Annotated in this window: 60 protein-coding genes (2 of these 60 cut by a window edge); 30 read left to right on the plus strand and 30 right to left on the minus strand. The window is 63.4% G+C overall.

All coding sequences use genetic code 11. The features are described 5' to 3' along the window. The 3 genes in view from ACSQ3E_RS14070 to ACSQ3E_RS14080 are tightly spaced (at most 20 nt apart) and all read right to left on the minus strand, a layout consistent with a single transcriptional unit that may run on beyond the window. Positions 1-39, minus strand: the start of a protein-coding gene (locus ACSQ3E_RS14070; protein WP_436123154.1) for a vWA domain-containing protein. The gene continues 1,197 nt to the left of window position 1, outside the view; 39 of the gene's 1,236 nt are visible here — the first part of the coding sequence; it begins with the start codon at positions 37-39; the stop codon falls past the left edge of the window. 10 nt (positions 40-49) lie between these two features. Then, positions 50-976: an AAA family ATPase gene (locus ACSQ3E_RS14075; RefSeq protein WP_436123155.1), complete on the minus strand. Its 927-nt coding sequence runs from the start codon at positions 974-976 to the stop codon at positions 50-52. Positions 977-996: 20 nt separating this feature from the next. Then, a complete protein-coding gene (locus ACSQ3E_RS14080) occupies positions 997-1,491 on the minus strand; it encodes a flavin reductase family protein (RefSeq protein WP_310327030.1) in 495 nt (164 codons plus the stop codon). A gap of 153 nt (positions 1,492-1,644) precedes the next feature. Here ACSQ3E_RS14080 and ACSQ3E_RS14085 point away from each other — a divergent pair, with 153 nt between their 5' ends. The 6 genes from ACSQ3E_RS14085 (at position 1,645) to ACSQ3E_RS14110 (ending at position 7,177) form a co-directional block, all read left to right on the plus strand. After that, positions 1,645-2,718 carry a branched-chain amino acid ABC transporter substrate-binding protein gene (locus ACSQ3E_RS14085; protein ID WP_436123156.1) on the plus strand — a complete coding sequence of 358 codons (1,074 nt, stop codon included), beginning with the start codon at positions 1,645-1,647 and terminating at the stop codon, positions 2,716-2,718. Further along, positions 2,718-3,740 (plus strand): P1 family peptidase, encoded by a 1,023-nt coding sequence (locus tag ACSQ3E_RS14090; RefSeq protein ID WP_436123157.1) that lies wholly within the window; start codon positions 2,718-2,720, stop codon positions 3,738-3,740. The genes ACSQ3E_RS14085 and ACSQ3E_RS14090 overlap by 1 nt, the downstream gene beginning before the upstream one ends. A 76-nt stretch (positions 3,741-3,816) precedes the next feature. After that, complete coding sequence (locus tag ACSQ3E_RS14095) at positions 3,817-4,539, plus strand: DUF2259 domain-containing protein (protein ID WP_436123158.1); 723 nt, start codon at positions 3,817-3,819, stop codon at positions 4,537-4,539. A 47-nt stretch (positions 4,540-4,586) separates the two neighbouring features. Further along, on the plus strand, positions 4,587-5,081 hold the full coding sequence (locus ACSQ3E_RS14100) for a hypothetical protein (protein WP_436123159.1): 495 nt from the start codon (positions 4,587-4,589) through the stop codon (positions 5,079-5,081). 60 nt (positions 5,082-5,141) lie between these two features. Then, a complete protein-coding gene (purB, locus tag ACSQ3E_RS14105) occupies positions 5,142-6,443 on the plus strand; it encodes an adenylosuccinate lyase (protein ID WP_436123160.1) in 1,302 nt (433 codons plus the stop codon). 8 nt (positions 6,444-6,451) lie between these two features. Then, a complete protein-coding gene (locus tag ACSQ3E_RS14110) occupies positions 6,452-7,177 on the plus strand; it encodes a metallophosphoesterase family protein (protein WP_436123161.1) in 726 nt (241 codons plus the stop codon). Positions 7,178-7,205: 28 nt separating this feature from the next. Here ACSQ3E_RS14110 and ACSQ3E_RS14115 read toward each other — a convergent pair whose 3' ends face one another. Both ACSQ3E_RS14115 and ACSQ3E_RS14120 read right to left on the minus strand, forming a co-directional pair. Further along, positions 7,206-7,496 carry a putative quinol monooxygenase gene (locus ACSQ3E_RS14115; protein ID WP_436123162.1) on the minus strand — a complete coding sequence of 97 codons (291 nt, stop codon included), beginning with the start codon at positions 7,494-7,496 and terminating at the stop codon, positions 7,206-7,208. 97 nt (positions 7,497-7,593) lie between these two features. Beyond that, on the minus strand, positions 7,594-8,496 hold the full coding sequence (locus tag ACSQ3E_RS14120; protein WP_409014687.1) for a VOC family protein: 903 nt from the start codon (positions 8,494-8,496) through the stop codon (positions 7,594-7,596). A gap of 194 nt (positions 8,497-8,690) precedes the next feature. Here ACSQ3E_RS14120 and ACSQ3E_RS14125 point away from each other — a divergent pair, with 194 nt between their 5' ends. Beyond that, the gene (locus tag ACSQ3E_RS14125) at positions 8,691-9,245 is read left to right on the plus strand and encodes an RBBP9/YdeN family alpha/beta hydrolase (protein WP_436123163.1); all 555 of its coding nucleotides are present in this window, start codon (positions 8,691-8,693) and stop codon (positions 9,243-9,245) included. Positions 9,246-9,296: 51 nt separating this feature from the next. On the opposite strand, the gene ACSQ3E_RS14130 is transcribed toward ACSQ3E_RS14125, so the two are convergent. Next, a complete protein-coding gene (locus ACSQ3E_RS14130; RefSeq protein ID WP_436123164.1) occupies positions 9,297-10,067 on the minus strand; it encodes an HpcH/HpaI aldolase family protein in 771 nt (256 codons plus the stop codon). 134 nt (positions 10,068-10,201) lie between these two features. Next, complete coding sequence (locus ACSQ3E_RS14135; RefSeq protein WP_115732344.1) at positions 10,202-10,522, minus strand: DUF1476 domain-containing protein; 321 nt, start codon at positions 10,520-10,522, stop codon at positions 10,202-10,204. 286 nt (positions 10,523-10,808) lie between these two features. Between ACSQ3E_RS14135 and purC the strand changes: the two genes are divergently transcribed. The 4 genes from purC (at position 10,809) to ACSQ3E_RS14155 (ending at position 13,019) form a co-directional block, all read left to right on the plus strand. Beyond that, on the plus strand, positions 10,809-11,576 hold the full coding sequence (gene purC, locus ACSQ3E_RS14140; protein ID WP_115732345.1) for a phosphoribosylaminoimidazolesuccinocarboxamide synthase: 768 nt from the start codon (positions 10,809-10,811) through the stop codon (positions 11,574-11,576). Positions 11,577-11,647: 71 nt separating this feature from the next. Next, positions 11,648-11,890, plus strand: coding sequence for a phosphoribosylformylglycinamidine synthase subunit PurS (gene purS / locus ACSQ3E_RS14145; RefSeq protein ID WP_115733852.1), 243 nt, complete (start codon positions 11,648-11,650; stop codon positions 11,888-11,890). A gap of 1 nt (position 11,891) precedes the next feature. Continuing rightward, positions 11,892-12,566: a phosphoribosylformylglycinamidine synthase subunit PurQ gene (gene purQ, locus ACSQ3E_RS14150; RefSeq protein ID WP_436123165.1), complete on the plus strand. Its 675-nt coding sequence runs from the start codon at positions 11,892-11,894 to the stop codon at positions 12,564-12,566. 45 nt (positions 12,567-12,611) lie between these two features. After that, a complete protein-coding gene (locus ACSQ3E_RS14155; RefSeq protein ID WP_436123166.1) occupies positions 12,612-13,019 on the plus strand; it encodes a hypothetical protein in 408 nt (135 codons plus the stop codon). Positions 13,020-13,143: 124 nt separating this feature from the next. Here the strand turns inward: ACSQ3E_RS14155 and ACSQ3E_RS14160 are convergent, their stop codons facing one another. After that, positions 13,144-13,359 carry a DUF1127 domain-containing protein gene (locus ACSQ3E_RS14160; RefSeq protein WP_436123167.1) on the minus strand — a complete coding sequence of 72 codons (216 nt, stop codon included), beginning with the start codon at positions 13,357-13,359 and terminating at the stop codon, positions 13,144-13,146. Between the two features lie 83 nt (positions 13,360-13,442). On the opposite strand from ACSQ3E_RS14160, the gene ACSQ3E_RS14165 reads away from it, so the two are divergent. The 7 genes from ACSQ3E_RS14165 (at position 13,443) to ACSQ3E_RS14195 (ending at position 20,377) form a co-directional block, all read left to right on the plus strand. Then, the gene (locus tag ACSQ3E_RS14165) at positions 13,443-14,858 is read left to right on the plus strand and encodes a PLP-dependent aminotransferase family protein (RefSeq protein WP_436123168.1); all 1,416 of its coding nucleotides are present in this window, start codon (positions 13,443-13,445) and stop codon (positions 14,856-14,858) included. Positions 14,859-14,992: 134 nt separating this feature from the next. Beyond that, the gene (gene purL / locus ACSQ3E_RS14170; protein ID WP_436123169.1) at positions 14,993-17,218 is read left to right on the plus strand and encodes a phosphoribosylformylglycinamidine synthase subunit PurL; all 2,226 of its coding nucleotides are present in this window, start codon (positions 14,993-14,995) and stop codon (positions 17,216-17,218) included. A 14-nt stretch (positions 17,219-17,232) separates the two neighbouring features. Next, on the plus strand, positions 17,233-17,466 hold the full coding sequence (locus ACSQ3E_RS14175) for a BolA family protein (RefSeq protein ID WP_067962623.1): 234 nt from the start codon (positions 17,233-17,235) through the stop codon (positions 17,464-17,466). 13 nt (positions 17,467-17,479) lie between these two features. Further along, the gene (locus ACSQ3E_RS14180) at positions 17,480-18,217 is read left to right on the plus strand and encodes a class I SAM-dependent DNA methyltransferase (protein ID WP_436123170.1); all 738 of its coding nucleotides are present in this window, start codon (positions 17,480-17,482) and stop codon (positions 18,215-18,217) included. 78 nt (positions 18,218-18,295) lie between these two features. Next, positions 18,296-18,520, plus strand: a complete 225-nt coding sequence (locus ACSQ3E_RS14185) for a hypothetical protein (protein WP_310326983.1) — start codon at positions 18,296-18,298, stop codon at positions 18,518-18,520. Positions 18,521-18,683: 163 nt separating this feature from the next. Then, positions 18,684-19,019 (plus strand): Grx4 family monothiol glutaredoxin, encoded by a 336-nt coding sequence (gene grxD, locus ACSQ3E_RS14190; RefSeq protein WP_067962632.1) that lies wholly within the window; start codon positions 18,684-18,686, stop codon positions 19,017-19,019. Between the two features lie 92 nt (positions 19,020-19,111). Beyond that, positions 19,112-20,377 carry a multidrug effflux MFS transporter gene (locus tag ACSQ3E_RS14195; RefSeq protein ID WP_409014685.1) on the plus strand — a complete coding sequence of 422 codons (1,266 nt, stop codon included), beginning with the start codon at positions 19,112-19,114 and terminating at the stop codon, positions 20,375-20,377. Positions 20,378-20,465: 88 nt separating this feature from the next. Here the strand turns inward: ACSQ3E_RS14195 and ttcA are convergent, their stop codons facing one another. The 4 genes from ttcA to ACSQ3E_RS14215 form a co-directional block, all read right to left on the minus strand. Next, positions 20,466-21,314, minus strand: coding sequence for a tRNA 2-thiocytidine(32) synthetase TtcA (gene ttcA, locus ACSQ3E_RS14200; RefSeq protein ID WP_436123171.1), 849 nt, complete (start codon positions 21,312-21,314; stop codon positions 20,466-20,468). Between the two features lie 140 nt (positions 21,315-21,454). Further along, entirely contained in the window at positions 21,455-22,072 is a 618-nt protein-coding gene (gene rpsD / locus ACSQ3E_RS14205; protein ID WP_115732354.1) for a 30S ribosomal protein S4, read from the minus strand. Between the two features lie 222 nt (positions 22,073-22,294). After that, positions 22,295-23,002 (minus strand): 2OG-Fe(II) oxygenase, encoded by a 708-nt coding sequence (locus tag ACSQ3E_RS14210; RefSeq protein WP_436123172.1) that lies wholly within the window; start codon positions 23,000-23,002, stop codon positions 22,295-22,297. 79 nt (positions 23,003-23,081) lie between these two features. Further along, on the minus strand, positions 23,082-23,492 hold the full coding sequence (locus tag ACSQ3E_RS14215; protein ID WP_310326975.1) for a winged helix-turn-helix transcriptional regulator: 411 nt from the start codon (positions 23,490-23,492) through the stop codon (positions 23,082-23,084). 148 nt (positions 23,493-23,640) lie between these two features. Between ACSQ3E_RS14215 and ACSQ3E_RS14220 the strand changes: the two genes are divergently transcribed. Beyond that, entirely contained in the window at positions 23,641-24,276 is a 636-nt protein-coding gene (locus ACSQ3E_RS14220; RefSeq protein ID WP_436123173.1) for an NAD(P)-dependent oxidoreductase, read from the plus strand. 15 nt (positions 24,277-24,291) lie between these two features. On the opposite strand, the gene ACSQ3E_RS14225 is transcribed toward ACSQ3E_RS14220, so the two are convergent. From ACSQ3E_RS14225 to ACSQ3E_RS14235, 3 genes are all read right to left on the minus strand, one after another. Then, a complete protein-coding gene (locus ACSQ3E_RS14225; protein WP_436123174.1) occupies positions 24,292-24,480 on the minus strand; it encodes a DUF3008 family protein in 189 nt (62 codons plus the stop codon). A gap of 62 nt (positions 24,481-24,542) precedes the next feature. Beyond that, positions 24,543-25,337 (minus strand): glutamate racemase, encoded by a 795-nt coding sequence (gene murI, locus ACSQ3E_RS14230; RefSeq protein ID WP_436123175.1) that lies wholly within the window; start codon positions 25,335-25,337, stop codon positions 24,543-24,545. Continuing rightward, on the minus strand, positions 25,330-26,190 hold the full coding sequence (locus ACSQ3E_RS14235) for an RNA methyltransferase (RefSeq protein WP_436123176.1): 861 nt from the start codon (positions 26,188-26,190) through the stop codon (positions 25,330-25,332). Before ACSQ3E_RS14235 ends, murI begins: the two co-directional genes overlap by 8 nt. 336 nt (positions 26,191-26,526) lie before the next feature. On the opposite strand from ACSQ3E_RS14235, the gene ACSQ3E_RS14240 reads away from it, so the two are divergent. Further along, positions 26,527-27,738, plus strand: coding sequence for an NADP-dependent isocitrate dehydrogenase (locus ACSQ3E_RS14240; RefSeq protein WP_310326961.1), 1,212 nt, complete (start codon positions 26,527-26,529; stop codon positions 27,736-27,738). A 41-nt stretch (positions 27,739-27,779) separates the two neighbouring features. Next, positions 27,780-28,547, plus strand: coding sequence for a hypothetical protein (locus ACSQ3E_RS14245; protein WP_436123177.1), 768 nt, complete (start codon positions 27,780-27,782; stop codon positions 28,545-28,547). A gap of 30 nt (positions 28,548-28,577) precedes the next feature. Here the strand turns inward: ACSQ3E_RS14245 and ACSQ3E_RS14250 are convergent, their stop codons facing one another. Then, a complete protein-coding gene (locus ACSQ3E_RS14250) occupies positions 28,578-29,426 on the minus strand; it encodes an AraC family transcriptional regulator (protein WP_436123178.1) in 849 nt (282 codons plus the stop codon). Positions 29,427-29,601: 175 nt separating this feature from the next. On the opposite strand from ACSQ3E_RS14250, the gene ACSQ3E_RS14255 reads away from it, so the two are divergent. After that, on the plus strand, positions 29,602-30,000 hold the full coding sequence (locus tag ACSQ3E_RS14255; protein ID WP_436123179.1) for a VOC family protein: 399 nt from the start codon (positions 29,602-29,604) through the stop codon (positions 29,998-30,000). 89 nt (positions 30,001-30,089) lie between these two features. On the opposite strand, the gene alaS is transcribed toward ACSQ3E_RS14255, so the two are convergent. Both alaS and recA read right to left on the minus strand, forming a co-directional pair. Further along, the gene (gene alaS / locus ACSQ3E_RS14260) at positions 30,090-32,750 is read right to left on the minus strand and encodes an alanine--tRNA ligase (protein ID WP_436123180.1); all 2,661 of its coding nucleotides are present in this window, start codon (positions 32,748-32,750) and stop codon (positions 30,090-30,092) included. A 247-nt stretch (positions 32,751-32,997) separates the two neighbouring features. Beyond that, the gene (gene recA / locus ACSQ3E_RS14265) at positions 32,998-34,086 is read right to left on the minus strand and encodes a recombinase RecA (protein WP_115732365.1); all 1,089 of its coding nucleotides are present in this window, start codon (positions 34,084-34,086) and stop codon (positions 32,998-33,000) included. Between the two features lie 282 nt (positions 34,087-34,368). Here recA and ACSQ3E_RS14270 point away from each other — a divergent pair, with 282 nt between their 5' ends. From ACSQ3E_RS14270 to ACSQ3E_RS14280, 3 genes are all read left to right on the plus strand, one after another. After that, positions 34,369-35,307: a carbohydrate kinase family protein gene (locus ACSQ3E_RS14270; RefSeq protein ID WP_436123181.1), complete on the plus strand. Its 939-nt coding sequence runs from the start codon at positions 34,369-34,371 to the stop codon at positions 35,305-35,307. Between the two features lie 20 nt (positions 35,308-35,327). Next, a complete protein-coding gene (locus tag ACSQ3E_RS14275) occupies positions 35,328-36,254 on the plus strand; it encodes a pseudouridine-5'-phosphate glycosidase (RefSeq protein WP_436123365.1) in 927 nt (308 codons plus the stop codon). Between the two features lie 121 nt (positions 36,255-36,375). Further along, positions 36,376-36,771 (plus strand): hypothetical protein, encoded by a 396-nt coding sequence (locus tag ACSQ3E_RS14280; protein WP_436123182.1) that lies wholly within the window; start codon positions 36,376-36,378, stop codon positions 36,769-36,771. Between the two features lie 2 nt (positions 36,772-36,773). Here the strand turns inward: ACSQ3E_RS14280 and ACSQ3E_RS14285 are convergent, their stop codons facing one another. The 9 genes from ACSQ3E_RS14285 to ACSQ3E_RS14325 form a co-directional block, all read right to left on the minus strand. Further along, positions 36,774-37,088, minus strand: coding sequence for a TfoX/Sxy family protein (locus ACSQ3E_RS14285; protein WP_436123183.1), 315 nt, complete (start codon positions 37,086-37,088; stop codon positions 36,774-36,776). A 42-nt stretch (positions 37,089-37,130) separates the two neighbouring features. Next, positions 37,131-37,511 carry a Fe-S cluster assembly scaffold SufA gene (gene sufA, locus ACSQ3E_RS14290; RefSeq protein ID WP_436123184.1) on the minus strand — a complete coding sequence of 127 codons (381 nt, stop codon included), beginning with the start codon at positions 37,509-37,511 and terminating at the stop codon, positions 37,131-37,133. 101 nt (positions 37,512-37,612) lie between these two features. Further along, a complete protein-coding gene (locus ACSQ3E_RS14295; RefSeq protein WP_436123366.1) occupies positions 37,613-38,011 on the minus strand; it encodes an SUF system Fe-S cluster assembly protein in 399 nt (132 codons plus the stop codon). Positions 38,012-38,016: 5 nt separating this feature from the next. Then, positions 38,017-39,258, minus strand: coding sequence for a cysteine desulfurase (locus ACSQ3E_RS14300; RefSeq protein WP_436123185.1), 1,242 nt, complete (start codon positions 39,256-39,258; stop codon positions 38,017-38,019). A 252-nt stretch (positions 39,259-39,510) separates the two neighbouring features. Then, positions 39,511-40,776 carry a Fe-S cluster assembly protein SufD gene (gene sufD / locus ACSQ3E_RS14305; protein WP_436123186.1) on the minus strand — a complete coding sequence of 422 codons (1,266 nt, stop codon included), beginning with the start codon at positions 40,774-40,776 and terminating at the stop codon, positions 39,511-39,513. A 10-nt stretch (positions 40,777-40,786) separates the two neighbouring features. Beyond that, complete coding sequence (gene sufC / locus ACSQ3E_RS14310; RefSeq protein WP_436123187.1) at positions 40,787-41,542, minus strand: Fe-S cluster assembly ATPase SufC; 756 nt, start codon at positions 41,540-41,542, stop codon at positions 40,787-40,789. Positions 41,543-41,626: 84 nt separating this feature from the next. After that, the gene (locus ACSQ3E_RS14315) at positions 41,627-41,788 is read right to left on the minus strand and encodes a hypothetical protein (RefSeq protein WP_310326933.1); all 162 of its coding nucleotides are present in this window, start codon (positions 41,786-41,788) and stop codon (positions 41,627-41,629) included. Then, the gene (gene sufB / locus ACSQ3E_RS14320) at positions 41,788-43,317 is read right to left on the minus strand and encodes a Fe-S cluster assembly protein SufB (protein WP_436123188.1); all 1,530 of its coding nucleotides are present in this window, start codon (positions 43,315-43,317) and stop codon (positions 41,788-41,790) included. The genes ACSQ3E_RS14315 and sufB overlap by 1 nt, the downstream gene beginning before the upstream one ends. Before the next feature lie 170 nt (positions 43,318-43,487). Then, a complete protein-coding gene (locus tag ACSQ3E_RS14325) occupies positions 43,488-44,651 on the minus strand; it encodes a cysteine desulfurase family protein (RefSeq protein ID WP_436123189.1) in 1,164 nt (387 codons plus the stop codon). A gap of 218 nt (positions 44,652-44,869) precedes the next feature. Here ACSQ3E_RS14325 and ACSQ3E_RS14330 point away from each other — a divergent pair, with 218 nt between their 5' ends. From ACSQ3E_RS14330 to ACSQ3E_RS14345, 4 genes are read left to right on the plus strand one after another with little or no spacing between them, the layout of a single operon-like run. After that, complete coding sequence (locus ACSQ3E_RS14330) at positions 44,870-45,544, plus strand: alpha/beta hydrolase (RefSeq protein ID WP_067962698.1); 675 nt, start codon at positions 44,870-44,872, stop codon at positions 45,542-45,544. Between the two features lie 14 nt (positions 45,545-45,558). Then, positions 45,559-46,209 carry an FMN-binding negative transcriptional regulator gene (locus ACSQ3E_RS14335; RefSeq protein WP_436123190.1) on the plus strand — a complete coding sequence of 217 codons (651 nt, stop codon included), beginning with the start codon at positions 45,559-45,561 and terminating at the stop codon, positions 46,207-46,209. Between the two features lie 23 nt (positions 46,210-46,232). Next, entirely contained in the window at positions 46,233-46,670 is a 438-nt protein-coding gene (locus ACSQ3E_RS14340) for an acetyltransferase (protein WP_436123191.1), read from the plus strand. Positions 46,671-46,673: 3 nt separating this feature from the next. Then, complete coding sequence (locus ACSQ3E_RS14345) at positions 46,674-47,132, plus strand: GNAT family N-acetyltransferase (RefSeq protein ID WP_436123192.1); 459 nt, start codon at positions 46,674-46,676, stop codon at positions 47,130-47,132. A 56-nt stretch (positions 47,133-47,188) separates the two neighbouring features. Here the strand turns inward: ACSQ3E_RS14345 and ACSQ3E_RS14350 are convergent, their stop codons facing one another. Then, positions 47,189-48,547 (minus strand): esterase-like activity of phytase family protein, encoded by a 1,359-nt coding sequence (locus ACSQ3E_RS14350; protein ID WP_436123193.1) that lies wholly within the window; start codon positions 48,545-48,547, stop codon positions 47,189-47,191. Positions 48,548-48,661: 114 nt separating this feature from the next. After that, on the minus strand, positions 48,662-49,192 hold the full coding sequence (locus ACSQ3E_RS14355) for a GNAT family N-acetyltransferase (RefSeq protein ID WP_436123194.1): 531 nt from the start codon (positions 49,190-49,192) through the stop codon (positions 48,662-48,664). A 158-nt stretch (positions 49,193-49,350) separates the two neighbouring features. Between ACSQ3E_RS14355 and tyrS the strand changes: the two genes are divergently transcribed. Then, complete coding sequence (tyrS, locus tag ACSQ3E_RS14360; RefSeq protein WP_436123195.1) at positions 49,351-50,604, plus strand: tyrosine--tRNA ligase; 1,254 nt, start codon at positions 49,351-49,353, stop codon at positions 50,602-50,604. A gap of 81 nt (positions 50,605-50,685) precedes the next feature. Here the strand turns inward: tyrS and ACSQ3E_RS14365 are convergent, their stop codons facing one another. Continuing rightward, positions 50,686-54,034, minus strand: partial view of a hypothetical protein gene (locus tag ACSQ3E_RS14365; RefSeq protein ID WP_436123196.1) — the 3' portion only. Its footprint extends 56 nt past the window's final position; only the last 3,349 of its 3,405 coding nucleotides appear in the window; its start codon lies off the right edge, out of view; the stop codon is at positions 50,686-50,688.

Raw genomic sequence — 54,034 nt, forward strand, 5'->3', positions numbered from 1 at the left:
GGCGATGCGGCCGTCGGGTGTTGCGCTGCTGGGCGTCATGTCACCGCACCTACTCAGCCGCAGCCAGCTCCGCCTTCACCTCGTTGAGGATGCGGCGGCCCTCGCCTTGCTCGATGCGTGCAATGTCGTCCTGGTATTTAAGCAGAACGCCGATGGTGTCGGAGATCGTCTCGGGATCGAGCGCGATCTTGTCGAGTTCGGTCAGCGCTGACGCCCAATCGATGGTCTCGGCAACACCGGGCACCTTGAACAGCTCGATCTCGCGCAGTTTCTGGATGAAGCGGACGACCTCCGAGGATAGCCGCCTGTTGGCCTGCGGCACTTTACGGCTGACGATTTCGAGCTCGCGCTCGGCATTGGGATAGTCGACCCAGTGATAGAGGCAGCGGCGCTTCAGCGCGTCGTGGATCTCGCGGGTGCGGTTGGTGGTGATGATGACGATCGGCGGTTCTTCCGCCCTGATCGTGCCGAGTTCTGGAACGGTGACCTGATAGTCGGAGAGGATTTCGAGCAAAAAGGCCTCGAAGGCCTCGTCGGTGCGGTCGAGTTCGTCGATGAGGAAGACGGGTGCCGCGCCTGCCTTGCCGGTCAAGGCGTCCAGCACCGGACGGCGGATCAGGTATTTTTCGGAGAAGACGTTCTTTTCCATGTCGGAGCGGTCGACCTTGCCGACGGCCTCCTCCATGCGGATTTCGATCATCTGCGCCGCATAGTTCCACTCGTAGACGGCGGAGGAAACGTCGAGGCCTTCGTAGCATTGCAGCCGGATCAGGCGACGCCCGAGCGCACTGGCCAGAACCTTGGCGATCTCGGTCTTGCCGACGCCGGCCTCGCCTTCGAGGAACAACGGCCGGTTCATGCGCAGGGACAAAAACAGCACCGTTGCCAGCGCCCGGTCGGCGACGTAATCCGCGCCGGCGAGCATCTTCAGCGTCTCGTCGATGGTCTGTGGAGCTGGACGAGGCGTGTCGGTCATGGCGTTTCCGGAGAAGCGGCCTACAGCACGTGGTAGCTGCGGCCGTGATAGATCAGCGGGCGAAGGTTATCGCCGATGCGCAGGCCTGTCACCTTGCCAAACATGACACGATGGGTGGCCAGTTCCTTGGCGTCGACAAGCTCGCAGTCGAACACGGCAACGGCGCCGATGAGGGCCGGCGCACCTGATGCCAGCACCTCCCACTCGCCAAGAGCAAAGCGCTGTTCGGGCGCGAGGCCGGTGACGCCGGAGAAGGCGACGGCCAGAGGCTCGTGCCTGGCGGCGAGTGTGTTGAGGGCGAAGTTGCCGTTCTTGACGAACAGGTCGTTGTTTGGGTTCTCGCGGTTGACGCAGACAAGCACCATCGGCGGATTGTCTGAAACCGAGCAGGCGGCGATGACGGTGGCACCACGTTTTCCCGCCGGACCGTCGGTGGTCACCAGATGCACCGCGCCGGCAAAATGGCTCATCGCGTCCCGGTAGGCCTGCGGCCCGACTTCAAACTTCTTCAACACCGGATTTTCCTGCAACGAGACATACCCGCTATATATGGCCGCGTTGTCCGGGTCACAAGCTGAGATGGCACAAGCACGTTGCACTCGGCCGGGCCAGGCAGTAGGTCAGGTAAACCGCCTAAACTTGGCCGTAGAGAGGATTTTTCGGAGCGAATGCGAGCCGCAACGGCCATCACCACCCTGCTTGCCGCCTCGCTTGCGGCGCTTGCCGCCCATGCCGAACCGGTGAAGGTCGGGCTGGCAGCACCATTGTCGGGCCCGTCGGCGATCCTTGGCGAGCAAGTCAAATCAGGCGCTGAGCTCGCTGCCACGCGCAACGATGCCTCGCTGGTGGTAACCGACGACGGCTGCACGGCCGAAGGCGGCGCCAAGGCGGCAAAGGGTTTTGTCGACGCCAAGGTTGCGGTTGCCACAGGCTTTCTCTGCACCGAGGCGGCCGAGGCCGCCCTGCCCGTGCTCAAGGCCGCCGGCATCCCTGTCATCACGGTCGGCGTGCGCACCGACAGCCTGACCGAGTTGCACGACAAGACCGGCTGGCTGGTGTTTCGCCTGGGGCCGCGCGGCGACGGCGAGCGCAACGCCGCGGCAACGATCCTGACGCGGCTCTGGAACGACGAGCTGTTTGCCATCGTCGACGACGGTACGATCTATGGCCGCGAACTGGCCGAGAGTTTTCGCGCCAGCGCCGAACAGGCCGGCCTGAAGCCGGTGTTCTTCGACACCTACAGGCCGCAGCTCGACAACCAGGTCGCGCTCATCGGCCGGCTGCGCAAGGCCGGCGCCACGCATGTGTTCGTCGGCGGTGATGGCGAAGACATCGCCGTGATGGGCCGCGACGCCGCTTCGCTCGGCGTCGACATCATTTTTGCCGGCGGCGAGACGCTGCGCGTCGCCGACCGCGCGGTGCCGCCTGCCACGGGCACGCTGATGATCGCGACACCTGAATGGTCCGATGTCGCCAAGCCTGAAGTGCGCGCGGCGTTCGAAGCGGCAAAGACTTTGACCGACGGCTATACCTTGCCCGGCTACGCCGCGGTGGAGGTTGCCGGTGCTGCGGCGCGGCTTGCCGCATCGAGCGGAAAGCCTGTCGTGGACGTGCTGGCGGGCCAGGACTTCGACAGCGCCATCGGCAAAATCCGTTTCGACGCCAAAGGCGACCTCGCGGAAAGCCCGTTTCGGCTGTTTCGTTTCGACGGAACCAACTACCTGCCTGCAGAGACTCAGTAATGCCGCCAGCACCCCTAAAAGCCGGACCGCTGAACCTGATCACCGACGTCGCCGGTCTGCGCGTCGGCAACGCCGGCGATGCAAAGTTGAAATCGGGCGTGACGGTGGTGGTCTGCGACACGCCCGCCACCGCTGCATGCCAGGTGCTGGGTGGTGCGCCGGGAACGCGCGAGACCGACCTGCTCGAAGCGCACAACACCGTCGAGACGATCAATGCGGTCGCACTCGCGGGCGGCTCGGCCTTTGGCCTCGATGCCGCGTCGGGCGTCCAGGCGGCGCTACGCGAAAAGGGCGTGGGCTTCGCCATGCGCGACAAGGTCATCCCGATCGTACCGGCGGCGATCCTGTTCGACATGCTGAATGGCGGCGACAAGGACTGGGGCCGCTATCCGCCCTACCGCGAGCTCGGCTATGACGCCGTGCAGGCCGCGGCGCGCGAATTCGCGCTGGGCACGGCGGGTGCCGGCACCGGCGCGCTGACCGCCGGCCTCAAGGGCGGGCTCGGCTCGGCCTCGACTGTCTTGCCCAATGGCGTGACCGTTGGCGCGCTCGTTGCGGTCAACGCCACGGGGTCGGTGACCGTCGGCCGCTCCAGGCACTTCTGGGCAGGACCGTTCGAGCTGGACGGCGAGTTCGGCGGGCTGGGTTTCCCATCACCGCTGCCCGCCGACGCTTCGCGCGTGTTCAAGAAATACGAGGAAGACAATAGCGCGGCCGCCAACACCACCATTGCCGTCATCGCCACCGACGCGGTGCTGAGCAAGGCTGCCGCCAAGCGGCTGGCGATCTCGGCGCATGACGGTTTCACCCGCGCCATCTGGCCGGTGCACACGCCTTTCGACGGCGACCTGGTGTTCGCACTCGCCACTGGCGCAAGTGGAATCGAGATCGGGCAGGCCGAGGTCATCGACTTCTTTGCCGCTGCCGCCTCGACAATGGCACGCGCGATTGCACGGGGCGTGCATGCGGCGACAGCTACGCCCGGCGACATCATGCAGGTGTGGACGGCGCGCAAAGGCTGAGCCAAAACCCTTTGATGTCTGTATGTTAGCGCCTTCGTTTGAAAAACCGATTCAACTGCAGAGAGGGGCCACTGCCATGAAAGTGATGAAGCTTCTTTGCCTCGCAGCCATGTCGCTGTGCACCGCCGTGCAGGTGGCCCCGGCGGGCGACGCCGCCGAACTCAACGTGCTCGGCTTCAGCGCCGACGGCAAGGTGTTTGCCTTCGAGGAATACGGCATCCAGGACGGTTCGGGCTTTGCTTATGCCAACCGCTTCTACATCGACACTTCGTCGGACAAGTTCCTGCCCGGCACGCCGGTGCGCGTGCAGATGGAAGACGAGAGCGTCGGCCTCGACGCGGCGCGCGCGGAAGCGCGCAAGCGTGGCGACAAGGTCGTCAAGGAAGATGAGCTCACCGCCAATCGCGGCCGCCTTGCCGGCTTCAACGCGGTGACCGAGACAAGTGCCGATCCGTTCAGCATGACGGTCAATCCACGCCCGGTGTTCCCGCCGATCGACCCGCAGCTGGAGTTCAAGCTCGAGGAGATTTCCTTCGGCGAGATCGAGCGCTGTGCCGGCATCGGCCCGGTCAAAGGCTTCAAGCTGGTTCGCGTCGGCGAAGGCGGCAAGACCGACGTGCTGCAGGAAGACAAGGATGTGCCGCAGAGCCGCGGCTGCCCGACCGGCTACCGCATCGGCGGCGTGCAGATCTTCTTCGGCGATGGCGGAACGCCTGCCTATGCCGTGCTGGTCACCGTCATCCGCCATGGTTTCGAGGGGCCGGATCACCGCTGGATCGCCGTGACGGGGCAGATGTGAGCGATACGATCGTCGCGGGCTCGGCCCGTTCCAAGAGTAGAGAACCGATGCGCATACGCCGCAAGCTGGGCCAGGCGCTGCCGTCGCTGCGGCTTGCCATTCTTGGCGCCGCCGTATGGGGCTTTGCGATGGGCGCCAGCGCGTTCCTGACGCTCCTGCTCGATCATTGGGAAACACCAGTGCGCGTCCGCGCGGTGGTGATGCTGTTCGCGCTCGGCGGCGCTGTCGCGTTCCCCATCGGCTGGACGCTGGCACGCCTGCTGTCTTGCCACCGCGGCCGCGAGACCGCATTCGCAGCGGCGTTCATATCGCTCGGCGTGGTGACGATCGGCCTGACCGCCCTGTTCTATGCGCTGCAGTACCGGGCCTATTATGCCGAATGGCATGCCGCGCCCTTCACCATCACCTGGGCGTTCCAGTTCGTCTTCACCGGGCTCGTCGCGCTGTACCAATTCGCGGTTCTGGGCCTGCGGCTCTATTTTCCCGGCGGTTTCGTCGCCCTTTTCGCCGCAGCAGCGTGGTTTGCCAGCCGTTCGCGTTGAGCATTGCGCCTACCTCTGTTAGGGGAGCCGCAACGAAACCACAGCTGGACGAGCCCCGCCATGATCCCTCGCTACTCCCGGCCCGAGATGGTCGCCATCTGGTCTCCCGAAACCCGGTTCCGGATCTGGTTCGAGATCGAGGCCCATGCCTGTGACGCACTGGCCGAAATCGGCGTCATCCCCAAGGAAGCGGCCAAGACGATCTGGGAAAAGGGTGGTGCCGCCCAGTTCGACGTCGAGAGCATCGACGAGATCGAACGCGTCACCAAGCATGACGTGATCGCCTTCCTGACGCATCTCGCCGAGTTCGTCGGCCCGGATTCGCGCTTCATCCACCAGGGCATGACCTCGTCCGACGTGCTCGACACCTGCCTTTCGGTGCAGCTGGTGCGCGCCACCGACATCCTGCTCGCCGACATCGACGCGCTGTTGGCCGCGCTCAAGCGCCGCGCCTTCGAGCACAAGGACACCGTCACCATCGGCCGCAGCCATGGCATCCATGCCGAGCCGACGACCTTCGGCGTCAAGCTGGCGCTGGCCTTCGCCGAATTCACCCGCTGCCGCGAGCGCCTGGTGCATGCCCGCGAGGACATCGCCACCTGCGCCATCTCGGGCGCGGTCGGCACCTTCGCCAACATCGACCCGCGCGTCGAGGAGCATGTCGCAGCCAAGCTCGGCCTGAAGCCCGAGCCGGTGTCGACGCAGGTGATCCCGCGCGACCGCCACGCCATGTTCTTTGCGACGCTCGGCGTGATTGCGTCTTCGATCGAACGCGTGGCCACCGAAATCCGCCACCTCCAGCGCACCGAGGTGCTGGAAGCGGAAGAGTATTTCTCGCCGGGCCAGAAGGGCTCGTCGGCAATGCCGCACAAGCGCAACCCCGTGCTGACCGAGAACCTGACCGGCCTCGCCCGCATGGTCCGCTCCTATGCGGCGCCGGCGATGGAGAACGTGGCGCTGTGGCATGAGCGCGACATCTCCCACTCGTCGGTCGAGCGCATGATCGGTCCGGATGCCACCGTCACCCTCGACTTCGCGCTGGCACGCCTGACCAACGTCATCGACAAGCTCGTCGTCTATCCCGACAACATGCTGAAGAACATGAACAAGTTCCGCGGCCTGGTGCACTCGCAGCGCGTGCTGCTGGCCCTCACGCAGGCCGGCGTTTCCCGCGAGGACGCCTACCGTCTGGTGCAGCGCAATGCCATGAAGGTGTGGGAAGAAGGCAAGGATTTCCTAGAAGAACTTCTGGCCGACAGGGAAGTGACCGCCGCCTTGCCGGAAGCGGAAATCCGTGAAAAGTTCGATCTCGGCTATCATACCAAGCACGTCGACACGATCTTCAGCCGCGTTTTTGGATAAGGATCTGCATGCGCCTGGCTGTCGTCTCTGACATCCACGGAAACATCCGCGCGCTGGAAGCCGTCCATGCGCGTATCAAGGACAGTTCCCCCGACCTGACGGTCAATCTGGGGGACTGTCTCTCCGGCCCGCTGTGGCCCGAGGAAACCGCGCAATACCTGATTGCGGAGAACTGGCCGACGGTACGCGGCAACCACGACCGGGCGCTGACTGATACGTCGGTGCCCGATCTGGAAAAGGTCGATGGCTTCACCCACCAATGCCTGTCCACGGCGTCACTTCAGTGGGTTTCGACGCTGCCGACAACCTTGCGCCTGCCGCCCGAAATCCTGCTTTGCCATGGCAGCCCCGCGGATGACGAGGTTTTCCTGCTTGAGGAAGACGGCGGCGACCACTTCTTTCCATCCAATGAAGCACAGATTGCCCAGAAGCTGGGCAAGACCGACGCCAAGCTGATCTTGTGCGGCCATACGCACACGCCGCGTGTCGTCCTGATATCCGGCCAGACAATTCTCAACCCCGGAAGCGTTGGCGTGCAGGCGTTCCCCGGGCTGACGGTGACCGGCAGCCCGCACGCGCGCTTTGCCATCGCCACCCTGGAGAAGGGCGAGTGGACCTTTGTCCACCATGTCGTCGCCTACGACTGGAGCGAGGCGGCGCAGCGCGCCGAGGCGTCTGGCTTCGCCAGCTGGAGCCATGGCCTGCTGACCGGCTATGCGGGAAAGCGGGCCTGAGGCACGCAGGCCGAAGCACACCCTGCCCTTATGCCGCGAAGGCGTCCATCAGGATGAAGGTGGGATCCTGACGCTGGTGCTTGTTGATCAGCGGCACCAGCCGCCTGAAATGCTCGGACGCGCAGTGGATGTCGAGCGCCGCACGATCGGGCCATTGCTCGATGAAGACGAAGTGGCCGGGATCCTTCTGATCGACGAACAGATCATAGGCGATGCAGAGCGGCTCAAGCTTGGTCTTTTCGACGAGCTCGGCATAGAGCGGTCGCACGATCTCGATGAACTCAGGCTTGATGAAATCCTGAGCTACGACTTTCAGCATGTTTGTCCAGGTCCTGCATGTTCAATGGCCGAACCGCCAGCTTGGCAGGTTCGGCCATTGGGTTAGCACAGGTCTTGGCCAGATGATGTCAGGATGCTCAGCCCGGCTGGCCGGGCACCGCGCGGATGACGGTGCCCCACGGGTCTTCGTAGGTCGCAGCAGCCTTGGCTTCAGCCGAGCGCATTTCGACCCAGGCGAGACCGGTCAGCGACGCGTCGCGCTTGCCGGCACCCGGGCTCTGCCAGGAATTGGCGCCGATATGGTGGTGATAGCCGCCCGAGGACAGGAAGACAGCGCTGTTGCCATATTCGGCCACGGTGTCGAAGCCGAACTGGCTGTGCCACCACTGGGCCGCCGCAGCGGGGTCGCCGACGCGCAGGTGGACATGGCCGACGATGCTGTTTTCGGGCGCGCCCTGCCAGCCGGCGTCGCCCTCGGGCACTTCTGCAACGATCGAGCCGATGTCCAGCTGGTTGGTCGCCATGGCGACCTGCGAGCCGTTCCACTTCCAGCCGTCATGCGAGCGGTCGGAATAGATCTCGATGCCGTTGCCTTCCGGGTCGGTCAGGTAGAGCGCCTCGCTGACCAGATGGTCGGAAGCGCCGTCGACGGGGATGCGCTTGTCGATGGCGTGCTTGATCCAGCGGCCGAGATCGGCGCGGCTGGGCAGCAGGAAAGCGGTGTGGAACAGGCCGGCGCTGCGCGGATCGTCGGGCTTCGCCGCCTGGTCGGCCTCGATTTCGAGAAGAGCGCGGCTGCCCGCGCCGAGCGTGATCGTCTCGCCGTCGCGCTTGAGCTCCTGCAGGCCGACGACGTCGCGGTAGAAACCGGCCAGCGCATTCGCATCGCGGGCCTTGAGGCCGACGCGGGAAACGCTGATCGGGGTCGTCGCGGCAAAGGGAATGTTGCTCATCCTGGGCTCCGTGTGGCCGGCCCGCACTCCCGCACCCAATGCGAGGAGTGCCGCGCTGCCAACCAGTTTGCGTCGTGTCAGTTCCAAAATCCACTCTCCGGCCAACACGGCTGTTTTTCTCCAGCCATAGATCGGCCGAGCGCATCGTTCACACAAGTCAGCAAAGACCGAACACGTCGTTCAACGTTTCGATATCAATTGGAAAATCGGGCGGATCGCCGGCGATGTTCGGTTGCGCTAGCCGTCTTGCACCGGCAAGATCGGATCGCTACATCCGCGACATGAAGGTAAAAGACGCCGATATCATCATCGTGCCCGGATACACCAATTCGGGGCCCGCCCATTGGCAGAGCCGCTGGGAGGAAAAGCTGTCGACCGCGCGCCGCGTCGAGCAGGACGAGTGGTCGAAGCCGGTCCGCGAGGACTGGACGACCAAGGTTGTCAACGCGGTGAACGCGGCCGAACGCCCGGTGGTGCTGGTTGCCCACTCGCTCGGCATTCCGACCGTGATCCACGCCATTCCAAGCTTCACGAAATTCGTCGCGGGCGGCTTCTTCGTGGCGCCGCCTGACGTGTCCAACCCGGCGATCAAGCCGAAGCACCTGATGACCTTCGGCCCCTACCCGCGCGATCCGCTGCCGTTTCCGTCGGTGGTCGTCGCCAGCCGTAACGACCCCTATTGCGCACTCGACGTCGCCGAGGACATCGCGGCGGCCTGGGGCTCGCTGTTCATCGATGCCGGCGATTCAGGCCACATCAATGCCGATTCAGGCCACGGACCGTGGCCTGAGGGATCGATGGTGTTCGCGCAGTTCCTGTCACGGCTGGAAGGCTAAGAGCCTCAAGACGGCGAGCGTCGTTCGCCAACCAAGGTGACGCTCGGCGCTTTAGCCGAGCGACTTCTTGAGATCGGCAAGCAGGCTAGCAGCGCCGCTTGATATCAGCTGGTGCTCGGAGCCCGTCGCCAGCAACTGGTAGCCCATCTCGACGAAACGCCCAGCGATCCTGGGATCAGTGACGTAGATGCCGGCATGCTTGCCGGCATCACGGGTCCGCCTGCCGACATCGGCGACAGTCTCCATCATGTCCTCGAGCGTCGAGTTGATCGTGTCGCCCTTCGTCCAGGCAATGGAGAAATCGCCTGGCCCGAGGAAGATGCCGTCGATTCCAGGCGTTTCCAGGATGCCGTCGAGCACGGCAACCGCCGCATGCGTCTCGACCATGGCGAACGAGACGGTGCGCGCGTTGCTCTCCTTCAGCCACTTGACCGAATCCTTGCTGCCATGGCGCGGTGCCGCGAAGGTCGGGCCCCAGGAGCGCTCGCCGAGCGGAGGATACTTCATGGCGGCGGCGAAGCGCCTGGCATCCTCGACCGAATTGACCATCGGCGCGATGACTGCCTCGGCGCCAAAGTCGAGGGCGCGGCTCGCCATGTCGAACCTGCCGACCGGGACACGCACCAGCGAGTGCTTGCCAGCCCGCAGGACGGGGGCGATCGAGCGCAGCACGCTGTCTTCGTTGTGGCCGCCATGCTGCATGTCGAGGGTGACGGCATCAAAGCCCTGTCCGGCAAGGATTTCGACCGTCAGCGCGTCCGGCACGCCAGACCAGGCGGTGATGATGGTCTCGTTGGCGTGCAGTCTCTCGGCAAGCGACATTTTTCTCTCCCTGGGGTCGTAGCCATTTCAACCGGAAGCTGGCGTCGGCGCAAACAAAAACCGCCCGGAATGCGGGCGGTTCGTTGGTCCAGCGCAGCTGAAGCAGCTGCCCGGCATCCAGCAGCGGGGCTGGATCAGGTGTTCTTGATCTGGTCGATCGCCTGCGCCATCAGCTCGTCCATGGTGCGGCGGATCTGATGGTCGGACTGGTCGACGCCGGCGGCATCGAAATCGGCGCGGATCTTGCGGAAAACGTCATGATCGCCGGCTTCCTCGATGTCGGAAACCACGACTTCCTTGGCATAAGCATCGGCGTCGGCACCCGACTTGCCGAGCTTTTCGGCAGCCCAGAGGCCAAGCGCCTTGTTGCGCCGCGCATTTGCCTTGAAGCGCAGCTCTTCGTCGAAGACGAACTTGCGCTCAAAACCTTCTTCGCGGTCCTTCATGTTGCTCATGGCAATCCTCCAGGGAGTGGGAAATCGATTCGACTTCCGGTGCATATGATATCGACTTCCTCAAACCAAAAGCCCGCCGCCCGGTCAATATCTCTCTTTTGCACCATTTGCGTGTGCGGTGCGGCATTTCCGCAGCAAAAGGCGTTGATTGGCGGGAAATGATGATTGAGCAATTGGCCCGATTAAGATAGAGACCGGCCTTGAAACCCACAGCCGCCGCGGCTTTGCGGCGTGAGAAAGGGACCGGTAACTTGCCGTCCACCCTTCCAACCAGAGAATCATTCAAATGAAGAATCGCCGCCGCATCTACGAAGGCAAGGCCAAGATCCTTTATGAAGGCCCCGAGCCGGGCACCCTGATCCAGTTTTTCAAGGACGACGCCACCGCCTTCAACAAGAAGAAGCATGAGGTCGTCGACGGCAAGGGCGTGCTCAACAACCGCATTTCCGAGCACATCTTCAACCATCTGAACCGCATGGGCATTCCGACCCACTTCATCCGCCGGCTCAACATGCGCGAGCAGCTGATCAAGGAAGTCGAGATCATCCCGCTCGAGGTCGTGGTCCGCAACGTCGCCGCCGGCTCGCTGGCCAAGCGCCTGGGCATCGAAGAAGGCACCGTGCTGCCGCGCTCGATCATCGAATTCTACTACAAGGCTGACGCGCTCGACGACCCGATGGTCTCGGAAGAACATGTCACAGCCTTCGGCTGGGCAAGCCCGCAGGAAATCGACGACATTATGGCGCTGGCCATCCGCGTCAACGACTTCCTGTCCGGCCTGTTCATGGGCGTCGGCATCCAGCTCGTCGATTTCAAGATCGAATGCGGCCGCCTGTTCGAAGGCGATATGATGCGCATCGTGGTTGCCGACGAGATCTCGCCGGACAGCTGCCGCCTGTGGGATGTCGCCACCCAGGACAAGCTCGACAAGGACCGTTTCCGCCGCGACATGGGCGGACTTGTCGAGGCTTACCAGGAAGTGGCGCGCCGCCTCGGCATCATGAACGAGAACGAGACACCCCGTCCGACCGGACCGGTCCTCGTCAAGCACTGACAAATCCAAGCACGGGCGCGAGTAACTTCGCGCCCGACTGTTTTCCAATTCTGCTCCGGAGTGAAATGCCCGTGATCAAGGCCCGCGTCACCGTCACCCTCAAGAACGGCGTGCTCGACCCCCAAGGCAAGGCAATCGAACATGCGCTCGACGGCCTCGGCTTCGGCGGCGTCGGCTCGGTGCGCCAGGGCAAGGTCTTCGACGTCGAAATCGAAGGCGCCGACAAGGCCAAGGCGGAAGCCGACCTCAACGCCATGTGCGAGAAACTTCTGGCGAACACGGTGATTGAGAATTACGCAGTGGAGATTGCCTGACGTGAAATCAGCAGTCGTTCTCCTCCCCGGCCTGAACCGCGACCGCGACATGATCGCGGCGCTGACCAAGATTTCGGGCACCGCGCCCGTCACCGTCTGGCAGACCGACACGGAAATCCCCGATGTCGACCTGATCGCCATTCCCGGCGGCTTCTCCTTCGGTGACTACCTGCGCTGCGGCGCGATCGCTGCCCGCATGCCGGTGATGCGCGCGGTGGCCGAGAAGGCCGCCAAGGGCGTCCAGGTCGTCGGTGTCTGCAACGGCTTCCAGATCCTTGTCGAGGCGGGCCTGCTGCCCGGCGCCCTGATGCGCAACGCCTCGCTGAAGTTCGTCTGCCGCGAAGTGAAGCTCGAGATCACCAACGCCAACACCGCGTTCACCCGCAACTACGCGGCCGGCCAGATCATCCGCTGCCCGGTGGCGCATCATGACGGCAACTATTTTGCCGATCCCGAGACACTGGCGCGCGTCGAGGGCGAGGGCCAGGTTGTGGTCCGCTATGCCGAAGGCACCAACCCGAACGGCTCGATCAACGACATTGCCGGCATCATCAATGACAAGGGCAATGTGCTTGGCCTGATGCCGCATCCGGAAAACCTGATCGAGGCAGCGCATGGCGGCAATGACGGCCGCGCGCTGTTCGAGAGCGCTCTCGGGCTGCCCAAGGCAGCCTGAGCCAACCTCCTCCCATCACCATCTGAAAAAGGCGGACATCGGCGCATGAAGTCTCTGCGGATTCTGGCGGCAACGGCCGCGGTTATCGGCCTCGCCGCCTGCAATTCCGGCCCGAAGACACCGCCACCGTCGACGTCCAGCAAGAGCGCCTCGCTGCGTTCCATGGAACAGGTGGCGATCGCCGCGCACAAATGCTGGTTCGCCAGCAAGGATCCGGCCTTCAAGAAGTACCAGATGGCCAATGAGCTGAACAATTTCGGCGGCACGCCGCGGTTCCTGCTCGTTCCCGCCAAGCAGTATGGCGCGCGGCCGCTGCTGGTCGTGCAGGCTCAAGGCAATTCGAGCCAGGTCCAGGTGTTCGGCCCGCTGATGAGCGAAGCGCTCGGCGGCCGCATCTCTGCTGACATCAATCGCTGGCGCAGCGGTGACGCGTCTTGCGGCTCGGCCGCCTAAGCGTCCCAGGCTGACAACTCGCCGTTGGTCCGCCTCTTGGCAAAAGAGGTGGAGGCACCAGGGGCGCGCCTCCACCTAAACCGAACCGTCAGTGGGTCGTGACGGCTCGCGACCATGGGAGTGGTCAATCGTAGAAGGGGCGAAGCCCTTCGCGATAAGCGTCGCAGCGCGAAATTCCGATATCGGCGAGTTGGTCGTCCGTCAGCTCCAGCAGCGCCAGCCTGGTGCGCCGACGCTCCATGCAAAACGCCAGCCAGCCCACGAAGCCGCGAAGACCGCCATGCTTCCTGTGCGGAGATGCAGCCGTGGCAACTCCGCCAATTGCATCGATTGTACTCATATCAATTATCCGCATTGTGTCTATTGGTGACAATCAATGCTATGAATTGACTCACAAACGATAGCAATTTAGGAATTGTCACCATGACAATTTGGCTTCCCGACCTCTCTTCCGGCTCAGGCCCGCTCTATCTCAGGCTGGCCGAGCGCATCGAAAACGACATCGACAACGGCGTACTCGCCTCCGGCGCCAAGCTGCCGCCGCAGCGTGACCTGGCCTACGACATCGGCGTCACCATCGGCACGGTCGGCCGTGCCTACGCGCTGCTGCGCGAACGCGGACTGGTGAGTGGCGAGGTCGGTCGTGGCACCTATGTGCTGGAACGCAACGGCGTTGTGCCGTCCATCATCGAGCCAGCTCCCCTGCCCCACGAGGGATCGCGGTCGGTCGAGGCGCCTGCGGGCAAGCTGCACTTCGACAGCACGGCCGCGCCCAATGTCGGACAGAACAGCGCAATCGAGACAATCACCTCGGCGATCTGCCGCGATTATCCCGACGACGTTGCGAGTTACGCCCGGAACTTCCCCGAGCACTGGTTCAGGGCCGGCAGCGCCTGGCTGTCGCGCAATGGCTTTGCCCCCTCACCCGACACGATCGTGCCGACGCTCGGCGCACATGCGGCGATCGTCTCGATCATCGCGGCGGTAACGCAGCCGGGCGACTTCATCGTGTTCGAGCACCTGACCTATACGCAGGTGGCACGCAGCTCCGGACTGATCGGGCGGCGCATGGCGCTTGTCCGGTCGGACGCCCACGGCATCGACCCCGTCGATTTCGAAGCCGTCTGCGCACAGAAGCATCCGAAGGTCGCCTTCCTGATGCCGACCTGGCAGAACCCGACCGGCGCGACCATGCCGGCCGAGCGGCGCGCCGCAATCGCCGAAGTCGCGCGCAGGTACAATGTCCTGCTGATCGAGGACGACCTGTATGGCGCTTTGACCGACGACCGTACCCCGCTCTTGGCGGAATTCGCACCGGAGCGGGTCTTCGTGGTCGGCGGCCTGTCGAAATCAGTCGCCGCAGGCGTACGCGGCGGCTGGCTGTCATGCCCGGCGCATTTCCGGCACAGCATCCGCGTCGCCCACAAGATGGTCACCGGCGGCATGCCGTTCCTGCTGGCGGAACTGTGCGCGCAACTGGTGCTGTCGGGCGAGGCCGCGGCCATTCGCGCCCGCTCGATCGCCGAGATCAATGCGCGTCTCGACATCGTGCGCAGGACGCTCGCTGGAAGCGACTTCAACATCGCCGCCAACATCCCCTTCGTCTGGCTTGCCCTGCCGGAGCCCTGGAATTCCGGGACATTCAAGAATGCCGCTTATGGCCAAGGCGTGCTGGTCGACGACGAGGACGAGTTCAAGGCCGGGCGCTCCGACCAGGTTTTCCACCGCGTCCGGATCGGCATTTCGGCGCCGCGCTCACGCGCCGAGGTGGAAGGCGGGCTGATCAAGCTGCGCCGCCTGCTCGACGAGGGTGACGCTGGCTACGACAGCTTCGGCTGAAAGCCGGCAGATCTCAGGCAGATGGCCGTTTCCGTGCCATAAAGGGTGACTTTCTGGCCATTGGCGGTATATCCCGGCGCAATCATGCGCTATGGAGCCACCAACGCCTCCCCCAACGGATTCTGCGATCTACGATGACCATTCAGAATGACGTGAAGATCACCGGCGAACTCATCGCCGCGCACGGGCTCAAGCCGGACGAATACCAACGCATCCTCGACCTTGTCGGGCGCGAGCCGACCTTTACCGAACTCGGCATCTTCTCGGCGATGTGGAACGAGCACTGCTCCTACAAGTCGTCGAAGAAGTGGCTGCGCACGCTGCCGACCAAGGGTGACGTCGTCATCCAGGGCCCCGGCGAAAACGCCGGCGTTGTCGATATCGGCGATGGTGACTGCGTGGTCTTCAAGATGGAGAGCCACAACCACCCCTCCTATATCGAGCCCTACCAGGGTGCGGCGACCGGCGTCGGCGGCATCCTGCGCGACGTCTTCACCATGGGCGCGCGCCCGGTTGCCTCGATGAACGCGCTGCGTTTCGGTGCGCCTGACCACCCCAAGACCCGCCATCTGGTGTCGGGCGTGGTTGCGGGCGTCGGCGGCTATGGCAACGCCTTCGGCGTGCCGACCGTCGGCGGCGAAGTCAATTTCGATGCCCGCTACAACGGCAACATCCTGGTCAACGCCTTTGCCGCCGGCCTCGCCAAGACCGACGGCATCTTCCTGTCGCAGGCCAAGGGCGTCGGCCTGCCGGTCGTCTATCTCGGCGCCAAGACCGGTCGTGACGGTGTCGGCGGCGCGACCATGGCCTCGGCAGAATTCGACGACAAGATCGACGAGAAGCGCCCGACCGTGCAGGTCGGCGATCCGTTCACCGAAAAATGCCTGCTCGAAGCCTGCCTCGAGCTGATGGCCTCGGGCGCGGTCATCGCGATCCAGGACATGGGCGCCGCCGGCCTGACCTGCTCGGCTGTCGAAATGGGCGCCAAGGGCGACCTCGGCATCGAGCTCGATCTCGACAAGGTGCCGGTGCGCGAAGAGCGCATGAGCGCCTACGAGATGATGCTGTCGGAGAGCCAGGAGCGCATGCTCATGGTGCTGCGCCCCGAAAAGGAAGAAGAAGCCGAGGCGATCTTCGTCAAGTGGGGCCTCGACTTCGCCATCGTCGGCAAGACCACCGACGACCTGCGCTTCCGCGTCATCCATCAGGGTGTCGAAGTTGCCAACCTGCCGATCAAGGAACTCGGCGACGAGGCACCTGAGTACGATCGTCCGTGGGTCGAGCCGGCCAAGCGCGCGGCGCTGGCTGCAGACGACGTGCCGCAGGCCGATGTCGCCAACGCGCTGCTCAAGATGCTCGGTGGTCCAGATCTTTCGTCGCGCCGCTGGGTTTACGAACAGTACGACACGATGATCCAGGGCAACACGCTGCAGCGCCCCGGTGGCGATGCCGGCGTCGTCCGCGTCGAGGGTCACGCCACCAAGGCGCTGGCGTTTTCGTCCGACGTGACGCCGCGTTATTGCGAGGCCGACCCCTATGAGGGCGGCAAGCAGGCGGTGGCCGAATGCTGGCGCAACCTGACCGCCACCGGTGCCCTGCCCCTAGCCGCGACCGACAACCTCAACTTCGGCAACCCAGAGCGGCCCGAGATCATGGGCCAGTTCGTGCGCGCCGTGACCGGCATCGGCGATGCCTGCCGCGCGCTCGGCTTCCCGATCGTGTCGGGCAACGTCTCGCTCTACAACGAGACCAACGGACAGGGCATCCTGCCCACGCCGACGATCGGCGGCGTCGGCCTGATCGACGACTGGTCGAAGATGGCCAAGGCCTGCTTTGCCAAGGAGGGCGAAGTGATCCTGCTGGTCGGCGGCCCGGCCCAGTGGGGCAGCCACCTCGCCCAGTCGATCTACATGCGCGACGTGCATGGCCGCACCGACGGCCCGCCCCCGGCGGTCGACCTCGAGCACGAGAAGAAGGTCGGCGACTTCGTGCGCAAGCTGATCCGCAGCGGCACGGCCACCGCCGTGCACGATCTGTCGGATGGCGGTCTCGCCGTCGCTCTCGCCGAAATGGCGATGGCCTCGGGCATCGGTGCGACGGTTCCGGGCCTCAGCGGCACCAACCCGATCCCGGTGTTCTTCGGCGAGGACCAGGGTCGCTACCTGGTCACCGTCAAGCTTGACCCCAAGTCGGCTGAGATGCAGGAATTGTGGAACGAAGCCAAGGCGCTCGGCATCCACGCCCCGTGGATCGGAACGACCGGCGGCAAGGAACTGAAGCTGGGCGAGGCACGGGCCGTGGTGATCGACGAGTTGACCTCGGCTCACGAATCCTGGTTCCCTCGCTTCATGGACAACTGAGCGGGAACGACAACATGGCAATGGACGCACACGACATCGAACGGATGATCAAGGACGGCATTCCGGATGCCCGGGTGACCATCCGCGATCTCGCCGGCGATGGCGACCACTACGCCGCCGAGGTCGTCTCGGAAAGCTTCCGCGGCAAGACCCGCGTGCAGCAGCACCAGATGGTCTACGACGCGCTGAAGGGCAACATGGGCGGCGTGCTGCATGCACTCGCCCTGCAGACCAGCATTCCCGAATAAGGTCTGCACTCCCATGACGCGGCGCCCGGATGACGATCAGATAGGGCGCCGCGCCTACTCTACCTTTGCTGACCGCTATGACGCGGCGGCACCGACCAAGCCCCACAATGCGCTCTACGAACGGCCGGCTTCGCTGGCCCTGCTCGGCGACATCGCCGGGCTCGACGTGGTCGATGCCGGCTGCGGCTCGGGCATCTGTTCTGAAAAGCTGGCGCGCGGCGGCGCCCGGGTTCGCGGTTTCGACATTACCCCGGAAATGCTGGAACTGGCTCGCAAGCGCTGTGCCGGTCTCGACGTCGCCTTCCACGAAGGCGATTTGGCCAGGCCGCTGGATTGGCTTGCGACTGACAGCACCGACGCGATCCTGTGTTCGCTGGCGCTCGACTATGTCGAGGACCTCAAGCCTGTGTTCGCCGAGTTCCATCGCATCACGCGGCCGGGAGGCCGGCTGGTCTTCTCGATGGGCCACCCGATGCGTGACTGGGCCGATCCGCGCGCACGCGGCGACGCCGACTATTTCGCGACCAACCGCTGGGGCCTGCGTTGGGGCGGCTTCGGCGAGCCCAGACCATATGTCGAATCCTACCGGCGGCCACTGCAGGACACACTGAACGGGTTGAGTGATGCCGGGTGGCGCCTCGACCGTTTTGTCGAGCCGTTGCCGCTGGCCGAGATGGCGGTCGTCGATCCCGAGCATTTTGCCGAGCTCAGCCGCTCTCCAGGATTCATCTGCGTGCGGGCGATCAAGTAGGCCAGACGCCCGAAGCTCTCGACATCGATTGCCCGATCTTTTATCCGGGGTGCACCACAGAACAGGAATCTGGCGCTCATGTCATTGATCAACGACCTGGTCCAAGGCGTCGTCGACGGCGTGCTGAAGGACATTCTGAAGAAGCCGTCAAGCACCTCGAAGCGCACACGGCGGCGCAAGCGGACGACGTCGACGAGTTCGGCCACGCTGCGCCAGATCGAGAAGCTTTTGAGGCCAGCCAAGAAGCAGACCAGCCGCAAGCGCACCGTTCGCTCGCGCTCGAAGGCGCGTCGCAGCACCTGACGGACGCCGCAACGCTGCGCAACACGGCAAAAAGGTCACATTTCCGGATTTCGGGTCGACCCGACGCTTGGAATGCTCGACTGTTGCAACCACATAGTGGCAGATGCTAGCAGTCTAACGAACATTGCCGGTCCGCCGGCCAGATCTGAGGTTTAGGTGCGCCATGAGCGGAATCAACGAATACATCGATAGCGAAGTGAAGAGCCAGGATGTCGTGGTTTTCATGAAGGGCACGCCCGGCTTTCCGCAGTGCGGCTTTTCCGGCCAGGTCGTCCAAATCCTCGACTACCTCGGGGTCGACTACAAGGGCGTCAACGTCCTGACCTCGAACGAGCTTCGCCAAGGCATCAAGGATTATTCCAACTGGCCGACCATCCCCCAGCTCTACGTCAAGGGTGAGTTCGTCGGCGGTTGCGACATTATCCGCGAGATGTTCCAGGCCGGCGAATTGCAGTCGTTCCTGGAAGAGAAGGGCGTGAGCGTCAAGGGCGCCGCCTGATCTAAGAATTACCGGCTCCGGCCTGTTCCGGGGTCCTGTTTGTGGCAAATGCGCCGGCTTTCTGGCGCATTTCCGTTTGAATTGGATTCCGAATGGAACAGAAAGTCTCCCCGAGCGCCCAACAGGGCGTATTCCCGATTCCGCGTTGGGAATTCATCGCGCTGGCCGCCGCATTGATGGCCGTCAACGCGCTCGCCGTCGACATCATGCTGCCGGCACTGCAGCAGATCGGCGCTGCCCTCAATGTCGAGAGCGAGAACCACCGCCAGTATGTGATTACAGCCTATTTCGCCGGCCTCGCGCTGGCGCTGCTTGCCTATGGCCCGATCTCCGACCAGTTCGGCCGGCGCAAGCCGCTGCTGTTCGGCCTCGGCATCTATGTGCTCGCGGCCTTCGCGGCTGCATTCGCGCCAAGCTTCGAGACGCTGCTTTTGCTGCGCTTCGTCCAGGGCATCGGCGCTGCTTCGACGCGCGTGATTGCGGTGTCGGTGGTGCGCGACCGCTTCGGCGGGCGGCAGATGGCCGAGATCATGTCGTTGATCTTCATGGTGTTCATGATCGTGCCGGTTGTGGCGCCCGCCATGGGGCAGGTCGTCATGCTGTTTTCGGAATGGCACATGATCTTCATCGTCATGGCCGTGTCGGCGCTGGCGATCACGCTGTGGGCGGCAATCCGCCTGCCTGAGACGATGCATCCCGAGGACCGGCGGCCGCTGTCGGTGCTGTCGATCGCCAGGGGCTTCCGCACCGTGCTCACCACGCGCATGTCGCTGTGGTACACGCTGGCGTCGATGACGATCTTCGGCGCGCTGTTCGGCTTCATCAACTCGGCGCAGCAGGTCTATGTCGGCCTCTACGGGCTCGGTGTTTGGTTCCCGGCAGTGTTCGCGGCCATCGCCGGCATGATGTCGGTGTCGTCGTTCCTCAACTCGCGTCTCGTCGTCAAGTTCGGCATGCGCAAGCTGTCGCACGGCGCGCTGATCGGCTTCCTGCTGGTCAGCGCGATCTGGCTCGTCTGGTCGCTGACCGGTCCGGTGCCGTTTCCTGCATTCATCGTGCTGTTTGCGCTGGCGATGTTCCAGTTCGGCTGGATCGGATCGAACTTCAACTCGATCTCGATGGAGCCGCTCGGCCATATCGCCGGCACGGCATCCTCGGTGCAGGGTTTCATGCAGACCCTGGGCGGCGGCATGATCGGTGCGGCCATCGGCCAATCCTTCGACGGCACGACGGTGCCGCTGGCGATCGGCTTTTGCGGCGTCGCCTCGGTCGGCCTGGTGATGGTGCTGATTGCCGAGAAGGGCAAGCTGTTCCGCGGCCAGCATGATCCGAAGCCGGTAGCTGCCGAGGTTCATTGACAGCGTCTACGACGTACAGTCTCTGAAATAGAAACAGCCCGAAAACCTGGCGGTTTTCGGGCTGTTCGTTTTGGTGCCCCTGTCGGTCTTAGCCGGCCATCAGGCTGGTGAAATCGAACAGCTTGCGATCGAGCAGATGCGACGGACGGGTGTTGGACAGCGCCCGCAGCATGGTGTCCTTGCGGCCCGGCATGCGCTTTTCGATGTCGTCGAGCATCGCCTTCATGGCGTTGCGCTGCAGCCCTTCCTGGCTGCCGCAGAGGTCGCAGGGGATGATAGGGAACTTCATGCCCTCGGCGAACTTGGCCATGTCGGCTTCGGCACAGAAGGCCAGTGGCCTGAGCACCATGACGTCGCCCTCGTCATTGAGCAGCTTCGGCGGCATGGCGGCAAGGCGGCCACCATGGAACAGGTTCATGAAGAAGGTCTCGAGGATGTCCTCGCGATGATGGCCGAGCACGAGCGAGGAACAGCCCTCCTCGCGCGCAATGCGGTAGAGGTGCCCTCGCCTGAGCCGTGAACACAGCGAGCAATAGGTGCTGCCTTCCGGCAGCTTCTCGGTGACGACGGAATAGGTGTCGCGATATTCGATGCGATGGGTGATGCCATTGGCGTTGAGATAGTCGGGCAGCACGTTCTTGGGGAAGTTCGGCTGGCCCTGGTCGAGATTGCAGGCAAGCAGCTCGACCGGCAAAAGGCCGCGCCATTTGAGATCCATCAGGACCGCGAGCAGGCCGTAGGAGTCCTTGCCGCCCGATAGAGCGACGAGCCAGCGTTCGCCTGGCCTGGCCATGGCGTAGTCTTCGATGGCCTGGCGTGTCTGGCGCAACAGGCGCTTGCGCAACTTGTTGAACTCGACCGAGGACGGGGCGTCGCGATAGAGCGGAAATGCGCCCTCCGCAGGCTCGGCCAGCGCGTCCTGTTCGTGAATGCCCATCGCTCCGGTCCTTCAATCCGCTGCGGCAATGCCGTTGCCTGCGGTATTCAGCAATTCTGGTCGTCGTGCAAGACGTGCACCACAAACGAAAAGAGCGGCCGTTGCCGGCCGCCCTTTGAAATTCGATGCTACCCGAAGGATTAGCGCGAATAGAATTCGACGACGAGGTTCGGTTCCATCTGGACTGCGTACGGAACGTCCGACAGGCCGGGAACGCGAGCGAAGGTCGCAACCATCTTGTTGTGATCGACTTCGATGTAGTCCGGAACGTCGCGCTCGGCGAGACCAACGGCCTCAAGCACGATGACCAGCTGCTTCGACTTCTCGCGGACTTCGATCACGTCGCCAGCCTTGCAGCGGTAGGACGAGATGTTGGTGCGCTTGCCGTTGACGTTGACGTGGCCGTGGTTGACGAACTGACGGGCAGCGAAAATGGTCGGCACGAACTTGGCGCGGTAGACGACCGCATCCAGACGCGACTCGAGCAGGCCGATCAGGTTCTCGGAGGTGTCGCCCTTGCGGCGGTTTGCCTCTTCGTAGGTCTTGCGGAACTGCTTTTCCGAAACGTCACCGTAGTGACCTTTCAGCTTCTGCTTGGCGCGCAGCTGCAGACCGAAGTCCGAGAGCTTGCCCTTGCGGCGCTGGCCGTGCTGGCCGGGGCCGTATTCACGCTTGTTGACCGGGGACTTCGGGCGGCCCCAGATGTTCTCGCCAAGACGGCGATCGATTTTGTACTTAGCGGATTCGCGCTTGCTCATCGCATTTCCCTTCAAAACGTTGCACCCGGAACTTCACGTTCCAGGCGAGGAAAACGCGCCCTCCTCTGGCCCCCGTTTTCGGAGCCTGACAGGACCTTCCACGCACGCATTGCGGAAAAGGTCCACGGGACACGTCAAATGAAACACCGGGCGTTTCGGCCCGGCGTTGGCGGCTAACTAGGCGAAACCGGCTGCAATGTCAACGCTTCGCAGGCAGCCGGCTCACTTCGCATCGTGGAAGATGATGCCCATCGTGAAGCGCTCCCCGGAGCGGATGCGGCTGACGCCGTGGCGCATCTTTACCCGGTAATCGCCGCGCGAACCAGCCTTCGGCCGATCGTTGACGGCAAACAGCGCGCCGTGGCCGATGCCGAGCGGCACGACCTCGGCGCGCGACTGCATGCGCGGACGCTGCTCGGTCATGACGAATTCGCCGCCCTCGAATTCGGACTGCGGGTCGGAGAGCAGAATCACCAGCTGGACCGGAAAGAGGTGCTCGCCATAGACGTCCTGGTGCAGGCAATTGTAGTCGCCGGGGCCGTATTTCAGCAGCAGCGGCGTCGGCCTGGTCTGGCCGTCGGCGTGGCATTCGGCGAGGAAGGCGTCGAGTACTGGCAGATAACGCCTGTCGAGCCCCATGCGCTCGTTCCAACCATTGGCGAAGGGCGCAAGGCGCTCATAGAAGCCATGGCGAAGGCCCGCGATTACCTGGGGAAGCGGGTTGGCGAAGTATTTGTACTCCCCGGAGCCAAAACCGTGCCGCTGCATGACGATGCGGCTGCGGAAATGCGCGTCGCGGTCATAGAGCTCGCGCAATGCCTGGCAGGTCTTGATGTCGAGCAGGAGGCCGGTCGGTGCGACACCGAATTCATCGAGCTCACTGAGGATTCGCGGCCAGTCCAGGCTCGAAACGATGGTGTCAGCATTCATAACGGCACTCCATAACGATTGGAGGCCGAGGCTATGCCCTCAGGCCAAGCACCGCATTCCGATTCCTGCGCGGCAGCAATCAGGCGTCCAGATCGAAAGCCTCCCTCGCCTGGCGCATGCGGTCGCGATTGCTCGCAGCCCAGCTGCCGAGCGATGCGATCGGCACGGCGATCGACTGCCCGAGCTCGGTCAGCCCATACTCGACCTCCGGCGGCGTCGTCGGCCGCACCGTGCGGGTGACGAGCCCGTCACGCTCGAGCGAACGCAAGGTGACCGTCAGCATGCGCTGCGAGATGCCCTCGATCGAGCGCTTGAGCGCATTGAACCGCACCGGCTGCTCCTGGAGGTTGATGATGACGAGGATGCTCCAGGTGTCGCCGACACGGTCGAGCACCTCGCGAATGGGACATGTGCTGCGGCCATCGGTTTCGAAGCCTGGGGTGGTGTGAAGCAGCGGCACCGCGGTTGCGGGTTTTGTCGGGGCGTTCATGTGGTTCCTCTGACGTAACCTGGGCACGAAATCATGCGTTCTTTTCGTGTCCTTCGGTTCGATCTATATAGTTATCGTTGGTAACCTGATTACATATTATACCTGCTATTTGCTGAAATGGCAAAGCAGGGCGAACATGGAGAAGATCATGAAACTCGCTCTCATCGGTGCATCCGGCTTCGTCGGCAACGCCGTGCTCAAGGAAGCTGCCTCGCGCGACCACAAGGTCACGGCCATCGTGCGCAGCCCGGCGAAGGTCGCCGCTCTCGACGGCGTCACCGCTTTTCAGGCCGACGTCAACGACGTCGACGCGCTGAAGGTCGCGATCTCAGGCAGTGACGTCGTCGTCTCCGCCTTCAACGGCGGCTGGGGCGATCCGGAAATCTATGCCAAGCATCTCGCCGGCTCGAAGGCGATCGTTGCGGCCGCAAAAGCCGCCGGCAAGCGCGTCATCGTCGTCGGCGGCGCCGGCAGCCTCGAAATCGACGGCAAGCAGCTTGTCGACGGCCCGCACTTCCCCGAAGCCTACAAGGATGGCGCCCGCGCAGCGCGCGATGCACTCGCGGCTCTGCGCAGTGAAACCGGCGTCGAATGGTCGTTCCTGTCGCCGGCAATCATGATGGCGCCTGGCGAACGCACCGGGCAGTTCCGCACCGGTGGCGACCAGCCGGTGTTCGACGCCAATGGCGAAAGCCACATCTCGGTGGAAGACCTGGCCGTCGCCATCGTGAACGAGGCCGAAGCGCCCCAGCACACGGGCAAGCGCTTCACCGTCGGCTACTGACCGGCGCGCCGGGGCTCAGTGCCTTGTCTTGTGCTCCGGCAGACCCTTGTGGCTGGTCTCGGCGAACTCCTCGAGTTCCTTTTTAGTCATCGATTCGTACATTTCCTTCGATGCGCCGACGAGTTCGCTCTTCTTGATCTCGCCGCGCTTGGCGGCAAGGGCCGCTCCAGCGGCTTTCTGCTGGGCTTTGGACACGGCTGGCATGGCGTTTCTCCTTACCTCTGGGCCTTTGGACCTCTCGGCTTTGGGAAACGCCTGCCGGACTGTCATGTTCCTTCGACTGTCAGGCCAAAGCCCTGCATCAGCCGGCGCGTGGCAAAGTCAGTGCGCTTCGAGGTGAAGACGGCGATGTCGCGGCCGGCGTCGTCACGCCACTCACGCGAACCGTCGAGCAATGACAGCGCACGGCGCGCGATCGCCTCGGCGGGATCGATCCAGTCGACCGGCCAGGGTGCTGTCTTGCGCATACGGTTGACCAGGAATGGATAATGCGTGCAGGCGAGCACGACGATGTCGGTGCGGCGGCCCTCCTGCTCGATGAAACAAGGTGCGATCTCGTCCTTGACCGCCTGCTCGTCGACAAAGCCGTCGCGCATGTAGATTTCGGCCATCTGCGCCAGCCTGTCGCTGCCGACCAGCCGGACATGGCATTTCGTCGCCCACTGGGTGATCAGGTCGCGTGTGTATTGCCGCTTGACGGTACCTGGCGTCGCCAGCACCGAAACCAGGCCTGAACGGGTACGCTCCGCTGCCGGCTTGATCGCCGGCACGGTGCCGACGAAGGGGTGGCCGGGAAAGGCCTGGCGCAACGCGTCGATGACGAGCGTCGATGCCGTATTGCACGGGATGACCGAGATTTCGGGATCGAACCGCTCGAGCAGGCGGCCGAACAGATCGAGAATGCGCGCCTTCAGCGCCGGCTCTTCCCAGGCACCGTAAGGAAATGCCGCGTCGTCGGCGACATAGACAAAGCGGCGCTCAGGCATCAGCACGCGCGCCTCGCGCAGCACGGTCAACCCGCCAATGCCCGAATCGAACATCAGGATCGGGCGATCAGTCATTGTCGAGCCCCCTGCCGCCGACCGGCGGCGTGTCGTCTTCATCGCTGCCCGCGCCGCCGGAATGGGCTGCATGATCGACCTTCGCCTTGCGATCGGGGTAGCCGGCGCCACGCGGCTCCTTGGGCGAGAAATAGTCAAGCGAGGCAACGACACCGCGCAAAACCTTGAGCTCCGGCGCGAAGAAGCCTGGCCGCGTCAGCACCGAGCGCAGATTGTGGACCATCTTGGGTTTCTTGGCCGCCGGACGGAAATAACCGCGCGCGTCGAGCGCTGCTTCGAGATGATTGAGAAATCCGTGCAGCTGATCCTTGGTTGCCGGTGCCATTTCGGGGCCTGAGAAATTGGTCTTGGTCTCGTCTTCGAGGCCGGACTTCATCCACTCATAGGACATCAACAGCACCGCCTGGGCGATGTTGAGCGAGGCGAACCTGGGGTCGACCGGGAAGGTGACGATCTCGTCGGCAAGGCTCACTTCCTCGTTGTAGAGGCCGAAACGCTCGCGCCCGAACAGAATGCCGGTGCGAAGCCCTGAAGCTGCGCGGCCGCGCAGCATGCGGCCGGCCTCGACAGGTCCGCGCACTTCCTTGAAGCCGTCACGCTCGCGCGCCGTGGTGGCAAAGACGAAATTGAGGTCAGTCACGGCGGATGCGAGGTCGGGGAAGACCACCACGTCGTCGATGACGTGATCGGCATTGCTGGCGGCGGAACGCGCCTTCTCGTTCGGCCAGCCGTCGCGCGGATTGACCAGGCGCAGTTCGCCGAGGCCGAAATTGGCCATGGCGCGCGCCACCATGCCGATGTTCTCGCCGAGCTGCGGCTCGACAAGGATGATCACGGGAGCCGCAGTTTGCATGGGGTTTTCTGACATCGTTGCGATTGAACCGAAAATTGCGCCTTTTGCGCGTCCCTGACATATTCGCGCGCGAAAATGAAGTTCCGGTAAGGGCCAGCCATGGCGGACGATCTCGCCGAGCAGATCCGGGCCTTTGGCCGCGGCCAGGCAGAAGTGACCTTTGGCATCAGCGACCGCCAGTGCCGCAGCCGGGCATGTCATACAATGTCAGCAAACAGGCCGAAGGTCGCAATCGCAATCATTTGCGCCGCCCGATTCGCTTTGGTATAGGGGCCGCACTCCCAATCGTGAACCCTCCGGGACCGGCTGGTTCCAGGCAAAATGAGGCAATTTCCTATGGCGAAGATCAAGGTGGCCAAGCCCGTCGTCGAGCTCGACGGCGATGAGATGACCCGCATCATCTGGCAGTTCATCAAGGACAAGCTGATCCACCCCTATCTCGACATCGACCTCGAATATTACGACCTCGGCATCGAGCACCGCGACGCCACCAACGACCAGGTGACGATCGACGCCGCCAACGCCATCAACAAGCACGGCGTCGGCGTGAAGTGCGCCACCATCACCCCTGACGAGCAGCGCGTCGAGGAGTTCAAGCTCAAGAAGATGTGGAAGTCGCCCAACGGCACGATCCGCAACATCCTCGGCGGCACCATCTTCCGCGAGCCGATCATCATGAAGAACGTGCCGCGCCTGGTTCCGGGCTGGACCAAGCCGATCATCGTCGGCCGTCACGCCTTCGGCGACCAGTACAAGGCGACCGATTTCAAGTTCCCGGGCAAGGGCAAGCTGTCGATCAAGTTCGTGGGCGACGACGGCCAGGTGATCGAGCACGACGTGTTCGACGCGCCGGGCGCCGGCGTGGCGATGGCCATGTACAACCTCGACGAGTCGATCCGCGAATTCGCCCGCGCCTCGCTGAACTACGGCCTGCTGCGCAACTACCCGGTCTACCTGTCGACCAAGAACACCATCCTCAAGGCCTATGACGGCCGGTTCAAGGACATCTTCCAGGACGTCTACGAGAAGGAATTCGAGTCCGAGTTCAAGGCGCGCAAGCTCTGGTACGAACACCGCCTCATCGACGACATGGTGGCTTCGAGCCTGAAGTGGTCGGGCGGTTATGTCTGGGCGTGCAAGAACTATGACGGCGACGTCCAGTCCGACACCGTTGCCCAGGGCTTCGGCTCGCTCGGCCTGATGACCTCGGTGCTGATGACGCCGGATGGCAAGACGGTGGAAGCCGAAGCCGCGCACGGCACCGTCACCCGCCACTACCGCCAGCACCAGAAGGGCGAGGAAACCTCGACCAACTCGATCGCCTCGATCTTCGCCTGGACCCGTGGCCTCGCGCACCGCGCCAAGCTCGACGACAACGCCGATCTGAAGCGTTTCTCCGAGACGCTGGAACGCGTCTGCATCCAGACCGTCGAAAGCGGTTTCATGACCAAGGATCTTTCGCTGCTGATCGGCCCTGACCAGCCCTGGCTGTCGACCACCGGCTTCCTCGACAAGATCGACGAGAACCTGCAGAAGGCGATGGGCTGATCTGCAACAACACAAGGCCGAACTCAGTGCATGCCGTACATGTGACGTTTGCGACTACGAACTATTCGCAGGCCAGCAAATTGCTAACGAAAACGGCTCGCAGGTTCGGCCTTGAGACCATCGTCTATACACCGGAGCATCCGGTGCTACGTGATCTGGCGCAGCGATACCCATCCATCATGAGCGCCCGGCGCGGCGCCGGCTATTGGCTCTGGAAGCCATTCGTCATCATGGATGTCTTGAACCGGGTGCCGGATGGCACGCCGGTTCTCTACACCGACGTCGCGATGACCTTCATCGCCGACCCCGCGCCCCTCATCGCACTGACTGAAAAGCACTCTGTGAGTCTCTTCCAGATGGGTGGCGCGATGCTTCAGTCGACTTGGACCAAGCGCGACTGCTTTGTCGAATTGAACGCCGACACGGAAGAGTTCTGGTCGCTGCCGCAGCTATGGGCGGGGATGCAGCTTTACCGGGCTGGGCCGGAAGCCAAGCGATTTGTGTCGAGCCTGTCCGAAGCCATGGCAAGCGAGGCATGTCTTACTGACGCCCCGAACATACACGGACTTCCGAACCTGCCAAGTTTCGTCGACCATCGACATGACCAGTCGGTGCTGACGATCCTTGCGAAGAGACACAACGTAGCGCTTGTCCCCGATCCGTCGCAGTTTGGTCCGTGGCAGAACGAGTCTGGTGAACAGCCATTCGGCCAGACTGTCTTCGTGCATCGTCGACGGAACCAGCCGCTCCACAAGTGGGTGATCCGGCGGCTTCGCCGCCAATATACCGGTGGCCGTGAGTTCATCTGACGGCCACCGGATCTCGCTACCTCCCCAAATTCACACCAACGGCAGATGAATGTCGGTCAGGAGCTCTGATGGTGCCACGTCGCGCGGGTTGTTGAGGTACTCCTCGAACATGAGCGCATCGCGCAGCTGGCGACCCGACTTCGGCAGCCATTCGGCATAGAGCCATTTGTAGGCCTTTTGCATCTCGGCATAGGGCCCTTTGTGGCGCAGGATGGCATACTCGCCGCCCGAGACTGTACGCCGTTCGAGCGGCGCTGCGGCAGGTGCCGATGCATCGGCGCTGACGCAGGCGACAGAGCGCAGCTTGTCCTCGGCAACGAGATCGGGATCGTCGAGATAGACGCCAATCATGCGCATGTCGGGCCGCGCCTGGCCACGGGCGTAGAGCGTGCCGAACAGCTGCTCGAAAGCCTTGCCGATCTGCAGGTAGGAGCCTTGATGGGCGACACCGACGAGGCTGGTGTCGGGGATGGCGCGGATCTGAACGTCGAACATGTGGGAAGCCTTTCCTCTGTGGGTTTCGAAGAGCTTGTGGCTTCCCTCCCTCCGGTAGCGCGCCGGCGGCATGCCGTAGACGGCCTTGAAGATGCGGTTGAACGACTGGACATTGGGATAGCCAGACCGCTTCGCAATCTCGCTGACACTTAGATCCGTCCCCACGATGTCGCCGGCGGCGCGGTGCAGCCTGAGGCGCTTGACCGTGGCGGCAGCCGTTTCACCGTAAATGGCGCGGTAGACCCTGTGCCAGTGATAGCTCGACATGCAGGCGATGTCGGCCAGGCGGTCCATATCCAGCTCCTCGTCGAGGTGCGCGTGGATATGCGCCGAAACCCTTCTCAAGCGGGTTTCATAGACTGCCCATGCCGTTTCACCGTTCATGCCAAACCTCTTGCAAATCGATCGGCCGGACAGAACCATAGCCCGATTTGACAAATCCTGCTGAGTTCAAGCCGAGCTTGCCGATCAAGCAAACCTGGACGCTGCGGATGGTCGCCAGGAACTGAACAGGCTAGAAAGCTTGATACTGCGACGCGACCATTCGGGAAACAGGCCGATGCTGCATCATGTCGAAATCTATGTTTCGAACCTGGAGAGATCGCATGCCTTCTGGGCCTCTCTTCTCGCACAGATCGGCTATGAAGAAACCGGTCGCTGGAATGATGGCTTCACGCTCGCCCGTGGCAACGATGCCTATCTGACATTCGTGCAGGTGGCGGAGAAACATGCTGATCGGCACTACCACCGGTCCGGCGTTGGCCTCAACCACCTGGCATTTCGCGTGGAAGACAGGGCAACTGTCGACAGGCTCAGGCAGTTCTGCCGGGAAAATGGTGCTACCAGCCTCTATGACGAGCGCTATCCTTTCGCCAATGGCGGAACCGACTATTACGCGCTGTTCATCGAGGATCCGGACCGGATCAAAGTCGAGTTCGTCGCTGCCTTTGAAGACTGACCCGCCGGTCGCCAGCACATCCAGTCGGTCAAACGAAAAGGGCGGGAGCCGAAGCTCCCGCCCTTTCAATTCTAAGACCTGATGCTGGATCAGCCGGCCATTGCCTGGGCAACGGCCTCGACCGCCTCGTCGGCCTTGGTGGCGTCGGGGCCACCGGCCTGGGCCATGTCGGGGCGGCCGCCGCCACCCTTGCCGCCAAGGGCAGCGGATGCGACGCGCACCAGATCAACCGCGCTCAGACGGTCGACGAGGTCGGCGGTGACAGCCACGACAGCACTTGCCTTGCCATCTTCGGACACGCCGATCAGCGTCACCACGCCCGACCCCAGGCCCGCCTTGCTTTCGTCGGCGAGGCCCTTGAGGTCCTTGGGATCGACGCCTGACACAACCTTGCCGAGATACTTTACGCCGGCAATCTCGCGCACCGCATCAGCCGAGCCGCCCTGCCCGCCACCCATGGCGAGCCGCTTGCGCGCCTCGGTGAGTTCGCGTTCGAGCTTCTTGCGTTCGTCGACCAGGGCCTCGACACGCGACAGCACGTCGGCGGGCGACACTTTCAGTGCTGCTGCGACCGTCTTCAGGCGGCGGTCCTGCTCGTCGAGGTGACGGCGAGCCGCCTCGCCGGTCAGCGCCTCGATACGGCGAACGCCGGCGGCGACAGCGCTGTCCGAGACGATGCGCACAAGGCCGATATCGCCGGTGGAACGCACATGGGTGCCGCCGCAGAGCTCGACTGAATAGGGCCGATTGGCCTTGGCGCCATACAGGCCGGTGCCCATCGAGACGACACGGACCTCGTCGCCATACTTTTCGCCGAACAGCGCCATCGCGCCCTCGGCGATGGCGTCGTCGACGCTCATCAGGCGCGTGGTGACAGGGCTGTTCTGGACCACGATCTCGTTCGACATGCGCTCGACTTCTTCGAGCTCCTCGGCCGAGATCGGCTTGTTGTGCGAGATGTCGAAGCGCAGACGCTCGGGCGCGACCAGCGAGCCCTTCTGCGCGACATGGGTGCCGAGCACCTCGCGCAGCGCCTCGTGGATCAGGTGGGTTGCCGAATGGTTCGACCGCAGGCGCGTGCGCCTGTTGTGATCGACCTTCAACTCGACAGCTGCGCCGGTCTTGAGCTTGCCCTTGGTGACCTTGCCGTAGTGGACGAACAGGCCGTCGGCCTTCTTCTGGGTGTCGGTCACCTCGACGGCAAAACCTTCACCCGAGATGGTGCCGGTGTCGCCCATCTGGCCGCCCGACTCGCCATAAAACGGCGTCTGGTTGACGACGATGGCAACGGTGTCGCCTTCGTTCACGGCGTCGATCACGGCGCCGTCCTTGAGCAGCGACAGGATCACGCCTTCGGCCTGCTCGGTTTCATAGCCGAGGAACTCGGTGGCGCCAGCCTTTTCGCGGACCGCGAACCAGACGACCTCGGTCGCCGCCTCGCCGGAGCCTGCCCAGTTGGCGCGCGCCTCGGCCTTCTGCCGCTCCATCGCGTCGGTGAAGCCGGCGAGATCGACCGAAATGCTGCGCTGGCGCAAAGCGTCCTGCGTCAGGTCGAGCGGGAAGCCGTAAGTGTCGTAGAGCTTGAAGGCGGTTTCGCCATCGAGCATGTCGCCGGCGCCCAGCGTCTCGGTCGCATCGGCCAAGAGGCCGAGGCCGCGGGCGAGCGTCTTGCGGAAACGGGTTTCCTCGAGCTTGAGCGTCTCGGTGATGAGCGCCTCGCCACGTCCGAGTTCCGGATAGGCCTGGGCCATCTCGCGGACCAGTGCCGGGACCAGCTTCCACATCAGCGGTTCGCTGGCGCCCAGAAGCTGCGCGTGACGCATGGCGCGGCGCATGATGCGGCGCAGCACATAGCCACGGCCTTCGTTGGAAGGCAGCACGCCATCGGCGACGAGGAAGCACGATGAACGCAGGTGATCCGCGATCACCCGGTACGAGCCGACGTTGCTTTCATCCGGGCCACGGCCAATCGCCGAAGATGCCGCGTCGATGAGATGGCGGAACAGGTCGGTCTCGAACACCGTCTCGACGCCCTGCAGGATCGAGGCCATGCGCTCGAGGCCCATGCCGGTGTCGATGGACGGGCGCGGCAGTGAGATGCGCTCTTCCTTCGTCACCTGCTCATACTGCATGAAGACCAGGTTCCAGAACTCGAGGAAGCGATCGCCATCCTCTTCGGGACTGCCGGGAGGACCGCCCCAGATGTGTTCACCGCGGTCGATGAAGATTTCCGAGCACGGGCCGCACGGGCCGGTGTCGCCCATCGCCCAGAAATTGTCAGAGGTGGCGATACGGATGATGCGGTCGTCGGTGAAGCCGGCGATCTTCTTCCAGTGGTCGGCCGCCTCGTCGTCGGTGTGGTAGACGGTGACGAGCAGCTTGTCCTTCTTGAGCCCGTATTCCTTGGTGATCAGGTTCCAGGCGAGCTCGATCGCCTGCTCCTTGAAGTAGTCGCCAAAGGAGAAATTGCCGAGCATCTCAAAGAAGGTGAGATGGCGGGCGGTGTAGCCGACATTGTCGAGATCGTTGTGCTTGCCGCCGGCGCGCACGCTCTTCTGCGCGGTCGCGGCGCGCGAATAGGAGCGGGACTCGAGGCCGGTGAAGACGTTCTTGAACTGCACCATGCCGGCATTGGTGAACATCAAGGTCGGATCGTTGCGCGGGACGAGCGGACTGGAGGCCACGACCTCATGTCCGTTCTTCTTGAAGTAGTCGAGAAATGTCGACCGGATCTCGTTCACGCCACTCATATTGCCGCCTTTGATCGCCGCCCTGAACAGATGCACCCCGCCTGAGCAGGCGGAAATTGGAACTGGCCTTTTAGCCGCCCACCTTAACCCTGTCCAGAAACACCGGACAGGCAAAAGCGCGCAATTCCGCCGTCTCGATCATCGTAGCCGTCTTCACAAACGCAAACCGCCGGCACAATGGCCGGCGGTCGCTCAGATTGTCTGTCTTGGGTTCGGTCCAGCGCCTGCCGGCCTCCCTCCAAAGTGCCTACATCGCACTCGCTTCGTCGCCGTCATCTTCCTCGCGCGAGCCGTTCTCCAGGAACTTCTCGGCGATCAGTCCGGCATTCTGCCTGAGCAGCTGTTCGATTTCGCGCGCCGCGTCGGGATTGTTGCGCAAGAACAGCTTGGCGTTCTCACGCCCCTGCCCCAGACGCTGCGAATTGTAGGAGAACCAGGCGCCCGATTTCTCGACCACACCCGCCTTGACGCCGAGATCGACGAGCTCGCCGGTCTTGGAAACGCCTTCACCATACATGATGTCAAACTCGACCTGCTTGAAGGGCGGGGCCAGCTTGTTCTTGACCACCTTGACACGGGTCTGGTTGCCGACGACCTCGTCGCGGTCCTTGACCGAGCCGATGCGGCGGATGTCGAGGCGAACCGAAGCGTAGAACTTGAGCGCGTTGCCGCCGGTGGTGGTCTCAGGCGAGCCATACATGACGCCGATCTTCATGCGGATCTGGTTGATGAAGATGACCATGGTGTTGGAGCGCGAGATCGAAGCCGTCAGCTTGCGCAGCGCCTGGCTCATCAAGCGGGCCTGCAGGCCGGGTAGCGACTCGCCCATCTCGCCTTCGATTTCGGCGCGCGGGGTGAGTGCTGCAACCGAGTCGACGACCAGAACGTCGATGGCGCCGGAACGCACCAGCGTGTCGCAGATCTCCAGCGCCTGCTCGCCCGTGTCGGGCTGCGAGATCAGCAGGTTTTCGAGATCAACGCCGAGCTTGCGGGCATAGACCGGGTCAAGCGCGTGTTCGGCGTCGACAAAGGCGCAGATGCCGCCCTTCTTCTGGGCTTCGGCCACGGTGTGCAGGGCGAGCGTCGTCTTGCCCGAGCTTTCCGGACCGTAGATTTCGATGATGCGTCCGCGCGGCAGGCCGCCGACACCGAGCGCGATATCAAGGCCGAGCGAGCCGGTGGAGACCGTTCCGATCTCGACAACCTGCTCATTGGCACCCAGGCGCATGATCGAGCCCTTGCCGAAGGCGCGTTCGATCTGCGACAGCGCCGCGTCCAGAGCCTTGGATTTGTCCACCGAATTTTCCTCTACAAGCCGCAATGAATTCTGAGCCATGATACATCACCCCGTAGTCGTCAATGAAGGCCGGACTGTCCGATGCCGATATAAATTTGTACTGGTTTTGTTCACTTTTGGCAAGAGCAGCCAAATTATTGAAATGAAATGATATTCCTTTCCGTGTTCTTTTTTTGTTTTCAAACTGCGCATAATCGCATGCCGCATGACCCTGACAGCCCGATACCCGGCAAAACCCATCTTGGCGAATCGCGGGCGGTTGCCGCCTCCCGCGCGGAACACTAAGTTCGCCGCCTTAAACGCCCACCGGACAGCCTCAGCATGACGTCACCCAAGATCCTTGCCATCGGAGGCGCCCATGTCGACCGGCGTGGCCGCATGACAGCGCCGTTCGTCCCGGGAGCCTCCATTCCCGGCTCGATGAGCGAGGAGGTCGGCGGCGGCGCCTTCAATGCGTTGCGCGGCGCGGTCCGGCGTGGAGCGACCGGTGCCCTGATGTCGGTGCGCGGCGGCGATGCGGCAGGCGAAGCCGTGGCGTCGGAGATCGCGGCCAACGGCATCGAGGACCTATCGGCCATATTCCTCGACCGGGCGACGCCAAGCTACACCGCCCTGCTCGACCGCGACGGGGACGTTGTGGCGGCATTGGCCGACATGGGGCTCTACGAACTGGCCTTCGCCAAGCAGCTCAGGCGCGCCAAGACACGCGAGGCGGTGGCGGCAGCGGACGCCGTGCTGTGCGACGCCAACCTGCCCGAGGCGGCTCTGGCCAGGCTTGGCGAGATTTGCGACAGGCCACTGTTTGCCATCGCCATCTCGCCGGCCAAGGCGGTGCGGTTGATACCGATCCTCGGCAAACTCTCCTGCCTCTACATGAACCGGCGCGAGGCGGCCGTGCTGGCATGCATCGCTGCTGATTCCACACCAGACGCGTTCGCTTGTGGCCTGCGCGACGCAGGGCTCAAGCGCGGCGTCGTCACGGCGGGCGGCAGCTCCGTCTTTGCCTATGACGCCGCAGGCCTGATCGAGATCACGCCACCTGCCCCGCGCTGGATCGTCGACGTGACCGGTGCCGGCGATGCGCTGGCGGGTGCAACGACCGTGGCGCTGATGCGCGGCCTGCCACCGGAGCGGGCGCTGCGCGAGGGCATTGCTGCTGCCGTGCTGGCCATCGAAAGTGCCTCGGCGGTGCCCGATCTGACCCAGGCAGACTTTGACGCGGCGCTGGCTCTTGTGCCGCAAGCCCGGGAAATGGCATGACGCGGCCCAAGGAGACCAACATGACGCCAGAAACCGCCCGCCCCTTCATCGACATCCACGCGCCTGTCGCCGCAGCCCTTGCCGCCGGCAAGCCGGTTGTCGCGCTGGAAAGCACCATCATCACCCACGGCATGCCTTATCCCGACAATTCGGCGATGGCGGCCAATGTCGAAAAGATCATCTCGGACGAAGGCGCCGTGCCCGCGACGATCGCCGTCATCAATGGGCGCATCAAGATCGGCCTGTCGGACGGTGAGCGCGAATCGCTGGCCATGACCGGCGGCGCGATGAAGCTGTCGCGCGCCGACATCGCCTATGCGGTCGCCGAAGGCCGCACCGGCGGAACGACGGTGGCTGCGACGATGATCGCGGCGCATCTCGCCGGCATCAAGGTGTTCGCCACCGGCGGCATCGGCGGCGTGCACAAGGGCGCCGAGAAGAGCTTCGACATCTCGGCCGACCTCGACGAACTGGCGCGCACGCCCGTGATCGTGGTTTCGGCTGGCGCCAAGGCCATCCTCGACATCGAAAAGACGCTCGAAGTGCTGGAAACGCGCGGCGTACCGGTGGTCGCTTACGGTTCCGACATGGTGCCGGCCTTCTGGTCGCGCAAGTCGCCCTATGCGGCCCCGCTGCGCCTCGATGCGCCTGAAAAGATCGCTCGCTTGCACACAACGCGCGGCGCACTCGGCCTCGACGGCGGCCTGCTGGTCGCCAATCCCGTGCCGGAGAGCGACGAGATCCCGACTGAAAAGATGGCTGGCTACATCGAGGCAGCGCAGAAGGCGGCCGAAGCGCAGAACATCTCGGGCAAGGCTGTGACGCCGTTCCTGCTGGCGAAGATCCTGGAACTGACCAACGGCGCCAGCCTCAAGACCAACATCGCGCTGGTCGAAAACAATGCCCGGCTGGCGGCCAAGGTGGCGATCGCGCTCGCCAAGGCGTGAACGGCCGTCGCAAAACGCATCAATATTAGCGATGCATAATATGCATTCCGGACAGGCAGGCTTAAGCTGCAGCGCGGCCAGCCTGCCGTCCGGAATTGCCCGGCGGCATCATCGGAGCTGAATGATGTCCGGCGATGGCGGACGTTGCCGATACGCTGAAGTACAGCCATTCGCGCGCTGTTGTGCGGCCCTGCTCGCACTGCCGGCATTTCTCGTCACCATTTCCCCTGTGTCGGCGCATCGGACGGCCTCTGGCTGGAAATATCCGCCTGCCTGCTGCCACGGCGACATCGAACATGGCGAGTGCCAGGCCATTCCCGAAAGGGCGGTGAAGGAAAATGGCAGCGGCTGGTCGATCGTGCTGGAACCCGGCGACCATCGCAAGGTGACGCACCGCAACCGCTACTTCGTACCTTATGGTTCGGAAATCCCCTCGGGCGACGGCGACTACCGCATCTGCCTGCACCCGACCGAGGAACACGAGAACTGCTTCTTCGTGCCGCCAGGTGCGATGTAAGGTTATTTCTTGCTGCGAAGTGCCGCCTCGAAGGCCTTGCGCGCCCACACGGCCATTTCGTCCGGGTCGTCGACGGCGCTTTCGGGGATCGTCCAGTAAGGCATGTTGACCGGCCGTCCGCCGGCATCGGTCCAGCGCGTCGCACCTGCCGCCTCGAAATCAGGCGCGCTCACCGCATCGGCCTTGAGCAGGATTTCGCCGCGCACCTCGACACCGACGATCAGGCCGTCATAGTAGATGCCCTTGCCGCCGAACATCTTGCGGATAGTGACCTCGCCGAGGCCGGAGAAGGTCTCGCGGATGGCTTCGTCGCTCATTGCCGATGCCTTTTCGGGCCGATGCCTCTCGATCCCTGAGGATCAGGCCTGCGCGCGAGCCTCGGCGAGCGCCTTGAGGTCGGCGGGCTTCAGTTCGACCGACTCGCCGCAGCCACAGGCCGAGCTCTGGTTCGGATTGTTGAAGGTGAAGCCGGTGCGCAGGGTCGTCACTTCGAAGTCCATCTGCGTGCCGAACAGGAACAATGCCGCTTCCGGTGCGACATAGACATGAGCGCCGTCGAGCTCGATGTGGTCGTCCTTGGGGTTCGGCTCGGTCACCAGATCGACCGTGTATTCCATGCCAGCACAGCCGCCCTTCTTGATGCCGAGGCGGATGCCCAAGGCATTGTCGCGGGTGGCCATGATCTCGCGCACGCGATCGGCGGCCCTGTCGGTCATTGAGATGACGGCGAAGCGTCCCATTCCAGTCTCCATTCACCGCCGGGTTAAAGGCCCGGGGAATGACTCATTCCAAGCTAAGATGGTGAAGATTGCATGTCCATGCAAGCACCACCGTCGATGGCTCAATACCAACCAACCGCGACTTGCGCCTCTTCCGACATGCGGTCAGGCGTCCACGGCGGGTCGAAGGTCATGGCGACTTCGACGCCCGACACGCCTTCGACGGCGCCGACGGCGTTCTGCACCCAGCCGGGCATTTCGCCTGCCACCGGGCAACCCGGGGCGGTCAGCGTCATGTCGATCTTGACGGTGCGGTCGTCTTCGATGTCGATCTTGTAGACGAGGCCGAGCTCGTAGATGTCGGCAGGGATTTCCGGGTCGTAGACCGTCTTCAGCGCCGAGACGATGTCGTCGGTCAGCCGCGCCAGTTCGTCCGCCGGGATGGCCGAGGCCGACATGACGCCGTTGCCGCCCGCGTCGGGCGCTGTCTCGTCGGTGGTCGCTGCGATAACGTCTTCCATGGTGCTCATCCGAAGAATTTCCGTGCTTTTTCAAGCGCCTCGGCCAGGACGTCGATCTCGGCCTTCGTGTTGTACATGCCAAAAGATGCCCTGCATGTGGAGGTTACGCCGAAGCGCTTCAACAGCGGCTGGGCGCAGTGCGTGCCGGCGCGCACGGCGACACCCTGGCGGTCGATGACCATCGACACGTCGTGGGCGTGGATGCCCTGCAGCTCGAACGAGACGATGGCGCCCTTGCCGGGCGCATCGCCGAAGATGCGCAGCGAGTTGATCGAACGCAGCCGCTCATGGGCGTAGTCGCGCAGCATCGCCTCGTGCGCGGCAATGCGCTCGCGGCCGATGCCCTCGATATAGTCGAGTGCAGCACCCAGGCCGATGGCCTGGACGATCGGCGGCGTGCCGGCCTCGAAGCGGTGTGGCGGCTCGTTGTAGGTGACGATGTCCTCGGTCACCTCGACGATCATCTCGCCGCCGCCATGGAACGGGCGCATGCGCTCGAGCAATTCACGCTTGCCATAGAGCACGCCGATGCCCGAGGGACCGTAGAGCTTGTGGCCGGTCATGACGAAGAAGTCGCAGTCGAGATCCTGAACGTCGATGGGCATGTGGACAGCGCTCTGGCTGCCGTCGACCAGAACGGGAATGCCACGCGCATGCGCGATGCGGCAGATCTCCTTGATTGGCGTCACCGTGCCCAACGCGTTCGACATATGCGTGATCGCAACCAGCTTGGTGCGGTCAGTCAGGCGCTTTTCAAATTCCTCGACGTGGAAGGTGCCGAGATCGTCGACCGGCACCCAGACCAGCTTAGCACCCTGGCGTTCCCTGATGAAATGCCACGGCACGATGTTGGAGTGGTGCTCCATGATCGACAAAACGATCTCGTCGCCCTCGCCGATATTCGGCATGCCGTAGCCATAGGCCACAGTGTTGATCGCAGAGGTGGCGTTGGAGGTGAAGACGATCTGGTCGACATTTGGCGCATTGAGGAAGCGGCGCACGCTTTCGCGCGCCTTCTCATAGGCGTCGGTCGCGGCATTGGAGAGGTAATGCAGGCCGCGGTGGACGTTGGCGTATTCGTTGGAATAGGCGTGGGCGATGGCGTCGATGACCACCTGCGGCTTCTGCGCCGAGGCGCCATTGTCGAGATAGACGAGCGGCTTGCCATAGACCTCGCGCGACAGGATCGGGAAGTCGCGGCGGATCGCCTCGACGTCGTAGGTGCTGGCTTCGACTTTGTTGTCCATCTTCAGTCGCCTGTACCGCTATGCCTGTTCGTGCGTCCTTCGAGGCTCGCTACGCTCGCACCTCAGGATGAGGACCGCAGCGCATCCAACCCGAGACTGTGTGGGCTCGATGACAACGATCCCGCTCCTCGTAGCGGCCTTGTAAGCCGCCTGTCTGCGATGCGCGGACCTTCCTCATCCTGAGGTGCGAGCCCGCGCCACGCTTATCCTTGCGTGCATACCTTCAAGGGCGAGCCTCGAAGGACGCACTTCTTACCCGTGCGTCGCAAACCAGTTGCTCAGCAGCTCTTCCAGCGGATCGACGACGCTTTCATCCTCGAGCTCCTCGATGACCTCGGCCAGGAAGGCGCGGATCAGGAGGCCACGGGCCGACTTCTCGTCGATGCCGCGCGCCATCAGGTAGAACAGATGGTTGCTGTCGATCTCGGTGACAGTCGCACCATGGCCGCAAGCCACATCGTCGGCGAAGATTTCGAGCTCCGGCTTGGTCGAGAACTCGCCGTCGTCGGACAGCAACAGCGTGTTGCAGGCCATGCGGGCGTCGGTCTTCTGGGCGATCTGGTGGACGTTGATGCGGCCCTGGAACACGCCCTTGGCGCGGCCGGTGACGACGTTGCGCACGACTTCCGTCGACGAGGTGTGCGGCACCGTGTGGTCGAGCACCATGGTGACGTCGACATGGCTGTCGCCGGCGAGCAGATTAACGCCACGCAGCTTGAAATCGGCGCCTTCGCCTGCTGCCTTGACGATGATCTCCTGGCGGACGAGCTTGCCGCCGGCATTCATCACGAACAGGGTCAGCTTGGCGTTCTTGCCGAGCTCGGCCTTGAACTGGGCAAGATGGGTCGCGGTTTCCGGCTGATCCTGGACGATCAGCCACAGCACCTCAGCGTCGTCGCCGAGCAGAAGCTGGCTGACCGAGCTGACAAGGCCAGCACCCTCGCCGGTCTGGCGCTCGACGATGGTTGCCTTGGCGCCTGCGCCGACACGCACCGGCAGACGTACGTGGCTCTGGCCGCCGGCCTGCAGGTTCTGCAGCTCAACCGGCTTTTCCAACTGGGTGCCGGCTTCGATGTCGACGAAATAGCCGTCGGCGACGAAGGCGGTGTTGATGGCGCCGATGGCGTCATCCTTGCCGTAGGTGACGAGCGCCGGGGCATAGCTGCCGTCGGTGAGCTTGTCGCTGAGGCGCTGAACGGAGACGCCGTCGATGCCTGAAACAGCCGACGACACGCCATTGGCGAGCGACAGCACGGTCGAGCCTTCGATCAGCGGCGCAACCGACTTGGCCTTGGCGCTGGCGTCGAAGTCAGGAACCGTGGAGAGCAGACGACGCAGGTCGGTGTAGTGCCAGGACTCGACGCGGCGCGTCGGCAGGCCGTCCTTGACCTGTTCGATGGCGTCGTCGCGCTTGACCATGACGGCGCCGTCGCCGGGCAGCAGCGACAGCCGCTCGCCGAAGGCATCGACAAATGCTGCCTCCGCCGGGGTCCGCTGGATTTCAGCACGCATGTTCATTGTCGACACCTCAAGCCGCCTCTTCGATGATCCCGGCGTAGCCGTTCTCTTCGAGTTCGAGCGCCAGCGACTTGTCGCCCGACTTGATGACCTGGCCCTTGTAGAGGACGTGGACGGTGTCAGGCACGATGTGGTCGAGCAGGCGCTGGTAGTGGGTGATGACGATGATGGCGCGGTCGGGCGAACGCAGCGCATTCACGCCATCCGAAACGATCTTGAGCGCATCGATGTCGAGGCCGGAATCGGTCTCATCCAGAACGCACAGCTTCGGCTCCAGAAGCTTCATCTGCAGGATCTCGGCGCGCTTCTTCTCACCACCGGAGAAGCCGACATTGACCGGACGCTTGAGCATGTTGAAGTCCATCTCAAGCGTGCCGGCTGCTTCCTTCACGCGCTTGATGAAATCCGGCACCTTGAGCGGCTCCTCGCCACGCGCCTTGCGCTGCGAGTTCATCGCCACCTTGAGGAACTCCATAGTGGCGACGCCCGGTATCTCCATCGGATATTGGAACGCCAGGAACAGGCCCTTGGCGGCGCGCTCGGCGGGATCCATCTCGAGGATCGACTCGCCATTGTAAAGAATGTCGCCCTCGGTCACCTCGTAGTCGTCACGACCGGCGAGGATGTAGGACAGCGTCGACTTGCCGGAGCCGTTGGGGCCCATGATGGCAGCGACTTCGCCAGCCTTCACCGTCAGGTTCAGGCCGCGAATGATCTCGATGCCGCTGTCGGCGATACGGGCATGCAGGTTCTTGATCTCAAGCATCTTTTTTCAGCTTTCTTCATATCTGGCGCCGAGGCGGGCGGCGCAAATTCCTGTCCACGACATTGCCGGCGTGCGCGGGTTCTCTCAGATCCCCAGCGCGCGGCGCAGCAACGGCAAAAGGCTTGCGGCAACGATTCCGGTGATGGTTCCCACGACAAGCCGCGCGGCGCGCGACTGGAACGACGGAGCTGCTGCGGCAAGGCCACCGCAGACGACCGCGTAGAAGACCATCGTGACCGGATCCATCAGCCGACGCTCCCCTCAAGGCTGATGCCGATGAGCTTCTGCGCCTCGACGGCAAACTCCATCGGCAATTCCTGGATGACTTCCTTGACGAAGCCGTTGACGATCAGCGCGATCGCTTCCTCCTCGGGAATGCCGCGCTGCATGACGTAGAACTTCTGGTCGTCGGAAATCTTCGAGGTCGTCGCTTCGTGCTCGAACTGCGCCGACGAATTCTTCGCCTCGATATAGGGCACGGTATGCGCGCCGCACTGGTTGCCGATCAGCAACGAGTCGCACTGGGTGAAGTTGCGCGCATTGGTGGCCTTGCGGTGGGCCGAAACCTGGCCGCGATAGGTGTTTTGCGAGAAACCGGCAGCAATGCCCTTGGAGATGATGCGGCTCGACGTGTTCTTGCCGAGATGGATCATCTTGGTGCCGGAGTCGACCTGCTGGTAGCCGTTCGAAACCGCGATCGAATAGAATTCGCCACGGCTGTCGTCGCCGCGCAGGATGCAGCTCGGGTACTTCCAGGTGATGGCCGAGCCGGTTTCGACCTGGGTCCACGAGATCTTCGAACGGTCGCCACGGCAGTCGCCACGCTTGGTGACGAAGTTGTAGATGCCACCCTTGCCCTGAGCGTCGCCCGGGTACCAGTTCTGGACGGTCGAATACTTGATCTCGGCATCATCGAGCGCAACCAGCTCGACCACGGCGGCGTGAAGCTGGTTCTCGTCGCGCTGGGGTGCGGTGCAGCCCTCGAGATAGGAGACGTAAGCCCCTTCCTCGGCGATGATCAGCGTGCGCTCGAACTGGCCGGTGTTCTTCTCGTTGATACGGAAATAGGTCGACAGCTCCATCGGGCAGCGAACGCCCTTGGGCACGAAGACGAACGATCCGTCGGTGAAGACAGCCGAATTCAGCGTCGCATAGTAGTTGTCGGAGGTCGGCACGACCGAGCCGAGATACTTCTTCACTAGCTCCGGGTGCTCGCGGATGGCTTCCGAGATCGAGCAGAAGATGACGCCGGCCTTGGCCAGCTCGTCCTTGAAGGTGGTGACGACGGACACCGAATCGAACACGGCGTCGACGGCGACGCGGCCCGACTTGTAGACGTTGTCGCCAGCCTCTTCATCAGACAGGCCGTCGACCGGAGCCGCTTGCTTCTGGACGCCGGCGAGGATTTCCTGCTCGCGCAGCGGAATGCCGAGCTTTTCGTAGACCTTCAGGATCTCGGGATCGACTTCGTCGAGCGAGGTCGGTCCGGGCGTGCTCTTGGGAGCAGCGTAGAAGTAGATGTCCTGGAAGTCGATCTTGGGATAGTCGACGCGCGCCCAGTTCGGCTCTTCAAGCGTCAGCCAGCGGCGATAGGCGCCGAGGCGCCATTCGAGCATCCATTCCGGTTCGCCCTTCTTGGCCGAGATGAAGCGGACAATGTCTTCGCTCAGGCCCTTGGGGGCCTTGTCCATCTCGATGAACGATTCGAAGCCGTATTTGTATTGGTCGACATCGATCTTGCGGACCTGCTCGATCGTTTCCTGCACAGCAGGCATAAGCGTTCTCCATCCACGCCGGGGTCAAGGCCCGACAGTTTTCAAACTATGGCACCGCTGGAGCGGCGTAAGTTCCATATAGTGTGCTTTTGTCGGGAATTCACCCGGAAGGATGCCTTTGGCGTCCCTGACACACCCGTTCACTGGCCCTTGGGCCAAATTTCCGCCGATCAGGCGGCCCTGGTACGGTCCGTGCGGCGCGAAAGAAGCGCCGCCAGGGCCGTTTCGAATTTCTCCACGTCCGCCTCGGACGTCTGCCGGCCAATCGACACGCGCAGCGCGCCCAGATTGTCGGCAAAGCCCATCGCCTTCAGCACGTGGCTGGGGCCGACCTTGCCCGACGAGCACGCGGAACCTGCCGAGAGCGCAACGCCCGCGAGATCAAAGGCTATCTGTGCCGTCTCGGCCTTGACGCCCGGAATAGCGAAGAATGTCGTATTGGCAAGCCGTTCGACCGCCTTTCCGAAGATTTCCGCATCGGGAACCAGCCGCAGAACCGTCTCTTCGAGGCGACCGCGCATGGCGCGGACTTCATTGGTCTCGGCCAGCCCGGCCAGAGCTGCACGCGCGGCAGCGCCAAATCCAGCAATCGCCGGCAGGTTTTCGGTGCCGCCACGATGGCCCTTTTCCTGGCCGCCGCCTGATACCAGCGGCGCGGGCATCATCAGGTCGGCCTGGCCGACGATCGCACCGGCGCCCTTGGGGCCGCCAATCTTGTGCGAAGAGAGAATCAGGTAGTCGGCGTAACCCTCTGACATATCCAGAGGAATACGCCCTACAGCCTGGACGGCGTCGAGCACCAGAACGCCGCCTGCTGCCTTTACCAGTTCGGCAATGGCGCGCATGGGCTGGATGACGCCGGTCTCGTTGTTGGCGGCGTGTATCGCGACCAGCGGCAGGCCTTCCGACTTGTCGTGGACGGCGAGTGCAGCTTCCAGGGCAGCGAGGTCGACGATGCCATTGGCGTCGACACCAATGCGGGTGACGCGATCAGCCGGGAACCGGCCACCGTTCAGAACACAAGGGTGATCGGCCTCAGTGACATAGAGGCGCGACATGCGCACAGCACCTCGGCCCATGCGCCAGTCGGGTGACAAAAGCGTGGTCGCGGCTTCGGTGGCACCGGAGGTAAGGACGACATGTTCAGGCTTGGCGCCAACGAGGGCGGCGACATCGCGCCTGGCATCCTCGATGATCTTGCGGGCGGCCCTGCCCTCGCTGTGCACCGAGGACGGATTGGCCGTTACTTCGAGCGCCGCAACCACGGCCGCACGCGCTGCGGGCAGCAGCGGCGCACTGGCATTGTAGTCGAGATAGGCGCGCGGTCCGGCCATTTTCCTGGTTTTTGCCCTGTCAAATCATGTTCGGATGGGAGGACGCGCAATTTCCTTGAAATTCCAAGGCCAGCCGTCCTATCTACCCGCTTTGCCAAATGGGCGGTTTCGCCACCCAGTTTTGAACAGTTCTAAACTAGCTTCTAAGAAGACGCGTCCCTCGCGTCAAGGCTGGGCACAGGATTGTTTCATCGGCCTTGCGTCAAGTGGAGTAGTTTATGCCAGAGGTCATTTTTACCGGTCCGGCGGGTCGCCTGGAAGGTCGTTATCAGCCGTCCAAGGAAAAGAACGCGCCGATCGCCATCATACTGCATCCGCACCCGCAGTTTGGCGGCACGATGAACAACAAGATCGTGTACGACCTCTTCTACATGTTCCAGAAGCGCGATTTCACCACGCTGCGCTTCAACTTCCGCGGCATCGGCCGCAGCCAGGGCGAATTCGACCATGGCACGGGCGAACTGTCGGATGCGGCTGCCGCACTCGACTGGGTGCAGTCGCTGCATCCTGACTCGAAGAGCTGCTGGGTCGCCGGTTATTCCTTCGGCGCCTGGATCGGCATGCAGCTTCTGATGCGCCGCCCGGAGATCGAGGGCTTCATCTCGGTCGCACCGCAGCCCAACACCTATGACTTCTCGTTCCTGGCGCCCTGCCCGTCGTCGGGCCTGATCATCCATGGCGACGCCGACAAGGTGGCGCCGCCGAAGGATGTGCAGGGCCTAGTCGACAAGCTGCACACGCAAAAGGGCATCACAATCACCCAGAAGACGCTCCCCGGCGCCAACCACTTCTTCGGCAACGACCCGGAGCTAGTGATCGACGAGTGCGCCGAATATCTCGACCGCCGTCTCGCCGGCGAGCTGTCGGATCCGCGTCCGAAGCGCCTGCGCTAAGAGGAGTTCCGCGCATGTACCAGCCCCCGCTGTTTCGCGAGACCCGGCTGGACGTTTTGCATGCGCTGATCCGCAACCATCCGCTCGGCCTTCTGATCTGCAACGGATCGGAAGGCCCGGTGGCCAATCCGCTGCCGTTCCTGCTCGATGCCGGCGTCGGCCCCAATGGCAGGCTGCGGGCGCATCTCGCCCGCGCCAACCCGCAATGGCAGTTGCTGGCCGAAACGCCCGACATGCCGGTGCTGGTGGTATTCCAGGGCGATGACAGCTACGTCACCCCTTCCTGGTACGAAACCAAGCGCGAAACCGGCAAGGTGGTTCCGACCTGGAATTATGCGACGGTGCAGGTGCGCGGCATGGCGCGCGTCATCGATGACAAGGACTGGCTTGCCGGACAGATCGCCGAGCTCACCGCCAGCCAGGAAGCCGGGCGGACCGAGCCCTGGCAGGTCACCGATGCGCCCGACACCTACATCGCAGCGCAGATCAAGGGCATCATCGGGCTCGAAATCGACATCACCGCCATCGACGGCAAGTGGAAGGTCAGCCAGAACCGGCCCGTCGGCGACCGCATCGGCGTGGCCGAAGGCATCGAGGCCGAGCAGAAGCCGGCCGGCGGCATGGCGCAATTGGTCCGCCAATATGGCGGGCTCGCGGGCGAATAGCCTTTTCCGACCTGGAGCCTTGCATGAACATCCGTGCCCGCGTCACGGCCGACAACGCCGTGCTCGTTGCCATCTGGGAGGATGCTGTGCGCGCCACACATCACTTCCTCTGCGAAGACGACATCCAGTTTTTCCGTCCGCTCGTCCGCGACGACTATCTGCCCGCGGTCGAGGTGCTGGTGGCAGACGACGCCGACGGCAAGCCTGTCGGCTTCATCGGCCTGGACGGGCACAAGGTCGAAATGCTGTTCGTCAGCACCAGCCAGCACGGCAAAGGCATCGGCAAGGCGCTGATCGAGCATGTCGGTCGACTGAAGGGGCCGCTTGATGTCGACGTCAACGAGCAGAACCCGGGCGGCGTCGCCTTCTACCTCAAATGCGGCTTCAGGCAGGTCGGGCGCTCCGAACTCGACGGCCAGGGAAAGCCCTTCCCGCTGCTGCACCTGTCGCAAACATCCTGACGCATGGACGGGATCAGCTACCGTCCGTTTCGCCGCGTCGATCTCGCCGCCTATGCGGCATGGTTCGATGACGCCGAGGTGGCGCGGCGCATCGATTTTCCAAATGCCGATTGGGTCGCCTACGTCATGGATCCGGCAAGTCCGGCCCATGCGGTCGTGGCGACGCGGAGTGCGAACGACATTCCACTCGCCGTGCTGCAATATGACGAAGAGCCCGATGACGGCATCAGCCTGCTGATCGCCATCCACCCGGCGCTGCGCGGCCAGGGGTTTGGCAAGCATGTGCTTTCGGCCTTTGTCGCGCATGTCCGCGGCCGCTACACACATGTCGACGGCCATATCGAGGACGACAATTTCGCCTCGATTGCCTGCGTCGAAAGCTGCGGTTTTGTCCGTCAAGCCAAGGAGCTGGAAGACGGTTTCCTGTTTTATCGCAAGCTACTTGGCGTCGGAATATCATGAAATGAATCCGGGCCGCGCGTGCGGCCCGGACGTTGGTCCGACTTAACAGTCGGGCCTTACTTCGCCTTCAGGAACTCGCCGACTTCGAGCAGGACGAACTCGTTGTCGTCAGCCTTGTCGAGCGAGCGGCCGGCCGAGAACGGCAGGTTGTTGTCGTCGCCGACGACGATGTGCGTGGCGTCGACGAGATCGACGTTCTCGATGGTGTTGAAAGGCATGTCGTAAAAACCCTCGCCGCCACCCTGGCGCTTCTTGTTGTCGGGGTCGGCGATGTTCATCAGGTCGATGTAGCCGATCTTGCGGACCGCACCGCCGACATTGGCATCGGACATCTCGATCTTGTAGATGCGCTTGAACTTGGCCGGGCTGGCGAAGCAGTCGGGCTGCGGGTTCTTGGCATCGGCGCATGCCTTAGCGGCCACGCCGGCACCCTGGTCACGCTCGATGACGAGGGCGGTGGTGGCGTCGATCATGTTGAAATCGCCGATGGCATCGCCGCCGGCCGACAGCGGATAGAGCCAGCTGCGGCCGGTCCATTCCTTCTTGGCGACGTCGAACTCGATGACACGCAACGCGCGATTGCCTTCCGCCTGCTCCATGGTGCCGTCTTCCTTGAACAGCGCGCCTTCGAGCAGACCGTAGAGCTTAGAGCCATCCTTGGACTGGGCGAGGCCCTCATAGCCGCCCGAGCGCTTGAGGTTGAAGGCCGGCATCGGCAGCGACGGGTTGGCCTGCAAGGTCAACGTCGGATGGTCGGGCGACTTGACCGGCTTGCCATCGACCACGGTGCCGACGACGTCGGTCAGCTTGCCGTCGAGATCGAACTTCAACAGATAGGGGCCAAACTCCTCGCCGACCCAGAAGCCGTCGGCAACTGGCTGGATCGATTCGACGTCGAAATCGCCGCCGGTGAGGAAGCGGGTGTCGGAGCCTTCGAGCACGATCGGGAACGGCGCCTTGCGGTCGGGATCGGTCAGGAACAGGGTCTTGATGCGGTTCATCGTGCCCTTGTCCCAGTCGAACGAGATGTGATGCAGCATCAGGGCGGCGTCAGTGGAGTTCAGCTTGTTGCCGAAGCCGTTGTCCGACAGCGACCAGAACGTGCCGTCGCCGACAGCCTTGATGCTGGAGAAGCCCTGGACGGGCTGGCCGTCGAAGGGCAGCGACAGGCCGGTCATGCGCACGCCATCCTTGCCGGGAACGGTGCCGAGGCCTTCGGCGCGCTTGCGGTCGGGAGTGGTGAATTTGCCCGACGTGCGCAGGTGCTCGGGCGCATTTTCGGGTGCAGCGATGATGGTGTTCGCCGGCAGGATCGCGTGACCGGCGAGCGTTGCCTTGAATTCCGTCGCATCCGCGAAGGCGGAGGCGGTGGTGAGCGCGATAAAAGCCGCAGCCAGATAGAGAGAGCGTCGCATGGTGGACCCCGATTGGTTGAAGGAACGCCCTCCAGCTAGGTCCACGCCATGTCGGGCGGGTGACGCCTCGGTGAAACTTTGATGAAGTCCCCTGAAGCCTGATGGCAGGACCGCCTAGCGGTTCCGCCGGTCGGCATTGCCCATGGTGTAGACGTGGGCATCAAGCCCGTTCATCGGACCCGTGTGCTGGAAACGCATGCCTATCTTTTCCAGCACGTTCAGCGACGCCGTGTTGTCGACATGGGCGAAGGCGATGAAGTGATCGCGTATCTTGCGGTCGAAGAAGAAGTTGGCCAAGGCCCCTGATATCTCGGTGGCATAACCCTGCCCCCAGAATTCCGGCGCAATCGCGTAGCCAAGTTCGAACTGGCCGGTGGCGGCGAACATCGAGAAACCGGCGCGGCCAACAAAGCGCTCGTCATCGCGCCGTTGCAGCTTGAGCTTGGTAACACCGTACAGACGGTATTCCTCGGCCCAGCCCAGCATTCGGCCGGCAGCCTCGTCACGTGTCCAAGGCTGGCCGGTGATCGACAGATATCGCGACGCCTGCACTTGCGAATGCAGCCAGACGAGATCGTCCAGGTCCGTGTCGCGCCAGGTCCGAAGCAACAGCCGTGGTGTTTCCAGAACCGTTTCATCTGTCATGTTGCCGTCCATCCACGCCCTCATTCATTTCCGGCATCACAAGGGACGCTCCTGTCGGTTGGCAATCCTTGTGATTCCAACGCTTCAGATGCTAAAGCGCTCGCGTCGCCGATCACATGCACGATCTGCCATGCCAATCGTCCGCCGAGAGAGAAGCCATGTCCGCCTTTAAGTCCGATTTCCTGCGCACCCTTTCCGAGCGCGGCTTCATCCACCAGACCTCGGATGACGCCGGCCTCGACGACCTGTTCTGCAAGGAAACCGTGTCGGCCTATATCGGCTTCGATCCGACGGCCTCGAGCTTGCATGCCGGCGGCCTGATCCAGATCATGATGCTGTACTGGATGCAGAAGACCGGACATCGCCCCGTCCCGCTGATGGGCGGCGGCACAGGCATGGTCGGCGACCCGTCGTTCAAGGACGAGGCGCGCAAGCTGATGACGCCCGAGATGATCCAGTCCAACATCGACGGCATCAAGCAGGTGTTTTCGAACTACCTGACCTTTGGCGACGGCCCGCGCGATGCGATGATGGTCAACAACGCCGAGTGGCTCTTGCCGCTCAACTATCTCGAATTCCTGCGTGACGTCGGCCAGCATTTCTCGGTCAACCGGATGCTGAGCTTCGATTCCGTCAAGCAGCGTCTCGACCGCGAGCAGTCACTGTCGTTCCTCGAATTCAACTACATGATCCTGCAGGCCTACGACTTCGTCGAGCTGAACAAGCGCTACGGCCTGCGCCTGCAGATGGGCGGCTCCGACCAGTGGGGCAACATCGTCAACGGCATCGACCTTGGCCACCGCCTCGGCACGCCGCAGCTCTATGCTCTGACCTCGCCGCTGCTGACCACGTCTTCCGGCGCCAAGATGGGCAAGTCGATGAACGGTGCCGTCTGGCTCAACGCCGACATGCTGTCGCCCTATGATTTCTGGCAGTACTGGCGCAACACCGAGGACGCCGACGTCGAGCGTTTCCTCAAGCTCTACACGGCGATGCCGCTGGACGAGATCGCGCGCCTGGCAGCGCTTGGCGGGTCGGAGATCAACGACGCCAAGAAGGTGCTGGCGACCGAAGTGACCGCAATGCTTCACGGCCGCACTGCTGCCGAGCAGTCGGCAGAGACCGCGCGCAAGACCTTCGAGGAAGGCGCGCTCGCCGATACGCTGCCGACAGTCGAAGTTGCCGGCGACGAGCTGAAGGCTGGCATCGGCCTGCTCTCGCTGGTCGTTCGCGCCGGGCTTGCAGCGTCCAATGGCGAAGCACGCCGTCACGTCCAGGGCGGCGCTGTGCGCATCAACGACCAGTCGGTCAATGACGAGCGCCGCGCGGTGACGACCGCCGACCTGACGCCGGAAGGCGTGGTCAAGCTGTCGCTCGGCAAGAAGAAGCACATTCTGGTGCGCCCGGCCTAACGGGCAGCACCCCGCAGGAACTGAAAATGGCCGGCATTGCCGGCCATTTTCACATCTGCAGATGCGTGCCGTGGTACGCGCTCAGTATTCGAAGATCGCGCGGAAGATACCGGGGGCGATGACCGACAGCGGGTTGACGTGCAGCTTGGGCGCATTGGCGTCGCCCGACAGCTTGTAGGTGACGCCGATCAGGCCGCGGTCGCGGCCATTGCCCAGGATGACACCGACGAGCGGCAACTCGCCGAAGATGCGATTGAGGCCATAGGCCGGCATGAAGGTGCCGGTCATGTTCATCTGGCCCTGCTGGTCGTAGAGCACGCCCTGGAAGGTCGTGCCGATCAGCGGCCCGCGCAGCACTCCGTTTTCCAGCGCCAGGTATTTCGATCGCTTGTCGATCTGGGCGAAGCCGCGCTCGAAGCGGACACGCGACGTGTCGATGTCCTTGCGCACCGCCTGGTTGAGGCTGCGGTTGTCGCCAGCCGGCTTGCTAGAGACGATCGACGCCAGCCTCGGTTCGTCGACGACGACGAACTCACGCACGTCGATCTGGCCCTTGAGCGGCCCCTCGCCTTGCGATTCCAGCGCAAGCGCCAGCGACCCGCCCTGCATGCGGGCATAGACGTCAAGGAAGCGCAGGATCGCACCTGCATCGGCGGACCTGACATCAAGCCGGCGCCCGCCACCTTGCAGCACGTTGCTGACTGTAATCAGCCCGCCGGAGCTGGCGGCGGCATTGACCTGGAGCCCGCCTACCTTCGAACCGGAACCCGAATATTCCAGGCTGACATTCGAGAGCTTTTCGCCGCTGAAGCCCACCAACGTGTCGACATTGGCGGTGACCGATATGGAATTCGACCCTGTCGACTTGGTCGCGCTGTCGACGTCGGACATGAACTGCTTGATCAGCGCCCGCGCATCGAGCGAGTTGCCCTTGACCTGGACCGCAAAGCCCTTGCCGGAACGCTTGATGTTGACCGCGACATCGTCGCCGCGATTGAGCTGCACCTGGGTGAAGCGGGCGGATGACAGGCTGCCATTGGCAAGCGAGACGTCGCCCTTGATGGTGAAAGTCTTTCCGTCGAGATCGAAATCAGACAGCGTCGACCGGTCGCCGTCTGTTGTCATGGTGAATGACACCTCGGCCGAAATGCCCGGCCCCTTGCTCCAGCCTACCCAGGGAAGATCAAGCTTCGCCGCGCTCAGGTCGGCGGTGATGTGGCGCTTGCCCGGCTCGGGCTGCTCGACATCGACCTTGATCGTGCCGGAGAGCATGTCAGACAGGCCGGGAACAAGCGCATTGCGCGCCTTGTCGTCGAGCACGAACTGGACATTGCGTTGCTTGTCGATGCCGTTGTCGCGTAGCGGCTCGACAAGGTCGAGCTCCGCTGGAACGCCATTGAGCCTTCCCTTGGCAACGATGACGGCCTTGTCCGGCGTGACGGTGATGTTGCCGTCGGCATCGGACAGCTTCTGGCCGTCGAACTCCTTGGCCACTGCCAGACCGTCATAGTCGAGCGCCACCTTCCAATCGAGTTTGCTGGTGTCGATGCCGCTGGTGAGCGGAATGTCGGCTTTGACGTTGCCGGTCACGTCGCCCGTCAGCTCCTCCGGCAGGATGCCGACATGGCGCATGGCATTAATGGGCTCGTAGGAAGCCAGTTCGGCGATCGCGTCGGCGCTGCCCTCGACATCAATGTCGAGCGAACCAATGACCGGCATGACATTGGCCTTGACGACCTTCAGCTTGCCGTTGCTCGCGGCAACCGTGCGGCCGCTGGGCATGAAGACGGTGCCCTGGGACAACGACACGTCGACGTCGTTGCCATGGAACTCGACAATGCCCCTGGCATCGCGGATCGGCGGAATGCGGCCCGCCGTATCGAAGCGCGAGCCATCGATCTCGAAACGGCCGAACACTTCCTGCGCATTGAGCGGCACGCCGTTGCCGAGACGGTCGGGCCTGACGTCGAACTGCACGTTGCCGTCGACGACACGGCCGCCATAGAGGTTGTGCAACACCCAGAGCCGGGCGTTTCGCGCCGAAAACCACGGCCACAACTGCTTCACATGCGCCACCGACATGTTGTGGACGTTGAAGGCGACGAAAATGCCAGGTGCCTTGCCCTCGACGAACTGGACCGACGCCTTGCCGAGCGCCTCGCCGCCCGGTCCGGACTTCAGGCCGATCTGTTCGGCGGCGAGCGTGTTTGTGACAACGTCATATGTGCCCGCGACACGCGCCAGGAAGTTGAGCGCAGGCTCCGGCGATTCATCGGGTGCCAGGCGCGAATCGCGGCTGATCAGCTCGAAGCGATAGGCCGGATTGTCGCCTGCATTGCCGGTCGCCGGCCGCGGCCCGAAAGCGCCAGCAAAATCGAACGTCGAACGGCCGGTCGCAACCAGCAGCTGGCGGATGTCTAGCTTGTTTTCGCCGCTGGCGAGGCGCAGGTCGACGGTGACGTCGCCGACAAGCTGGCCGCGCTCCTTGAGATCCAGCGTCGACTTGCCGATCGATCCCCTGGCGATCAGTTCGGAGCCGTCGCCGTTGACGCCCTCTTGGCCGGTGATCGCCAGTTCGGCCGAGCCGATACGGCTTGCCTTGGCTGCGGGAATGTCGGTCTTGCCGGCGAACGGATCGGTCATCGAGACGGTCGCATCCAGTGCCGCGACCCGATTGGTCCCGTCCTCGCGGTTGGCCGAGGCGGCGAGCTCGACATCGCGGCCATCGACGTCGAAATTGGCTGTCACTCGCAGCTCGCCCGAGCGCGTCTTGGCGAGCGAAGCGTCGACAACTCGTACAATCTTGACCTCGCCGCCGGAAGGCAGGACGAAATCGACGTTGCCGAGCGCAATTTCGCGCATGGCGTCGAACTGGACAGCGTCAAAGCCGCGGCGAATGCCCTTGAACGTTTCGTCCAGCAGCTTCTGCGGATCGACGAGACCGTCCTGATTACGCAGGGCAGCACTCCAGTCAGAACCGCCACCGGCCGGCATCGCATCGACGACGATCCGGGCATCGGAAATGCTGGCGTTGCCGAGGCGGACATTGCCGGTGAGCAATGGCAGAAGCCGGATGCCGAATCGCATCAGTCCGGCATCGGCCATGGGCGAGCCGTCAGCGCGCGTGAGCTTGACGTCGGGAACCTCGACCGCGATCAGCCTGAGGCCATCGAGCGTCAGCCGCGCCTGCCCCATCGAGACATCGACATCGACGCCGGCGAGACCTTCGATGGCATGCTCGGACTCGGCGCGCAGTCTGTCCTGGCCGAAACCGGAATAGCTGAGCGCTTCGATGGCGATGATTGCCAGAAGTACAAGCGAGCCAAGGCCCGCGACCGCTGCAAGCACGCAATGGCCGGCGCGCCGGCGCACGGAGGCGCGCGGACGCGGCAACTCCTGGCCCGCAGCCGACGGCATGGCGCCGAGATCG

This window comes from Aminobacter sp. LjRoot7, assembly GCF_964252895.1.
Lineage (GTDB): Bacteria > Pseudomonadota > Alphaproteobacteria > Rhizobiales > Rhizobiaceae > Aminobacter > Aminobacter aminovorans_B.

Excerpts from the sequence above, each read along its gene's own strand:
- ACSQ3E_RS14075 (WP_436123155.1), bottom strand. The coding sequence starts at position 976 with ATGACCGACACGCCTCGTCCAGCTCCACAGACCATCGACGAGACGCTG.
- ACSQ3E_RS14085 (WP_436123156.1), top strand. The coding sequence starts at position 1,645 with ATGCGAGCCGCAACGGCCATCACCACCCTGCTTGCCGCCTCGCTTGCG.
- ACSQ3E_RS14090 (WP_436123157.1), top strand. The coding sequence starts at position 2,718 with ATGCCGCCAGCACCCCTAAAAGCCGGACCGCTGAACCTGATCACCGAC.
- ACSQ3E_RS14095 (WP_436123158.1), top strand. The coding sequence starts at position 3,817 with ATGAAAGTGATGAAGCTTCTTTGCCTCGCAGCCATGTCGCTGTGCACC.
- ACSQ3E_RS14100 (WP_436123159.1), top strand. The coding sequence starts at position 4,587 with ATGCGCATACGCCGCAAGCTGGGCCAGGCGCTGCCGTCGCTGCGGCTT.
- purB (WP_436123160.1), top strand. The coding sequence starts at position 5,142 with ATGATCCCTCGCTACTCCCGGCCCGAGATGGTCGCCATCTGGTCTCCC.
- ACSQ3E_RS14110 (WP_436123161.1), top strand. The coding sequence starts at position 6,452 with ATGCGCCTGGCTGTCGTCTCTGACATCCACGGAAACATCCGCGCGCTG.
- ACSQ3E_RS14115 (WP_436123162.1), bottom strand. The coding sequence starts at position 7,496 with ATGCTGAAAGTCGTAGCTCAGGATTTCATCAAGCCTGAGTTCATCGAG.
- ACSQ3E_RS14125 (WP_436123163.1), top strand. The coding sequence starts at position 8,691 with ATGAAGGTAAAAGACGCCGATATCATCATCGTGCCCGGATACACCAAT.
- ACSQ3E_RS14130 (WP_436123164.1), bottom strand. The coding sequence starts at position 10,067 with ATGTCGCTTGCCGAGAGACTGCACGCCAACGAGACCATCATCACCGCC.
- ACSQ3E_RS14135 (WP_115732344.1), bottom strand. The coding sequence starts at position 10,522 with ATGAGCAACATGAAGGACCGCGAAGAAGGTTTTGAGCGCAAGTTCGTC.
- purC (WP_115732345.1), top strand. The coding sequence starts at position 10,809 with ATGAAGAATCGCCGCCGCATCTACGAAGGCAAGGCCAAGATCCTTTAT.
- ACSQ3E_RS14155 (WP_436123166.1), top strand. The coding sequence starts at position 12,612 with ATGAAGTCTCTGCGGATTCTGGCGGCAACGGCCGCGGTTATCGGCCTC.
- ACSQ3E_RS14160 (WP_436123167.1), bottom strand. The coding sequence starts at position 13,359 with ATGAGTACAATCGATGCAATTGGCGGAGTTGCCACGGCTGCATCTCCG.
- ACSQ3E_RS14165 (WP_436123168.1), top strand. The coding sequence starts at position 13,443 with ATGACAATTTGGCTTCCCGACCTCTCTTCCGGCTCAGGCCCGCTCTAT.
- purL (WP_436123169.1), top strand. The coding sequence starts at position 14,993 with ATGACCATTCAGAATGACGTGAAGATCACCGGCGAACTCATCGCCGCG.
- ACSQ3E_RS14175 (WP_067962623.1), top strand. The coding sequence starts at position 17,233 with ATGGCAATGGACGCACACGACATCGAACGGATGATCAAGGACGGCATT.
- ACSQ3E_RS14180 (WP_436123170.1), top strand. The coding sequence starts at position 17,480 with ATGACGCGGCGCCCGGATGACGATCAGATAGGGCGCCGCGCCTACTCT.
- ACSQ3E_RS14185 (WP_310326983.1), top strand. The coding sequence starts at position 18,296 with ATGTCATTGATCAACGACCTGGTCCAAGGCGTCGTCGACGGCGTGCTG.
- grxD (WP_067962632.1), top strand. The coding sequence starts at position 18,684 with ATGAGCGGAATCAACGAATACATCGATAGCGAAGTGAAGAGCCAGGAT.
- ACSQ3E_RS14195 (WP_409014685.1), top strand. The coding sequence starts at position 19,112 with ATGGAACAGAAAGTCTCCCCGAGCGCCCAACAGGGCGTATTCCCGATT.
- ttcA (WP_436123171.1), bottom strand. The coding sequence starts at position 21,314 with ATGGGCATTCACGAACAGGACGCGCTGGCCGAGCCTGCGGAGGGCGCA.
- rpsD (WP_115732354.1), bottom strand. The coding sequence starts at position 22,072 with ATGAGCAAGCGCGAATCCGCTAAGTACAAAATCGATCGCCGTCTTGGC.
- ACSQ3E_RS14210 (WP_436123172.1), bottom strand. The coding sequence starts at position 23,002 with ATGAATGCTGACACCATCGTTTCGAGCCTGGACTGGCCGCGAATCCTC.
- ACSQ3E_RS14215 (WP_310326975.1), bottom strand. The coding sequence starts at position 23,492 with ATGAACGCCCCGACAAAACCCGCAACCGCGGTGCCGCTGCTTCACACC.
- ACSQ3E_RS14220 (WP_436123173.1), top strand. The coding sequence starts at position 23,641 with ATGAAACTCGCTCTCATCGGTGCATCCGGCTTCGTCGGCAACGCCGTG.
- ACSQ3E_RS14225 (WP_436123174.1), bottom strand. The coding sequence starts at position 24,480 with ATGCCAGCCGTGTCCAAAGCCCAGCAGAAAGCCGCTGGAGCGGCCCTT.
- murI (WP_436123175.1), bottom strand. The coding sequence starts at position 25,337 with ATGACTGATCGCCCGATCCTGATGTTCGATTCGGGCATTGGCGGGTTG.
- ACSQ3E_RS14235 (WP_436123176.1), bottom strand. The coding sequence starts at position 26,190 with ATGCAAACTGCGGCTCCCGTGATCATCCTTGTCGAGCCGCAGCTCGGC.
- ACSQ3E_RS14240 (WP_310326961.1), top strand. The coding sequence starts at position 26,527 with ATGGCGAAGATCAAGGTGGCCAAGCCCGTCGTCGAGCTCGACGGCGAT.
- ACSQ3E_RS14250 (WP_436123178.1), bottom strand. The coding sequence starts at position 29,426 with ATGAACGGTGAAACGGCATGGGCAGTCTATGAAACCCGCTTGAGAAGG.
- ACSQ3E_RS14255 (WP_436123179.1), top strand. The coding sequence starts at position 29,602 with ATGCTGCATCATGTCGAAATCTATGTTTCGAACCTGGAGAGATCGCAT.
- alaS (WP_436123180.1), bottom strand. The coding sequence starts at position 32,750 with ATGAGTGGCGTGAACGAGATCCGGTCGACATTTCTCGACTACTTCAAG.
- recA (WP_115732365.1), bottom strand. The coding sequence starts at position 34,086 with ATGGCTCAGAATTCATTGCGGCTTGTAGAGGAAAATTCGGTGGACAAA.
- ACSQ3E_RS14270 (WP_436123181.1), top strand. The coding sequence starts at position 34,369 with ATGACGTCACCCAAGATCCTTGCCATCGGAGGCGCCCATGTCGACCGG.
- ACSQ3E_RS14275 (WP_436123365.1), top strand. The coding sequence starts at position 35,328 with ATGACGCCAGAAACCGCCCGCCCCTTCATCGACATCCACGCGCCTGTC.
- ACSQ3E_RS14280 (WP_436123182.1), top strand. The coding sequence starts at position 36,376 with ATGATGTCCGGCGATGGCGGACGTTGCCGATACGCTGAAGTACAGCCA.
- ACSQ3E_RS14285 (WP_436123183.1), bottom strand. The coding sequence starts at position 37,088 with ATGAGCGACGAAGCCATCCGCGAGACCTTCTCCGGCCTCGGCGAGGTC.
- sufA (WP_436123184.1), bottom strand. The coding sequence starts at position 37,511 with ATGGGACGCTTCGCCGTCATCTCAATGACCGACAGGGCCGCCGATCGC.
- ACSQ3E_RS14295 (WP_436123366.1), bottom strand. The coding sequence starts at position 38,011 with ATGGAAGACGTTATCGCAGCGACCACCGACGAGACAGCGCCCGACGCG.
- ACSQ3E_RS14300 (WP_436123185.1), bottom strand. The coding sequence starts at position 39,258 with ATGGACAACAAAGTCGAAGCCAGCACCTACGACGTCGAGGCGATCCGC.
- sufD (WP_436123186.1), bottom strand. The coding sequence starts at position 40,776 with ATGAACATGCGTGCTGAAATCCAGCGGACCCCGGCGGAGGCAGCATTT.
- sufC (WP_436123187.1), bottom strand. The coding sequence starts at position 41,542 with ATGCTTGAGATCAAGAACCTGCATGCCCGTATCGCCGACAGCGGCATC.
- ACSQ3E_RS14315 (WP_310326933.1), bottom strand. The coding sequence starts at position 41,788 with ATGGATCCGGTCACGATGGTCTTCTACGCGGTCGTCTGCGGTGGCCTT.
- sufB (WP_436123188.1), bottom strand. The coding sequence starts at position 43,317 with ATGCCTGCTGTGCAGGAAACGATCGAGCAGGTCCGCAAGATCGATGTC.
- ACSQ3E_RS14325 (WP_436123189.1), bottom strand. The coding sequence starts at position 44,651 with ATGGCCGGACCGCGCGCCTATCTCGACTACAATGCCAGTGCGCCGCTG.
- ACSQ3E_RS14330 (WP_067962698.1), top strand. The coding sequence starts at position 44,870 with ATGCCAGAGGTCATTTTTACCGGTCCGGCGGGTCGCCTGGAAGGTCGT.
- ACSQ3E_RS14335 (WP_436123190.1), top strand. The coding sequence starts at position 45,559 with ATGTACCAGCCCCCGCTGTTTCGCGAGACCCGGCTGGACGTTTTGCAT.
- ACSQ3E_RS14340 (WP_436123191.1), top strand. The coding sequence starts at position 46,233 with ATGAACATCCGTGCCCGCGTCACGGCCGACAACGCCGTGCTCGTTGCC.
- ACSQ3E_RS14345 (WP_436123192.1), top strand. The coding sequence starts at position 46,674 with ATGGACGGGATCAGCTACCGTCCGTTTCGCCGCGTCGATCTCGCCGCC.
- ACSQ3E_RS14350 (WP_436123193.1), bottom strand. The coding sequence starts at position 48,547 with ATGCGACGCTCTCTCTATCTGGCTGCGGCTTTTATCGCGCTCACCACC.
- ACSQ3E_RS14355 (WP_436123194.1), bottom strand. The coding sequence starts at position 49,192 with ATGACAGATGAAACGGTTCTGGAAACACCACGGCTGTTGCTTCGGACC.
- tyrS (WP_436123195.1), top strand. The coding sequence starts at position 49,351 with ATGTCCGCCTTTAAGTCCGATTTCCTGCGCACCCTTTCCGAGCGCGGC.